Annotated in this window: 58 protein-coding genes and 1 pseudogene (2 of these 59 only partly in view); 27 read left to right on the top strand and 32 right to left on the bottom strand. The window is 71.7% G+C overall.

Annotated features, from left to right (window positions below):
• The 3 genes from ACH4U7_RS35045 to ACH4U7_RS35035 form a co-directional block, all read left to right on the top strand.
• Positions 1–1,115 carry the 3' portion of a dipeptidase gene (locus ACH4U7_RS35045; protein ID WP_398531812.1) on the top strand. 142 nt of this gene lie to the left of the window's left edge, so only the last 1,115 of its 1,257 coding nucleotides appear in the window; its start codon lies beyond the left edge, outside the window; the stop codon is at positions 1,113–1,115.
• Between the two features lie 117 nt (positions 1,116–1,232).
• The gene (locus ACH4U7_RS35040; protein ID WP_398531811.1) at positions 1,233–2,180 is read left to right on the top strand and encodes a transporter substrate-binding domain-containing protein; all 948 of its coding nucleotides are present in this window, start codon (positions 1,233–1,235) and stop codon (positions 2,178–2,180) included.
• Between the two features lie 8 nt (positions 2,181–2,188).
• Positions 2,189–4,096 carry a CocE/NonD family hydrolase gene (locus tag ACH4U7_RS35035; RefSeq protein ID WP_398531810.1) on the top strand — a complete coding sequence of 636 codons (1,908 nt, stop codon included), beginning with the start codon at positions 2,189–2,191 and terminating at the stop codon, positions 4,094–4,096.
• Positions 4,097–4,126: 30 nt separating this feature from the next.
• Here ACH4U7_RS35035 and ACH4U7_RS35030 read toward each other — a convergent pair whose 3' ends face one another.
• From ACH4U7_RS35030 to ACH4U7_RS34955, 16 genes are all read right to left on the bottom strand, one after another.
• Positions 4,127–5,218, bottom strand: coding sequence for a DUF5937 family protein (locus tag ACH4U7_RS35030; RefSeq protein ID WP_398531809.1), 1,092 nt, complete (start codon positions 5,216–5,218; stop codon positions 4,127–4,129).
• A gap of 88 nt (positions 5,219–5,306) precedes the next feature.
• The gene (locus ACH4U7_RS35025; protein ID WP_398531808.1) at positions 5,307–6,896 is read right to left on the bottom strand and encodes an alkaline phosphatase D family protein; all 1,590 of its coding nucleotides are present in this window, start codon (positions 6,894–6,896) and stop codon (positions 5,307–5,309) included.
• Between the two features lie 136 nt (positions 6,897–7,032).
• Entirely contained in the window at positions 7,033–7,551 is a 519-nt protein-coding gene (locus ACH4U7_RS35020) for a GNAT family N-acetyltransferase (RefSeq protein ID WP_398531807.1), read from the bottom strand.
• Between the two features lie 106 nt (positions 7,552–7,657).
• A complete protein-coding gene (locus tag ACH4U7_RS35015) occupies positions 7,658–8,257 on the bottom strand; it encodes a helix-turn-helix domain-containing protein (protein WP_398531806.1) in 600 nt (199 codons plus the stop codon).
• 47 nt (positions 8,258–8,304) lie between these two features.
• Positions 8,305–8,670 carry a gas vesicle protein K gene (locus ACH4U7_RS35010; RefSeq protein WP_398531805.1) on the bottom strand — a complete coding sequence of 122 codons (366 nt, stop codon included), beginning with the start codon at positions 8,668–8,670 and terminating at the stop codon, positions 8,305–8,307.
• On the bottom strand, positions 8,648–8,863 hold the full coding sequence (locus ACH4U7_RS35005; protein WP_398531804.1) for a gas vesicle protein: 216 nt from the start codon (positions 8,861–8,863) through the stop codon (positions 8,648–8,650). The genes ACH4U7_RS35010 and ACH4U7_RS35005 overlap by 23 nt, the downstream gene beginning before the upstream one ends.
• On the bottom strand, positions 8,860–9,657 hold the full coding sequence (locus ACH4U7_RS35000; protein ID WP_398531803.1) for a GvpL/GvpF family gas vesicle protein: 798 nt from the start codon (positions 9,655–9,657) through the stop codon (positions 8,860–8,862). The genes ACH4U7_RS35005 and ACH4U7_RS35000 overlap by 4 nt, the downstream gene beginning before the upstream one ends.
• A complete protein-coding gene (locus ACH4U7_RS34995) occupies positions 9,654–10,052 on the bottom strand; it encodes a gas vesicle protein (RefSeq protein ID WP_398531802.1) in 399 nt (132 codons plus the stop codon). The genes ACH4U7_RS35000 and ACH4U7_RS34995 overlap by 4 nt, the downstream gene beginning before the upstream one ends.
• Positions 10,052–10,423, bottom strand: a complete 372-nt coding sequence (locus ACH4U7_RS34990; protein ID WP_398531801.1) for a gas vesicle protein — start codon at positions 10,421–10,423, stop codon at positions 10,052–10,054. Before ACH4U7_RS34990 ends, ACH4U7_RS34995 begins: the two co-directional genes overlap by 1 nt.
• Before the next feature lie 3 nt (positions 10,424–10,426).
• Positions 10,427–10,678 (bottom strand): gas vesicle protein GvpG, encoded by a 252-nt coding sequence (locus ACH4U7_RS34985; RefSeq protein ID WP_398531800.1) that lies wholly within the window; start codon positions 10,676–10,678, stop codon positions 10,427–10,429.
• Positions 10,679–10,680: 2 nt separating this feature from the next.
• Positions 10,681–11,493, bottom strand: coding sequence for a GvpL/GvpF family gas vesicle protein (locus tag ACH4U7_RS34980; protein ID WP_398531799.1), 813 nt, complete (start codon positions 11,491–11,493; stop codon positions 10,681–10,683).
• Positions 11,490–11,951, bottom strand: coding sequence for a gas vesicle protein GvpJ (gvpJ, locus tag ACH4U7_RS34975; protein ID WP_398531798.1), 462 nt, complete (start codon positions 11,949–11,951; stop codon positions 11,490–11,492). The genes ACH4U7_RS34980 and gvpJ overlap by 4 nt, the downstream gene beginning before the upstream one ends.
• Positions 11,952–11,981: 30 nt before the next feature.
• Positions 11,982–12,956, bottom strand: a complete 975-nt coding sequence (locus tag ACH4U7_RS34970; RefSeq protein ID WP_398531797.1) for an SRPBCC family protein — start codon at positions 12,954–12,956, stop codon at positions 11,982–11,984.
• Between the two features lie 6 nt (positions 12,957–12,962).
• Positions 12,963–13,475 carry a hypothetical protein gene (locus ACH4U7_RS34965; RefSeq protein WP_398531796.1) on the bottom strand — a complete coding sequence of 171 codons (513 nt, stop codon included), beginning with the start codon at positions 13,473–13,475 and terminating at the stop codon, positions 12,963–12,965.
• Between the two features lie 107 nt (positions 13,476–13,582).
• Positions 13,583–15,100, bottom strand: coding sequence for a glycerol kinase GlpK (gene glpK / locus ACH4U7_RS34960; RefSeq protein WP_398531795.1), 1,518 nt, complete (start codon positions 15,098–15,100; stop codon positions 13,583–13,585).
• Between the two features lie 30 nt (positions 15,101–15,130).
• Entirely contained in the window at positions 15,131–15,961 is an 831-nt protein-coding gene (locus tag ACH4U7_RS34955) for an MIP/aquaporin family protein (RefSeq protein WP_398531915.1), read from the bottom strand.
• A gap of 206 nt (positions 15,962–16,167) precedes the next feature.
• On the opposite strand from ACH4U7_RS34955, the gene ACH4U7_RS34950 reads away from it, so the two are divergent.
• The 7 genes from ACH4U7_RS34950 to ACH4U7_RS34920 all read left to right on the top strand — a co-directional run bounded on the left by ACH4U7_RS34950 (position 16,168) and on the right by ACH4U7_RS34920 (position 22,096).
• The gene (locus ACH4U7_RS34950) at positions 16,168–17,439 is read left to right on the top strand and encodes an FAD-binding protein (protein WP_398531794.1); all 1,272 of its coding nucleotides are present in this window, start codon (positions 16,168–16,170) and stop codon (positions 17,437–17,439) included.
• A gap of 120 nt (positions 17,440–17,559) precedes the next feature.
• Complete coding sequence (locus ACH4U7_RS34945) at positions 17,560–18,231, top strand: CBS domain-containing protein (RefSeq protein ID WP_398531793.1); 672 nt, start codon at positions 17,560–17,562, stop codon at positions 18,229–18,231.
• Between the two features lie 12 nt (positions 18,232–18,243).
• On the top strand, positions 18,244–18,516 hold the full coding sequence (locus ACH4U7_RS34940; protein WP_398531792.1) for an SHOCT domain-containing protein: 273 nt from the start codon (positions 18,244–18,246) through the stop codon (positions 18,514–18,516).
• A 19-nt stretch (positions 18,517–18,535) separates the two neighbouring features.
• A complete protein-coding gene (locus ACH4U7_RS34935) occupies positions 18,536–19,444 on the top strand; it encodes a universal stress protein (protein ID WP_398531791.1) in 909 nt (302 codons plus the stop codon).
• Positions 19,445–19,556: 112 nt separating this feature from the next.
• A complete protein-coding gene (locus tag ACH4U7_RS34930; protein WP_398531790.1) occupies positions 19,557–20,639 on the top strand; it encodes a zinc-dependent alcohol dehydrogenase family protein in 1,083 nt (360 codons plus the stop codon).
• A gap of 6 nt (positions 20,640–20,645) precedes the next feature.
• Positions 20,646–21,344, top strand: coding sequence for a pyridoxamine 5'-phosphate oxidase family protein (locus ACH4U7_RS34925; RefSeq protein ID WP_398531789.1), 699 nt, complete (start codon positions 20,646–20,648; stop codon positions 21,342–21,344).
• An 83-nt stretch (positions 21,345–21,427) separates the two neighbouring features.
• Positions 21,428–22,096, top strand: coding sequence for a CBS domain-containing protein (locus ACH4U7_RS34920; RefSeq protein ID WP_398531788.1), 669 nt, complete (start codon positions 21,428–21,430; stop codon positions 22,094–22,096).
• Positions 22,097–22,238: 142 nt separating this feature from the next.
• On the opposite strand, the gene ACH4U7_RS34915 is transcribed toward ACH4U7_RS34920, so the two are convergent.
• Entirely contained in the window at positions 22,239–22,820 is a 582-nt protein-coding gene (locus ACH4U7_RS34915; RefSeq protein WP_398531787.1) for a hypothetical protein, read from the bottom strand.
• Between the two features lie 248 nt (positions 22,821–23,068).
• Between ACH4U7_RS34915 and ACH4U7_RS34910 the strand changes: the two genes are divergently transcribed.
• Positions 23,069–23,806, top strand: a complete 738-nt coding sequence (locus ACH4U7_RS34910; protein ID WP_398531786.1) for a response regulator — start codon at positions 23,069–23,071, stop codon at positions 23,804–23,806.
• A gap of 28 nt (positions 23,807–23,834) precedes the next feature.
• Here the strand turns inward: ACH4U7_RS34910 and ACH4U7_RS34905 are convergent, their stop codons facing one another.
• A complete protein-coding gene (locus ACH4U7_RS34905; protein ID WP_398531785.1) occupies positions 23,835–25,550 on the bottom strand; it encodes a GAF domain-containing protein in 1,716 nt (571 codons plus the stop codon).
• A gap of 454 nt (positions 25,551–26,004) precedes the next feature.
• Here ACH4U7_RS34905 and ACH4U7_RS34900 point away from each other — a divergent pair, with 454 nt between their 5' ends.
• Positions 26,005–26,613: a sugar-binding domain-containing protein gene (locus tag ACH4U7_RS34900; protein WP_398531784.1), complete on the top strand. Its 609-nt coding sequence runs from the start codon at positions 26,005–26,007 to the stop codon at positions 26,611–26,613.
• A gap of 200 nt (positions 26,614–26,813) precedes the next feature.
• Here the strand turns inward: ACH4U7_RS34900 and ACH4U7_RS34895 are convergent, their stop codons facing one another.
• Together ACH4U7_RS34895 and ACH4U7_RS34890 are read right to left on the bottom strand one after the other, a co-directional pair.
• Positions 26,814–27,341, bottom strand: coding sequence for an NUDIX domain-containing protein (locus tag ACH4U7_RS34895; RefSeq protein WP_398531783.1), 528 nt, complete (start codon positions 27,339–27,341; stop codon positions 26,814–26,816).
• A gap of 46 nt (positions 27,342–27,387) precedes the next feature.
• Complete coding sequence (locus ACH4U7_RS34890) at positions 27,388–28,173, bottom strand: class I SAM-dependent methyltransferase (RefSeq protein ID WP_398531782.1); 786 nt, start codon at positions 28,171–28,173, stop codon at positions 27,388–27,390.
• A gap of 157 nt (positions 28,174–28,330) precedes the next feature.
• Here ACH4U7_RS34890 and ACH4U7_RS34885 point away from each other — a divergent pair, with 157 nt between their 5' ends.
• Together ACH4U7_RS34885 and ACH4U7_RS34880 are read left to right on the top strand one after the other, a co-directional pair.
• Positions 28,331–28,786, top strand: a complete 456-nt coding sequence (locus ACH4U7_RS34885; RefSeq protein WP_398531781.1) for a DUF2267 domain-containing protein — start codon at positions 28,331–28,333, stop codon at positions 28,784–28,786.
• A 13-nt stretch (positions 28,787–28,799) separates the two neighbouring features.
• Complete coding sequence (locus tag ACH4U7_RS34880) at positions 28,800–29,768, top strand: glycosyltransferase (RefSeq protein WP_398531780.1); 969 nt, start codon at positions 28,800–28,802, stop codon at positions 29,766–29,768.
• A gap of 80 nt (positions 29,769–29,848) precedes the next feature.
• Here the strand turns inward: ACH4U7_RS34880 and ACH4U7_RS34875 are convergent, their stop codons facing one another.
• Both ACH4U7_RS34875 and ACH4U7_RS34870 read right to left on the bottom strand, forming a co-directional pair.
• Positions 29,849–31,141 carry a zinc-dependent alcohol dehydrogenase gene (locus tag ACH4U7_RS34875; protein ID WP_398531779.1) on the bottom strand — a complete coding sequence of 431 codons (1,293 nt, stop codon included), beginning with the start codon at positions 31,139–31,141 and terminating at the stop codon, positions 29,849–29,851.
• An 85-nt stretch (positions 31,142–31,226) separates the two neighbouring features.
• Entirely contained in the window at positions 31,227–31,757 is a 531-nt protein-coding gene (locus ACH4U7_RS34870) for a GNAT family N-acetyltransferase (RefSeq protein ID WP_398531778.1), read from the bottom strand.
• 87 nt (positions 31,758–31,844) lie between these two features.
• Here ACH4U7_RS34870 and ACH4U7_RS34865 point away from each other — a divergent pair, with 87 nt between their 5' ends.
• Positions 31,845–32,444: a helix-turn-helix domain-containing protein gene (locus tag ACH4U7_RS34865; RefSeq protein WP_398531777.1), complete on the top strand. Its 600-nt coding sequence runs from the start codon at positions 31,845–31,847 to the stop codon at positions 32,442–32,444.
• A gap of 25 nt (positions 32,445–32,469) precedes the next feature.
• Here the strand turns inward: ACH4U7_RS34865 and ACH4U7_RS34860 are convergent, their stop codons facing one another.
• Entirely contained in the window at positions 32,470–33,834 is a 1,365-nt protein-coding gene (locus ACH4U7_RS34860; protein ID WP_398531776.1) for a hypothetical protein, read from the bottom strand.
• Between the two features lie 95 nt (positions 33,835–33,929).
• On the opposite strand from ACH4U7_RS34860, the gene ACH4U7_RS34855 reads away from it, so the two are divergent.
• Entirely contained in the window at positions 33,930–34,421 is a 492-nt protein-coding gene (locus tag ACH4U7_RS34855; protein ID WP_398531775.1) for a MaoC family dehydratase, read from the top strand.
• A gap of 17 nt (positions 34,422–34,438) precedes the next feature.
• On the opposite strand, the gene ACH4U7_RS34850 is transcribed toward ACH4U7_RS34855, so the two are convergent.
• From ACH4U7_RS34850 to ACH4U7_RS34820, 7 genes and pseudogenes are all read right to left on the bottom strand, one after another.
• Complete coding sequence (locus tag ACH4U7_RS34850; protein ID WP_398531914.1) at positions 34,439–35,407, bottom strand: ornithine cyclodeaminase family protein; 969 nt, start codon at positions 35,405–35,407, stop codon at positions 34,439–34,441.
• Positions 35,408–35,465: 58 nt separating this feature from the next.
• A pseudogene (gene dmpG, locus ACH4U7_RS34845) lies at positions 35,466–36,476 on the bottom strand (4-hydroxy-2-oxovalerate aldolase); the annotation flags it as partial.
• A 5-nt stretch (positions 36,477–36,481) separates the two neighbouring features.
• Entirely contained in the window at positions 36,482–37,423 is a 942-nt protein-coding gene (locus tag ACH4U7_RS34840) for an acetaldehyde dehydrogenase (acetylating) (protein WP_398531774.1), read from the bottom strand.
• The gene (locus tag ACH4U7_RS34835; RefSeq protein WP_398531773.1) at positions 37,410–38,327 is read right to left on the bottom strand and encodes an HpcH/HpaI aldolase/citrate lyase family protein; all 918 of its coding nucleotides are present in this window, start codon (positions 38,325–38,327) and stop codon (positions 37,410–37,412) included. The genes ACH4U7_RS34840 and ACH4U7_RS34835 overlap by 14 nt, the downstream gene beginning before the upstream one ends.
• Positions 38,324–39,604 (bottom strand): aminotransferase class I/II-fold pyridoxal phosphate-dependent enzyme, encoded by a 1,281-nt coding sequence (locus tag ACH4U7_RS34830; protein ID WP_398531772.1) that lies wholly within the window; start codon positions 39,602–39,604, stop codon positions 38,324–38,326. The genes ACH4U7_RS34835 and ACH4U7_RS34830 overlap by 4 nt, the downstream gene beginning before the upstream one ends.
• On the bottom strand, positions 39,601–40,467 hold the full coding sequence (locus ACH4U7_RS34825) for a cupin-like domain-containing protein (RefSeq protein ID WP_398531771.1): 867 nt from the start codon (positions 40,465–40,467) through the stop codon (positions 39,601–39,603). The genes ACH4U7_RS34830 and ACH4U7_RS34825 overlap by 4 nt, the downstream gene beginning before the upstream one ends.
• Positions 40,468–40,502: 35 nt before the next feature.
• Positions 40,503–41,726 carry an MFS transporter gene (locus ACH4U7_RS34820; protein ID WP_398531770.1) on the bottom strand — a complete coding sequence of 408 codons (1,224 nt, stop codon included), beginning with the start codon at positions 41,724–41,726 and terminating at the stop codon, positions 40,503–40,505.
• 247 nt (positions 41,727–41,973) lie between these two features.
• Here ACH4U7_RS34820 and ACH4U7_RS34815 point away from each other — a divergent pair, with 247 nt between their 5' ends.
• The 5 genes from ACH4U7_RS34815 to ACH4U7_RS34795 all read left to right on the top strand — a co-directional run bounded on the left by ACH4U7_RS34815 (position 41,974) and on the right by ACH4U7_RS34795 (position 47,181).
• Positions 41,974–43,482 (top strand): aminopeptidase P family protein, encoded by a 1,509-nt coding sequence (locus tag ACH4U7_RS34815; protein ID WP_398531913.1) that lies wholly within the window; start codon positions 41,974–41,976, stop codon positions 43,480–43,482.
• 247 nt (positions 43,483–43,729) lie between these two features.
• On the top strand, positions 43,730–44,371 hold the full coding sequence (locus ACH4U7_RS34810; protein WP_398531769.1) for a peptide deformylase: 642 nt from the start codon (positions 43,730–43,732) through the stop codon (positions 44,369–44,371).
• Between the two features lie 371 nt (positions 44,372–44,742).
• Positions 44,743–45,498, top strand: a complete 756-nt coding sequence (locus tag ACH4U7_RS34805; protein ID WP_385614737.1) for a GNAT family N-acetyltransferase — start codon at positions 44,743–44,745, stop codon at positions 45,496–45,498.
• 110 nt (positions 45,499–45,608) lie between these two features.
• A complete protein-coding gene (locus ACH4U7_RS34800; protein ID WP_398531768.1) occupies positions 45,609–46,364 on the top strand; it encodes a lysophospholipid acyltransferase family protein in 756 nt (251 codons plus the stop codon).
• Positions 46,365–46,524: 160 nt separating this feature from the next.
• Positions 46,525–47,181, top strand: a complete 657-nt coding sequence (locus tag ACH4U7_RS34795; protein ID WP_398531767.1) for a LuxR C-terminal-related transcriptional regulator — start codon at positions 46,525–46,527, stop codon at positions 47,179–47,181.
• 105 nt (positions 47,182–47,286) lie between these two features.
• On the opposite strand, the gene ACH4U7_RS34790 is transcribed toward ACH4U7_RS34795, so the two are convergent.
• Both ACH4U7_RS34790 and ctaD read right to left on the bottom strand, forming a co-directional pair.
• A complete protein-coding gene (locus tag ACH4U7_RS34790; RefSeq protein WP_398531766.1) occupies positions 47,287–47,628 on the bottom strand; it encodes a hypothetical protein in 342 nt (113 codons plus the stop codon).
• Positions 47,625–49,286 carry a cytochrome c oxidase subunit I gene (gene ctaD, locus ACH4U7_RS34785; RefSeq protein ID WP_398531765.1) on the bottom strand — a complete coding sequence of 554 codons (1,662 nt, stop codon included), beginning with the start codon at positions 49,284–49,286 and terminating at the stop codon, positions 47,625–47,627. The genes ACH4U7_RS34790 and ctaD overlap by 4 nt, the downstream gene beginning before the upstream one ends.
• 105 nt (positions 49,287–49,391) lie before the next feature.
• Here ctaD and ACH4U7_RS34780 point away from each other — a divergent pair, with 105 nt between their 5' ends.
• From ACH4U7_RS34780 to ACH4U7_RS34755, 6 genes are all read left to right on the top strand, one after another.
• A complete protein-coding gene (locus tag ACH4U7_RS34780; protein WP_398531764.1) occupies positions 49,392–49,940 on the top strand; it encodes an RNA polymerase sigma factor in 549 nt (182 codons plus the stop codon).
• Positions 49,937–50,908, top strand: a complete 972-nt coding sequence (locus ACH4U7_RS34775; protein ID WP_398531763.1) for a CU044_5270 family protein — start codon at positions 49,937–49,939, stop codon at positions 50,906–50,908. Before ACH4U7_RS34780 ends, ACH4U7_RS34775 begins: the two co-directional genes overlap by 4 nt.
• Positions 50,909–50,972: 64 nt before the next feature.
• Positions 50,973–51,686 carry a hypothetical protein gene (locus ACH4U7_RS34770; protein WP_398531762.1) on the top strand — a complete coding sequence of 238 codons (714 nt, stop codon included), beginning with the start codon at positions 50,973–50,975 and terminating at the stop codon, positions 51,684–51,686.
• The gene (cseB, locus tag ACH4U7_RS34765) at positions 51,683–52,459 is read left to right on the top strand and encodes a two-component system response regulator CseB (protein ID WP_398531761.1); all 777 of its coding nucleotides are present in this window, start codon (positions 51,683–51,685) and stop codon (positions 52,457–52,459) included. Before ACH4U7_RS34770 ends, cseB begins: the two co-directional genes overlap by 4 nt.
• Positions 52,460–52,461: 2 nt before the next feature.
• A complete protein-coding gene (locus ACH4U7_RS34760; RefSeq protein ID WP_398531760.1) occupies positions 52,462–53,745 on the top strand; it encodes a sensor histidine kinase in 1,284 nt (427 codons plus the stop codon).
• Between the two features lie 148 nt (positions 53,746–53,893).
• Positions 53,894–55,056 carry the 5' portion of a transglycosylase domain-containing protein gene (locus ACH4U7_RS34755; protein WP_398531759.1) on the top strand. 676 nt of this gene lie beyond the right edge of the window, so only the first 1,163 of its 1,839 coding nucleotides appear in the window; the start codon lies at positions 53,894–53,896; its stop codon lies off the right edge, out of view.

The following is a 55,056-nucleotide window of genomic DNA, read 5'->3' as shown; positions in this document are numbered from 1 at the left end:
ACAGTGGGCCCGTCTGGAGCGAGAGCGTGGAGACGCGTGCCCGGGCCTTCGAGGAAGAACACCTGGTGATCTCCGCCCACGACCATCTGTCGCTGCGCCCCGCGGACCCCTCCGACTTCGCCGCGTACCGCCGCCAGGGCCGGGAGTCGATCCCGTACGAAGGGATCGCGCACTCGGGCGTGGACCTGTTCTTCGACGGCGGGCCCGCCGCCGTCAGCATGATCCGCTCCCACACCTCCTGGGACTGGGACGACGCGGTGAGCGACCTGGCCATGCGCCGGGCCGACATCACCCACCAGCAGCTCGTCGCCGTCGTGACGACCCTGGAGGAGGCACGGCGGGCACGGGCCGAGGACCGGGTCGGCGTGGTGCTGACCCTGGAGTCCGCCAGCCCCATCGGCAACGACCTCGACCGGCTCGACCTCCTCTACGGCCTCGGCGTCAGGCTGCTCGGCCTGGTGTACAGCGAGAGCAACCAGCTCGGCTCCGGCCTCGCCGACACCGGCGACGCGGGGCTGACCGCGCTCGGCCGGCACGCCCTGCGCAGGATGAACGACCTCGGCATCATCGTCGACGTGTCGCACACCGGGGACGCGACGGCTCTGGACGCGGCGCGCCGCTCGTCCGCGCCCGTGGTCATCACCCACGCCGGGTCCCGGGCGCTGTGGCCGACGGCGCGGATGAAGCCGGACGAGGTGATCCGGGCCTGCGCCGACACCGGAGGGTTCATCGGCGTCGAGGCGGCGCCGCACACCACCATCACGGCCCGGCATCCCCGGCACTGCCTGGACTCGGTGATGGAGCACGTGGAGCGCTGCGTGGAGCTGGTGGGCATCGATCACGTGGCCTTCGGGCCCGACACCAACTTCGGCGATCACACGGCCTGGCACCGGACCTTCGCCCCGCTCTTCGGCAAGGACGACAAGGACGCCTCCGCATCCTCCGGACTGCCGACGCACGAGCGGGTCGAATACGTGCACGGCTGCGAGAACCCGGCGGAGGCGGTCGGCAACATGATCCGCTGGCTGTTCGACCACGGCTACTCCGAGGAAGACGTCGCCAAGCTCGCCGGCGGCAATGTGCGGCGCGTGGCCGCCACGGTATGGGGCTCGTGAGCGTCCCCCACACCCGCGCCTCCCCGTCCTCCCCTGTTCCTCCGCTGTTCTCCTCTTCCTGTCGCCCTCAGCCTCCTCGGTCCCCCCCTGCACACTCCTCCCGAACGGACCTCCACCATGCGCAACCGTCCCCGCGCCGCCCTGGGTGCCCTGTCCCTGCCCCTCGCCTTGTCCCTGACCCTGGCCGGCTGCTCGGTCGACGACTCCGCCGGCGCCGACAAGCCCAAGGCCAAGTCGTCGGCCGCCATCCGCCTCGAACCGCTGGACCGCGAGCTGGCCGCCGAGGTGCCCGCGCAGTACAAGAAGAAGACCCTGATCATGGGCGTCAGCGAGTACGCGCCGTACAACACCTTCGGCTCGGACGGGCGCGTGACGGGTCTGGTGCCCGACCTGGCCGCGCAGCTCTCCGCCATGCTGGGGGTGAAGATCAAGGTGGAGAAGACCACCTTCGACGCGATCATTCCCGCTCTGAAGTCCGGCCGCATCCATCTCAGCGCGCCCGCCGGCGACTTCGTCGAGCGTCAGGAGCAGGTGGACTTCGCCGACTTCGCGAAGAGCAGCGTGACGCTGATGGTGAACAAGTCGGCCTCCTTCCAGCCCAAATCCGGGCTGGAGGTCTGCGGGCGCAAGGTCGGCGTCGAGAAGGGCGCGGGCACCCAGAACGTCGTCGCCGCGCTCACCGAGCGGTGCGCCGCGAAGGGCAAGCCGGCCGTCGACGAGCAGGTCTTCCCCGACCTGTCCGGCGCCGCCCTCGCGCTGCAGAGCAAGCGCATCGAGGCGGTGGCCGCGCCGAGTGCGGCCAACACCTCCGCCAGCAGCGGCTCGAACGGCCGCTTCCAGACGCTGGAGCTCAAGGACATCCTCGATCTGCCCGCCTCGACGGCGATCTACGGCATCGAGACCAAGAAGGGCTCCGGACTCGCCCCCGTGATCACCAAGGCGCTGCGGGAGATGTACGAATCGGGCACCTACCCCAAGCTGTTCGGCCTGTGGGGTCTCCCGCTGTCCACGGTGCCGAAGTCCCAGCTCGCCGTGAACGGCTCGAAGCAGTCCCAGACCAAGTGACCGGTTCCATGACACAGACCACCGACACCACCGGCACCACCGACGCCGCCCCCCTGGAGCACCTGGCCGACCGCGGGGTGTGGCGGCGCACCCTCGGCGTCCCCATGCGCGACGGCGTGGTGCTGGCCGCGGACCTGTACTCCCATGCCGTACGACCGGAGCCCCGCCCGGTGATCCTGGAGCGCACCCCGTACGGCCGCCGCCAGATCCGCGGCTCGGACCAGAACCGCCACGACGAGCCGCTGCCGACGCCGGATGAGACCTCCGCGTACTTCGTGCGCGCCGGGTATCACGTCGTGCGGCAGGACTGCCGCGGCCGGGGCGACTCGCAGGGCACTTTTGTGAAGTACCTGGGCGAGGGGCCCGACGGAGCGGACACCATCGAGTGGATCGCGGCCCAGCCCTGGTGCGACGGCCGGGTGGCGATGATGGGGGTCTCCTACTCGGCACACGCCCAGTCGGCGGCCGCGGCCGAGTCCCCCAGTCACCTGGCCGCGATGTTCATGGACTCCGGCGGCTTCGCGAGCGCGTACGAGGCGGGCATGCGGATGGGCGGGGCGTTCGAGCTCAAGCAGGTCACCTGGGCGTTCCGGCACGGCGAGGAGAGCCCCGAGGCCGCCCGCGACCCGCTGGTGCGCAAGGCGTTCGAGGGCACCGACCTGCGGGACTGGTTCACCGTCCTGCCGTGGCGGCCGGGCGTCTCACCGCTGCGCCAGGTCGGCCCGTACGAGGACTATCTGCTCGATCAGTGGCGCAACGACTCCTTCGGGGCGTACTGGCGGCAGCCGGCGATCTACGGGCGCGGCCACTACGACCGCTTCCCTGATGTCCCCACGCTGCACATGTCCAGCTGGTACGACCCGTACGTGCGCTCGACCATCGAGAACTTCACGGCGATGGGCCGTCTGAAGGGCTCCCCCGCGTATCTGGTGATGGGGCCCTGGACACACGGCCACCGTTGCGTCACATACGCCGGCGATGTGGACTTCGGGCCCGCGGCCACGCTCAGCGACAACCTCGACGCCTCGTATCTGTCCTTCCGGCAGCACTGGTTCGACGCGGTGCTCCGGCATGACGGCGATCCGGAGCCCATTCCGCGGGTCCGGTACTTCCTCATGGGCGGCGGGGACGGCCGCCGGGACGAGGCCGGCCGGATGCGGCACGGCGGCCAGTGGCGGACCGACACGCGGTGGCCGCCCTCGGGGGCGCGCGAGACGGCGTTCTACTGCCACACGTCGGGCGAGTTGAGCGAGCGGCCGCCGGCCGAGCCGCAGGCGTGGGTGGAGTACGACTTCGACCCGGCGGATCCGGTGCCGACCCTGGGCGGGCAGGTGACCTCGGGCGAGCCGGTCATGGTCGGGGGCGCCTTCGACCAGGTGCCGGACGCCCGGTTCTACGGGGCGCGGGAGCCGTATCTGCCGCTGAACGCCCGGCCCGATGTGGTCTCGCTGGTCACCCCGCCGCTGGCGGAGCCGCTGGTGGTGGCGGGGCCGGTCACGGCCCGGCTGTTCATCTCCTCGACCGCTGTGGACACCGACTTCACCATGAAGCTGGTCGATGTGTACCCGCCCAACGACGACTATCCGCACGGTTTCGCCATGAACCTGACCGAGGGCATCTTCCGGTGCCGCTTCCACAAGTCGTTCGAGCACCCGGAGCCGCTGGCGCCGGGCGAGATCTACGAGATCGAGATCGCGGCACCGGACACGGCGAATCGCTTCGAGGCAGGGCACCGGCTGCGGGTCGACATCTCCTCCAGCGACTTCCCCCGCTTCGACGTCAACTCGGGCACCGGCGATCCCGAGGCGGTGACCCGCCGCAAGGTGATCGCCACCAACCGGGTCCACATGGACGCCCAGCACCCCTCCACCGTGCTGCTGTGGACCCGGAACAGCCAGGCCGACGACAGCGCCTGAGGGCCCCGGCGAGCGGTCACCGCACGGCGGTCACCGCATGATGGTCGCCAGCACATCCTGCCCCAGCCTGAGCAGGGTGCTGGTGGCCAGTCGGTGGTAGACGTACCTGCCCTCCCGTTCCGATTCGATCAGCCCGGCCTCCCTGAGCTGCCTCAAAGTGCGGGAGACCTGTGTGTCGTCGAGGCCAAGCCGCTTGGCCAGCTCGGAGGTGGTGATCGGCTCCCCCAGCAGATGGCGGCACAGCTCCATCCGGCCCGGAGAGGCCAGCACGGAGAGCCGGGCGTGCAGCTGCCGCAGCGTGAGCTGCTCGGGCGCCCGGACCTCCGGTGCCGCGAACTGCAGCACCACCGGGTAGGACGGCTCGTCCTTGATGGTCAGATGCGGCCACACATGCACCGAGGGCAGCAGGAACAACTGTCTGGGCCCGATCCCGATCTCCGCGATCGCCAGCTTGTCGTAGCGGACGTGTGAGCCGTCCCCCGCGACCACCGCGGTCGGGCTGAGCCCTGCCAGCACCTCGGCCAGACCCTTGCGGGTCACCTCGGTACGGAATCTCACGACGGCCGCCTCCAGCCGGTCGTGCACCGCGCGCCACTCGGCCGCGAAGAACGCTCCCCCGCAGCGGTCCAGGAAGTCGATCAGTCGGGCCCGCACGTCCTCCGGCGAGGCCATCAGGTCGTGCGCCAGTGCCCCGCGCCGGAAGGACCGGCGCTCGCACTGCGTGACATAGCAGCGGGCGGCCTCTTTGTCGTCCAGCAGGAGACGCGCCGGGGGAACGGCCTCGCGGAAGCCGAGAACCCCCTGGGCACACAGATCGACGAACTCATCCAGGGGCAGCTTCTCCAGGTGCCGCAGCTCCCCTTCCAAGGTCTGGTCCAGCGGCAACGCCAGAGGGAACAGCAGCCGGCACCGAAGACGCGCCCACAGCGGCGACAGCGCGCTCATCTCGTTGGCCAGAGAGTCGCCGAAGGTCGTTCCGAGCTGACGGGTCCAGCGATGGGCCTCCGGATGGTGGTCCGGTTCGGCCAGGATGTGCAGCACGGACATCAGCTCGGCCAGCGCGGATCGGCCGACGTGCACGTCGGCCGATCGCGCGTTTCTCAGGTCGAGCGTGATCCCCACGGGGGCAGCCTACATACCCGCTGGCAGCGGCATCGCGGGCGGCCACGGCGGGGCGCGCCGCGGCGACGGACCGGGGCTTGGGCCGGGGTCAGGCGAGCTCGACCCCGGGCCGTCCGTTCTCCACCCGCAGCCGCGCCAGGGTCCGCGCCGCCGACTGAGTCTTGACCACGGTGTCCACGATCCGCACCTGGGCGTCGATACCGCCGCGGTCGATGTCGAAGAGGTGGTATCCCCGGTGGGCGTCGAGGAGCTTCCAGTGCGGGTTGTCGGGCACCAACGGGTCGAACTCGGCATGGAAGGCCGCCTGGTCCTGGTCCCCGTTCGAGGAGATGGACGTGCCCACGAACTCGGCGCCCACCACCGGCGAGGCGGGGTCGGCGAAGTCCCGCTTGAGGTCGCTGACCATCGTCAGGTGGCGGTCCCCGGAGAGCACCACCGGGTTGCGGACGTGGGCGAACTCGGCCATCAGCTCATTGCGTTCCGCCTGGTAGCCGTCCCAGGCGTCGTAGAACCAGAGCTTGCCGGGGCCCGCGAGCCGGTCGGTCTCGGCCATCATGATCTGTGAACCGATCAGGTTCCAGCGGGCGGGCGAGCGGCGCAGCCCGTCCAGCAACCACTGCTTCTGCTCGGCGCCGAGCATCGTCAGCAGCGGGTTCTGCGCGGCCTCCTGCGTGGTGACCTGGTCGCTGCGGTACTGCCGGGTGTCCAGCACCTGCAGCCTGGCCAGGCTGCCGAAGTCCAGGCTGCGGTACATCTTGATGTGCGGGCCATTGGGCACCGCGGTGGCGCGCACCGGCATGTGCTCGTAGTACGCCTGGTAGGCGGCGGTCAGCCGGGCGACGAACGCGTCGTGCGACTGCTTGTCCGGGTCCTGGGGGATCTCGCCCGCCCAGTCGTTGTCCACCTCGTGGTCGTCGAAGGTGACGATCCAGGGCGCCTGGGCGTGCATCCGGGCGAGGTCGGGGTCGGTGTGGTACTGGGCGTAGCGGTTGCGGTACTGGACGAGCGAGAACGGCTCGCCGCTGCCCTCGTGGCGGCGTACGGCGGTGGCGGCGGGCGTGCTCTCGTAGATGTAGTCGCCGATGAACAGCACGGCGTCCGGGTCCTGTTCAGCCATGTCGGCGTACGGCGTGAAGTAGCCGTGCTGCCAGTTCTGGCAGGAGGCCAGGGCCAGCCGCAGCGGGGTGGTGGCGTGCGGCGAGGGGGCGGTGCGGGTGCGGCCGGCCGGGGATATCTGGTCCGCGGCGCGGAAGCGGTACCAGTACTCGCGGTGCGGCCGCAGACCGCGTACGTCCACGTGGACGCTGTGCCCGAGGGCGGGCTGGGCCTGCGCGGTCCCCTGCCTGACGATGCGCCGGAAGCGCGGGTCCTCGGCCACCTGCCAGGCGACGTCGACGGCCCGGTCGGGCATGCCGCCGCCGTTCAGCGGGTCGGGGGCGAGGCGGGTCCACAGCACCACCCCGTCGGGCAGCGGGTCACCCGAGGCCACGCCCAGGGTGAAAACGCCGCTGGGGAGCGCGGGATCCGCGGCGCGCGCGGTGCCCGCGAGGGCCAACTGGCCCACGGTTGCCGCACCGACGGCCGCGGCGCCGGCGGCGGCGAGGAATCGACGTCTGTCGGATGGGCGTCTGTCGGATGGGCCTCTGTCGGATGGCTGTGCTTCGGCCTGTCCAGGCATGGCGGTCCCTCTCGTCCGTCAAGCGATGGGTCATGGCGACCGGACGTGACGTTTTCAGGGCCACCTGGGACGGACCCTTAACGGCAACCGTCCAGAAGATGACGCGTGCATGTTCAGTAGGCGTGCAACGGGCCCGTTATGCAAGCTCTTTGTAATAGAAACTGCAGTCCTGGAGGGTGCCGGCCGGATCCGCGGCGTACCCGGGGACGATGCCATAGCGGGTCCAGCCGGCCGCGCCGTAGAGGTGGTCCGCGACGCTCCCGGTCTCGGTGTCCAGCATCAGGAGGGTGGCCCCGGCCTCGGCGGCGGCCCGTTCCGCGGTGGCGAGGAGCGCGCGGCCCAGGCCCTGGCCACGGGCCTCGCGGTGCACGATGAGCTTCAGGACCTCGGCGCGGTGGCGGCCGTTGGGCTTGCCCTCCAGGGCCAGGCTGACGGTACCCGAGATGCCGTCGGGACCCTGGGCGACCCAGACGGCGAGGCTGCCGTCGGCCACCGCGGGCTGCCGGGCGCGCCACCAGTCAACCGCCGCGCTCTGGTCGAAGGAGACGAGGAAGCCGAGGGAGAAGCCGCCGCGAACGGCGTCGACCAGCAGGTCGGCCAGGCTTTTGACGCTGTCGTGGAACGTGTCGGCGGACAGGCGGGTGATGGTGTGCAAGACGTGCTTCCTTCGCTCGGCGCTGGGCGGACGGGGGCGCGGCGGCCGGGGGCGGACGCTCACGGCTGCCGGGGACGCATGTTCACGGCGTACCTGGGGCGTACGCTCACGGCGGGACGACCACCACGGCGTAGCGCACCGGATCGGGCCCGGGACAGCGGAACCGCGACCGGTCCCACAGCCGGAAGCGCAGACAGTCCCCCGCCCGCAACTCATGCGCCGCGCCGCCCACGGTGACCTCGAGGACCCCGTCCAGTACCCAGATGTGCTGCTCCAGGCCAGGTACGGGCGGGGTGTCGTACGAGATGTCGGCGCCCGGCCGCAGAATCCCCTCGACGAGCTCGCCGCGCAGCCCGGGGTGGGGCGGGGACACCGACCGCCGGGTGAAGCCCGACTTCTCGTCCCGCCACACCGCCTGCCGGTCGGCCCGGACCACCCGGGGCGGCTCCTCCTCCACCTCGGCGAGCAGCCGGGACATGGTCCGCTCGTACGCCGCGCACAACTTGCCCAGCAGCGCCGCGGTCGGGCTGATCTCCGCCCGCTCCAGCCGGGACAGCGTGGAGCGGCTGACGCCCGTACGCCGCGCCAGCTCGTCCAAGGACCAGCCGCGCTCCACCCGCAGTTCGGCGAGGCGAACCGCGAGCCGGGCCTCCAGGGGCTCGGGGCCGGGCGACGCCTCCTCGTCCACCAGTACCTCATCTCTCATAAACGGGAATGTATCCCAGATATGAGAGATCGGGAAGAGGCCCCCGGCTAGTCGCGGGGAAGCAGCGGGCCCAGCGGGCCGAGGTCGATGTTGAGGTCGTCCTGGGTCAGGCCGAAGTGCTCGCGCAGCTCGGCCATGTTCTTCTCCAGGGCCATCAGGGTCAGCCCCAGTTCCTCGATCTGCTCGTCGCTGAGGTCGCCCTGGTCGACCCGGCGCAGCGCCTGACGCTCCATCAGCTGGCGCAGCAGCTCCACGATGGTCAGCACCAGGCCGGCCAGGCTGTGCCGCACCGACTCGGGGTCCACGGTGATGCGCCGCGGGTCGCCGGGACGGCGCTCGTCGTGGAAGCGGTGATCGGGGCGCCGGTCGTGGTGCTCGGGGCGCCGGTCGTCAGGAGTGCGGTCGGTGGTCATCTTCGGCTTCCACTCCGGCTTCCACTCCGGCTTCCACTCGTACGGAAGCGATCAGTGCCCGAAGGGAGATGCGCACGAGATCGATGTCGGCGATGCACAAGGTGATCTCCCCGCTGATCACGACCCCTCCCGCCAGCACCCGGTCGAGCAGGTCCACCAGGGCCACCTCACGCCGTTCGACCGCGCCCGTCACGGCTCCTCCACCTCCGGCCGCGGCAGGGCCGTGAACGAGTACGGCGGCCATGGGCCGCTGAGCTCCAGGCCGACCTCGGGGAAGCGCTCCCCGAGCGCGGTCACGGCGGCCGCGAACGCGTCGGTGCGCTCATCCGGCACCAGATAGGAGTTGTTGAGGACCATCCACCCCTCGTACGCGGCGAGCGCCGCGTCCTGCGGCGGGTGTTCGGCGGTGGCGACCGCCAGCTCGGCCAGGGTCGCGTGAACCTCCTCCGCCCGCTCGGTGGCGCGCAGATGGGCCGTCTCCTGCTCCTGCCGCTGGGTGCGGCGGCGTGCGAGATAGGCGGCGCCGGGCCGCCCGCCGCCCTCGGCCGCGTCCTCGGCGGGGTCCGGGAGGAAGGCCCGGGGATCGACATAGGCCTTTACGCCCCACTCGGTCCGCCCGGCCACCCGCCGCAGCGCTGCCGCGAAGTCCGCTTGCCGCTCCACCAGCATGGCGCGGACCCGTTCGTCGTCGTGGTAGAGCGTCGCGAAGCGCAGCGGGACGACATGGCGCCGGCCTGCGGCGGCGTCGATGACCCGGTGGTGGGCGCGCGCCGCCCGCTCCAGCCAGCGCAGATCCTCCAAGTGCTCGCGCAGCGCCCGCTCGTCGAAGTCGCTCCGCGGTACGGAACCGACCACGGCCGCCAGTCCCCCGCCCTCGACCACGCGCACCGGCTCGTCCGCCACGCCGGTGAGGCCCGCGGGCACACCGGCGTCGGCCACGTCGGCGGATGTCACCGCGTACAGCCACGTGGCCTCGGGCCCGGTCACCCTTGCCCCTCTCCTTCACTGCCTTCTTGCTGTTCTCGCCGCTGGTCCCGGCGCTCGCCGCGGCTGCTCTCCAACTCGCCGATCCGCCGCCGCAGCTGTTCGTTCTCCTCCAGGACGTCCCGGGCGCCGGAGGAGAGCGTGGGGTCGTGCTCCCACCAGTCGATGCCCATCTCACGGGCCCGGTCGACGGAGGCCACCAGCAGCCGGATCTTGATCGTGAGCAGTTCGATGTCCAGCAGATTGATCCGGATGTCCCCCGCGATCACGATCCCTTTGTCGAGTACGCGCTCAAGGATGTCGGCCAGGTTCGCGGGTTCGTGGCGGGCGGGCTCGCGGGTGGCGCCCACGCGCCGACTCGGTACGAACCCGCGGTCCTGGCCGAAGTTCTCGCTCATCAGCCCTCCTCCGGCAGGCCCCGGGAGTAGCGCTTGCCGCGCCGGTAGGAGACGAGTTCGCCGTGGTCGTCCACCGTGACCCGGTAGAGGGCGAGGAGGTCCGCGGTGTCCGGCACCCGGTGGATCTCCACCACCTCGACGCCGACGGTCCAGCCCTCCTCGCCACGCTCCAGCGAGACCACGCCCTCGGGCTCCTCCCCGGTCAGCTCCCACACCTGACGTACGGCGCTCACCGCGGCCCCGCGGGCGTCCATGGGCCGCCGCCGGGGGCGGTCTTGCCCACGGTCCTCGCGGCGGGCCCGGTCCCGGTCCCGCTCGTCGTACCCGCGGCCCCGCTCGTCGCCGCGGTCGTCCCGTTCCGCACGGGACACGGCTCACACCTCCAGGCCCCCGGCCGACTGCGGGCCCTGCATCAGCCGGTCGACCAGTTCGCTCTCCAGCTCCGTCGCCTCCTCGTCGGACAGTTCGCCGGACTCGCGGGCCTCCGCGACCTCCTCCAGGCGCTGGTGGATCACCGTGGGGTCGTACAGCTCCCGCAGCGCCTCCTGGCGCAGTTGCTCGGCGATCCACGCCACACCGCGCACCGGTGCGAGCGGAAGGGTCAGCAATCCGGTGATCAGGCCCATGGCTAGCCGCCTTCGTCCCCTTGGCGCAGCACGTCGGCCACGAAGTCGTACGGGGCCAGCGGCCCCAGCAGCCGCAGCCGGACCCGGCCGTGCCACTGCCGGGCCAACTCCTCCGCGGCCTGCTCGAACGCCTCGCGCCTCTTGTCCTCGATCAGGAAGGCGGCGTTCACGACCCCTTCGGCGGACGCCGGCTCCGAGGTCGCCACCGCGAGCGCGAACGGCGCCAGCCGGTGCTCGATCTCCCGGGCGTCCGCCTCCCGCTTGGCGCCGACGGCCTCCACGACCAGTTGTCCCAGCTGAATGCGCAGGTCGTATCCGGCGGCCTCCGGCAGCCCTTCCAGCTCCTCGCGCAGCCGCCTGGCCTCGACGTGTTCCTCCAGCACCTCGCGCAACACCTCGTCCTGGACATAGCGCGCCCTGAGGGTGAACTGCACGCTGCCCCGGAGCCGGTCGAGGGCCCAGCCGAAATCGTCCTGGCCCTCGGTCAGCAGTTCATCGGCCACCGCCCGCGAATCCCGCACCACCGTGCCGAACCGCAACGGCAGTACGGGCATGCCCGAGGCGGCCAGCGTGTCCAGCACCGCGGCGTGGGCGCGCAGATCGTCGGGGGTGCCGAGCGGCTTGCTCGTGGGCACCTCGCTCACCACCGCGGCCAGCCCGCCGTGCCTGATGAAAGTGATCGGGGCCTCTTGGTCTTTGACGGTGCCGACGGCGGGCAGGTCCTTGACCGCCTGGTCGGCCCGTTCACCCTGTGCGCCCTTCTCGTCGGGGACCACCCCGTACACGTAGCAGGCGTGTCCGTCCTCGGCCGTCACCGCTCGCGCTCCCTGTCACTCGGCCGGCTCGTCCTGCGCCGGGGCCTGTCCTCGGCGTCGCGTCGGCGCGGCGCCTCTTCTCTCTCCTCTTCGCCTTCCTCGTCGTCGGCGGGATGCAGGAGATCGCTGACCTTCTCCGTGACGCCCTCGAGCGCGCCCTTGGTCTTCTGGCGTGCGCCGCCCTCGCGCAACTCGTCCATCAGGCCCGGAAGGCCGCGGGTCTCGGTCCCGCTGCGGGCGATGTCGAGCCGGCTCGTCGCCTCGGCGAACTTGAGATACGTATCGACGCTGGCGACGACGATGCGGGCGTCCACCGTCAGCAGCTCGATGCCGACCAGCGACACCCGGACGTAGACGTCGATGACCAGTCCCTTGTCCAGGATCACGCCGACCACGTCGGCCAGACCGCTGGCGGAGGGCCGGTCCAGATAGCCGCCCTGCTGCTTTGCTACGGTCACCACGCTCACCCGTTCCGGGGCAGGGGTTCGTCAGCGGCGCGAGCGCCGCTGGGGCTCCTCGTCCTCATCCTCCTCCCCGTACTCGCCTTCCTCGTCCGCCTCTTCGACGTACTCGTCCTCGCCGCCGCGGGCGCCGCGTTCCTCGTCGTACTCGTCGCCTTCGTCGTACTGGTCCTCTTCCTCGTACTCGTCCCTGGGCTCCTCTTCCTCGCGCTTCTCGTCCTTCGCGGGGACGACCTCGCCGTCGTGGATCTCACCGCGCCAGCCCTGGACCTCGTCGGGGTGGAGGAGAACCTCGGACATGACATGGCGGCGGTAGTGCTTGAGCTCCAGCCGCGCGCGGCGGCCCTGGGCCCGCCAGAGGTTGCCGGTGTGCTCGAAGAAGCCCTGCGGGTGGTACTGGAGGACCAGCAGGATCCGGGTGAGGGCGGGGGCGACCTCATGGAAGGTGACCGCGCCGTCCACATGGCCCTTCTGGCCCCGGGACCGCCATACGATGTGCTGGTCGGGCACCTGGTCGATGATCTCGGCGTGCCACTCGCGGTGCGAGAGGAAGATCTGGGCCTTCCAGTCGACCTCCTCGTCGCTCGTCTGCTCGACGTCCTCCACCTTCTTCATGAAGCCGGGGAAGTCCTCGAACCGCGTCCACTGGTCGTAGGCGACCGAGACGGGGACGCCGACGTCGATCTGCTCGACGATATTGGTGACCTTGAGCTTCTTGCCCTTGCCGCCGTCGCCTCCACCGCCGAGGAGCGGCACGGCGTCCTTGACCTTGTCCTCGGCCTTCTCCAAGACCTGCTGCGCACCCATCTTGAGCAGCGGCTTCACCGGCGACTTGAGCCCGACGCCGCCGCCCTCCCCGAGGTGGGTGACCGTGCTCAGCGCCCGCTCGCCGAGCGCGGTGAGCAGGTTCTGTGTCTCCTTCATCAGCCGCTCGGTGGGCAGTTCCTCGGTCAGCGTGGAGAGGGCGCCCAAATGCCGCTGCCCGTCGGCTCGTTCAGCCATGGACTCTCACCCTCGGCTTCGCCGCTCGGACCCTCCAGCACCGACCTTCTTCCTGGGCCGCTCCGGACGATCGGCCGTCCTTTTGCGCCTGGCCTCACCGGTTTCCCTGGTCCCCGTGTCCTCGTCCGTTTCCTTGGCTTCCCCGGCCCCCTTAGCCTCTTCGGCCCCCTTAGCCTCTTCGGCCTTGGATTCCTTGGCCTCCTTGGTTCCCTTGTGGCCGTCGCCGGAGCGCAGCGCCTCAGCGCGGTGCTCCAGCCGGTCACTCAGCGCGTCGATGCGGTGGCTGGCCGCCGACATGGCCGCCGAGCGCCCCGCGGCCACCAGTTGGTCGCGGACCTCGTGGCCGAGTTTGCCGAGCTCGGAGGGGGTCCCTTGCACCGGACCCGGCACGCCCCGGCCCGACACGAGCCGCTTGCCGGCGGTCAGGCCGGCGAGGGCGAGCGCCGATCGCATCCGGTGGCCGCGCCCGAGCAGATAGCCGCTGGTGAAGGCGAGCGCCACCTGGCCGTTGTTCGTCATCCGCTCATACCTCCCCTGTCGGGTGAGCGCATTATGTGGATATATGACCCAGTATGAGGCATTCGGCCTATCGGTTCGCGGCGCGGGGGCGCTCCGGAGCGAGGGAGTTATTGAACCTTCACCCAATCAAGCGTGCGTTCGACGGCCCGTTTCCACCCCGCGTAGCCCTCTTCCCGCCGCTCCCGGCTCCACTGGGGCTCCCACCGCCTGGACTCCTGCCAATGCGAGCGCAGCTCATCGGTGTCGCGCCAGAACCCGGTGGCCAGGCCCGCGGCGTAGGCGGCGCCCAGCGCGGTGGTCTCGGCGATTCGGGGGCGGCTGACCGGGACGCCGAGGACATCGGCCTGGATCTGCATGCACAGGTCGTTCGCGGTGACCCCGCCGTCCACCTTGAGCACGTCGAGGTGGACACCGGAATCCTGGTCCATGGCCTCCACCACGTCCCGGCTCTGATAGCAGATGGCCTCCAGCGTGGCCCGCGCCAGATGGCCGCCGCTGTGGTAGCGGGACAGGCCGACGATCGCGCCGCGCGCGTCGGAGCGCCAGTACGGGGCGAACAACCCGGAGAAGGCCGGGACGAAGTAGATCCCGCCGCTGTCCTCGACCGTGCGGGCCAGCCGCTCGCTCGCGGCCGCGTCGTCGATGACCTTCAGCTGGTCGCGCAGCCACTGCACGGCCGAGCCGGTCACCGCGATGGAGCCCTCCAGGGCGTAGACGGTGGGGCCGTCGCCGAACCGGTACGCCACGGTGGTGAGCAGCCCGTTGTGGGAACGGACGAGTTCGGTGCCCGTGTTGAGCAGCAGGAAGTTACCGGTGCCGTAGGTGTTCTTCGCCTCGCCGGGCGCGAAGCAGACCTGGCCCACGGTGGCCGCCTGCTGGTCACCGAGCACACCGGTGACGGGGATGGCGGTGCTCAGCGGGCGGGTGGTGCGGGTGTGGCCGAACGCCTCGGGGTGGGCCGAGGGGTTGATCGTCGGCAGCATCGCCCGCGGCACGCCGAAGATCTCCAGCAGCTCGTCGTCCCAGTCCAGGGTCTCCAGGTTCATCAGCATGGTGCGGCTGGCGTTGGTCACATCGGTGGCGTGGACGCCGCCGCCGGGGCCGCCGGTGAGGTTCCACAGCACCCAGCTGTCGGTGTTCCCGAAGAGGGCGTGGCCGCGCTCGGCGGCCTCGCGGACACCGTCGACGTTCTCCAGGATCCATTGGATCTTCGCGCCGGAGAAATAAGTGGCCGGCGGCAGACCGGCCTTGCGGCGGATGACCTCGCCGCGGCCGTCGCGCTCCAGGGCGGCGGCGATGGTGTCGGTGCGGGTGTCCTGCCAGACGATGGCGTTGTAGTACGGCATCCCGTTGCGCGGATCCCAGACGACGGTGGTCTCCCGCTGATTGGTGATGCCGATCGCGGCCAGGTCGGTGGGGGACAATTCGCCGGCCCGGATCGCGTTCTGCATGACCGAGTTGGTGCGCTCCCAGATCTCCACCGGGTCGTGTTCGACCCAGCCGGAGCGCGGCAGGATCTGGCGGTGTTCCAGCTGGTACTTCGCCACTTCTGCGCCGTCGTGGTCGAAGATCATAAAACGGGTGCTGGTGGTTCCCTGGTCCACCGCACCGACGAATTCCGGCATCCTGCCGCCTCTCGTGAATCGTGGTTCGGCTCAGGTCTCGGGGGACGGGGTCTGCCCCGCCTCCTGCGGCCCGGGCCCCGGCACCGGGAGGAAGAGGCTGACCAGGATCCGGTAGAGGGCCGCGCCGACCAGGCCGCCGACAAGAGGGCCGACGATGGGCACCCAGAAGTAGAAGTTTCCGTACTGATCCCGCCAGGCGGTGTCATAGCCGGTGATGAAGCTGGCGAGGCGGGGGCCGAAGTCACGGGCCGGGTTGATGGCGTAACCCGCGTCGGTGCCCCAGGCCATGCCGATGGCGACCACGATGAGCCCGATGACGACTGCGGCGAGGTTGGCGCCCGGGGGCGTGTTCAGCAGGTCGGTGACCGCGAAGACCAGCAGCATCAGGATCGCGGTGCCGATGACCTGGTCGCGCAGCGCACCCCACTCGCTGACCGGAAGCACACCGTTGCCGGGCAGGGTGGAGAAAACGAACTGGGTCTTGAGGGTGTGCCCCGGATCGGCCTTGGCCAGCACCTCGGTGTAGTTCCAGCGCACCAGCAGGGCCGCCACGAACGCCCCGGCGGTCTGCGCGATCGCGTACGGCACGACCTTGTTCCACGGGAAGCCCTTGAACGCCGCCAGGGAGAGGGTGACGGCGGGATTGAGGTGGCCGCCGCTGAGCCGGGCCGCGACATACACCCCGAACGTCACGCCGAGCCCCCAGGCCCAGGCGATGCTGTCGTGTTCGCCGAGCCCGCCCGCGACGACCTGTGCGACAACGCCGCAGCCGAAGAGGATGAGGACCATGGTGCCGACGAACTCCGCGGACAGCTCGCCGATCAGCCCCGTCCTGTGCGCATCTCGCTTCTGCTCGCTCATGGGGCCACCCGTCTCCGGCGCTATGACGACCATCGTGGACAGGCCGGGCCCCGTCGGCTCGCGCAGCTGGGCCGATCGGGGCAACATCACGGCGCTCAGGGCTGTACGGGGAGGTGGGCGGCCCTGTACTACGGTCGTGGCCGCCTCTGCGGCCGATCGCTTTCACCGGAGCCGAACACTTTCGTGAGACAGGATCAGGAACGCGGATGCCGACAAGCGCAGCCCCCACGAACTGGGCCGGCAACATCACCTTCGGCGCGGCGCGGGTGCACCACCCGGCCTCGGTCGCCGAGCTGCGACGGATCGTCGGCTCCGCCGAACGCGTCCGCGCGCTCGGCACCGGCCACTCCTTCAATCGCATAGCCGACACCAGCGGCGATCTGATCCGACTCGACCGGCTGCCGCACCGGGTCGAGATCGACCCCGACGGCTCGCGGGTGACCGTCGCCGCGGGCATGCGGTACGCGCAGGTCGCCGAGGCCCTGCAGTCGGCCGGGTACGCGCTGGCCAACCTCGCCTCGCTGCCGCACATCACGGTCGCGGGGGCCTGCGCGACCGGCACCCACGGCTCGGGCAACACACAGCGGAGCCTCGCGGCGGCGGTGGCGGGTCTGGAGATCGTCGGCCCGGAGGGGGACCTGACGCGGCTGAGCCGGGAGGCGGACGGGGACCGGCTAGCCGGGGCGGTGGTCTCGCTGGGCGGCCTTGGCATCGTCACCGGCGTCACCCTGGACATCGAGCCGACGTACGAGGTGGCGCAGTGGGTCTACGACGGGCTGCCCCTGGACCGGCTGGCCGACCGGTTCGACGAGGTGTCCGGCGCCGCGTACAGCGTGAGCGTGTTCACCGACTGGCACTCCGGGGACGGGGTGATGTGGCTCAAGTGCCGCGCCGACCGGCCCGGTCCGCCCCGGCCGGACCAGCCCTGGCTGGGCGCCCGCCCGGCCGACGGCCCGCGCCACCCCGTGCCCGGTATGCCGCCCGCACACTGCACCCGACAGGCGGGCGTGCCCGGGCCGTGGCATGAGCGGCTGCCGCACTTCCGGCCGGACTTCACGCCCAGCAGTGGCGAGGAGCTGCAGTCGGAGCTCATCCTCCCGCGCGGCGCGGCGCCCGAGGCCTTCGCGGCGCTGCGCCGGCTGGGCTCCCGGATCGCACCGGTGGTGCTGGTGTCCGAGGTCCGTACGATCGCCGCCGACGACCTGTGGCTGAGCCCGGCGTACGGCCGTGACAGCGTCGCCCTCCACTTCACCTGGGCGCCGGACCGCGCCGCGGTGCTGGAGGTCGTCGCCGCGATGGAGGAAGAGCTGCTGCCGCTGGGGGCGCGCCCGCACTGGGGCAAGCTGACCGCGGCCGCGCCCGGGGATGTGGTGGCGGGCTATGAACGGGCCGCGGACTTCGGGCGGTTGCTGCGCGAGTACGACCCGGCGGGGAAGTTCCGCAATCCGTACCTGGACCGGCTGTTCCCGGTGAGCTGACAGCCGGAAGAGGCCGAAAAAAGGGGGGCCGAAGGTCCCTCATCCGGCCCCCGGGCAGCCCATATGGCCCGGGGTCCCGCCGCGCGAGGCTGGTCGTACAGGGCGGAGAAGGAGCCCGCGATGAAGCACCGCAAGATCGGCAATGTGATGACCGACGAGGTCGTACGGGTCGGCTCCGGTGCCTCGCCCCACGAGGTCACGGAACTGCTCGCGCGGCATCGCATCGGCGGGCTGCCCGTGGTGGACGAGGACGAGAAGGTCGTCGGTGTGGTCTCGGGGGCCGATCTACGAGCAGGGTCCGGCGCCCGCACCGCCGGGCAGCTGATGTCGCGGCCCGCGATCACCGTGCGCCCGCAGGACAGCGTGGTCGACGCCGCGCGGACCATGGCGCGGCACGGTGTGGAGCGGCTGCCGGTGATCGACGAGGAGGACCGGCTGGTCGGCATCGTCACCCGGCGCGATCTGCTGGGGGTCTTCCTCCGCCCGGACCACGAGATCCGCGCCGAGGTGATCGACGAGGTGCTGGTCCGCTCCCTGTGGCTGCTGCCGCACACGGTCGACGTCACGGTGACCGACGGGGTGGTTCGGCTGGAGGGGCAGTTGGAGCGGCACAGCGAGGTGCCCATCGCGGTGCGGATGACCGGCCAGGTGGACGGGGTGGTGGCCGTCGTCGACCGCCTCACCTACCGCGTCGACGACGCGGCACCGCTCAGCGGCGCACCCGCGGCGGACCAGGGCCAGGCGGCGGACCGGGGGCGGGGGCGGAACGGCGGGCCGGGCTCGAGCAGGTGAAGGAGGTCCGGCATGTACTGGTGGTACGACCACGCGGCGAGCGGCTGGGGCTACACCCTGCTGGCCCTGATCATGCTCGCGCTGTGGGCCCTGGTGGCCCTGGTGGCGGTGGCCCTGTTCCGGCAAGCGGAGCACGGCCTGCACGGTCTGCGCGTCCCCTGGTCCCCGGCGGAACGGGTGCTCTCCGAGCGGTTCGCCCGCGGCGAGATCGGCGAGGACGAGTACCGGACCCGGCTGGCCGTTCTGCGCGGGCGGACCCCGCCGCCCCAGGCAGGGCCCGGATGAGGGCGGGAGGTCGCGACCCATGATGCGTTCCGACACCTCGCCGCTCAACGGCCGGGTCGTGGTGGGCCTGGACGGCTCCGACAGCGCGTGGGTCGCGCTGGACCGAGCGATCGGCGAGGCCCAGCGCCGCCAGTCGACGCTGGAGATCGTGCACGCCTGGCCGTGGGCGCAGACCGACCCGGTCGCCTTCGGCGTGGTCACCGAGGCGCAGACCCCGGTGGAGATCGCCAGAACGGTGCTGCGGCTGGCGGTGGCGCGGGTCGCCGAGCAGGCCCCGGAGCTGCGGGTGGTGCCCACCCTCACGGCACAGGACGCGGTGCCGGAGCTGCTGCGCATTGGCAAGGACGCGGCGCTGACCGTCATCGGCACCCGCGGTCTGGGGGGCTTCACCGGGCTGCTGCTCGGCTCGGTCGGGCTGCGGCTGGCCGCGCACACCTCGCGCCCGCTGCTGGTGGTGCGGGGCGACATCCCGGCCGCGTACGGGCCCGCGGGCCACGGCAAGGTCCTGGTCGGGGTCGAGACGGACGCGGACGAGGCCGCGGCGCGGTACGCGTTCGAGGAGGCGGTGCGCCGCGGCGCACGGCTGCGTGTGCTGTACGCGGGGGCGCGCTCGCAGCAGTTCGGCGGCGATCATCCGCTGCCCTCGCGGGAGGATCCGGCGGCGGGGGCCGAGCGGGAGCAGACGGGCGCGCACCAGGTGGTCGCGGCGCTGGGCGAGGAGTTCGAGCAGGTGCGGGTGCGAGAGCACACAACCCACGGCGCCCCGGCGCCCGCCCTGGTGGAGGCCTCGCGCGCGGCGGACGTCGTGGTCCTGCCCGTCCACCGCCGTGCGGCCCGTCTTGGCACGCAGCTCGGCCCGGTCACCCACGCGGTGCTGCACCACTCCCACTGCCCGGTGGTCCTCGTCCCGATCGACCGGCCCGACTGAGATCCGCCCCGAGTAAGGCCGACCGGGGCGGGAGAGGCCATGCACGGTACGTGCCCAGCAGGGACAATTGGGTATATCAAGACTTAGGGGGCATATCCGAGGGGAAGCGGTTATGAAAGCACTCGTCTTCCACGGACCCGGGCGCCCCTCCTGGGAGGACGTTCCCGACCCCGGCCTCCAGGAGCCCGCCGACGCGATCGTCCGTGTCGACACCACCACCATCTGCGGCACCGATCTGCACATTCTCAGCGGCAATGTGCCGGACGTCAGGCCCGGTACGGTCCTCGGCCACGAGGCCGTCGGCGAGGTCGTCGAGACCGGCGACGATGTACGCACCGTACGCCCCGGGGACCGGGTGCTCGTCTCCTGCGTCTCGCCGTGCGGCCGCTGCCGGTTCTGCCGGGAGCAGGCATACGGTCAGTGCCACGGCGGCGGGGGCTGGGTCCTGGGGCGGCTGATCGACGGCACCCAGGCCGAGTACGTCCGGGTGCCCTTCGCCGACCTGTCCCTGCACCCGCTGACCGGCGCGGCCGACACCCTCGAAGCCGTGCTGCTGGCCGATGTCTTCCCCACCGCCTACGAGGTGGGGGTGTTGAACGCGGGGGTGCGGCCCGGGGACACGGTCGCGGTCGTCGGCACCGGGCCGGTCGGGCTCGCCGCGATCGCCACCGCGGAGCTCTTCTCCCCCGCCCGGATCATCGCCGTCGATCTGCTGTCCACCCGGCTTGAGGCGGCCAAGCGGCTGGGCGCCGATGCGGTGGTGCAGACCACGGAGGGACCCGAGCCGCTGGTCGACGACCTCACCGGGGGCCTCGGCGCCGATGCGGTGATCGAGGCGGTGGGCACCCCCGAGAGCTTCGAGGCGTGCACGCGCATGGCGCGGCCCGGCGGGCGGATCGCCAACATCGGCGTGCACGGACGGCCCGTGACACTGCATCTGGAGGACCTGTGGATGCGGAATCTGACGATCACCACCGGTCTCGTCGACACCCGCACCACGCCCACGCTGCTGTCCATGCTGACCACCGGACGGCTGCCCGCCGCGGCGTCGCTCATCACCCACACCTTCGAGCTCGACCAGATGGAGGAGGCGTACGACGTCTTCTCGCGGGCGGCCGACACCGGTGCGCTCAAGGTCGCGCTCGGGGTGCCCACCAGGCCGCTGGTGAGCACCGGGACGAACGGAGAGAAGTGATCGGCCATGTCCGAACCAGCAGGGCGGGACCCGGCCACCTCACGGCCGGCCGTCGGCGGCAGCGGCGGCGGTGACGTCGGACGGCGCGTGGCCCGGCGGCGCGAGCGGCTGGGGTTGAGCCGGGAGGAGGTGGCCGCGCGGGCGGGCACGGCGCCGGACTATGTGAAGCATCTGGAGGAGTCTCCCACCACCCCCGACCCGGGCTTCCTGCTGCGGCTGGCCGCGGCCCTGGACACCACCGCTGTCGAGCTCCAGGGCCGAGGTGCGGCCGGGCCGCCCGGCCCGGGCCCCGGCCGGGAACCCGAGCACCCGGACCTGGTGGAGCTGAGCCCCCGGGAGTGCTATGACCGGCTCTCGACCCATGGCGTGGGCAGGATCTCGGTGTCCACTTCCCGGGGGCCGACCATCCTCCCGGTCAACTACAGCGTCGTGGACGACGCGGTGATCTTCCGCACCGCTCCGGACGCCTCCCCGGCCGCCGCCGCGGGGTCCGAGGTCGCCTTCGAGGTGGACCACATCGACGAGGCGCTCAGGGAGGGCTGGAGCGTGCTCGTGGTGGGGCGGGCACGGCGGGTCACCGACCTGAAAGCGGTACAGCACCTGGCCGGCCGCGCGTATGGCAAACCCTGGCCGGGTGGCAGCCGCGACCTGTGGCTGCGCATCGACCCCACCCGCGTCACGGGGCGCCGGATCCGCGTGCGCTGAGCGCGCGGCGGGACACCGCGGCGGAGCTGTCGTCGTCTGCCGCCCAGGCGGAGCCCGCCGCCGAGGCAAGGAAGGAGGTCCCGGTGCATCGGACCTCGCACATCGTGAGTGATGTGATGACTCATACCGTCGTCGCCGTCGGCCGCGAGGCCCCGTTCAAGGAGATCGTGAAGACGCTGGAGCAGTGGAAGGTGAGCGCCCTGCCGGTCCTGGAGGGCGAGGGGCGGGTGATCGGCGTGGTCTCGGAGGCCGATCTGCTGCCCAAGGAGGAGTTCCGGGACAGCGATCCGACCCGGCTCGGCCAACTGCGCGACCTGCCGGACATCGTGAAGGCGGGCGCGGTGACCGCCGAAGAGCTGATGACCTCACCCGCCATTACGGTGCACGCGAACGCGACGCTGGCCGAGACCGCCCGGATCATGACCCACCGGCGCGTCAAGCGGCTGCCCGTGGTCGACGACGAGGGGCGGCTGGAGGGCATCATCAGCCGTGCCGATCTGCTGAAGGTGTTTCTGCGCGCGGACGAGGACATCGAGGAGGAAGTGCGGCGCGAGGTCGTGTCGTATCTCTTCCCGGCCTCGGCGGGGCAGCCGGTGCTGGTGAGCGTGCGGGAGGGCGTGGTCACCCTCACCGGCCAGGTCAGAGACGCCGCCCTGATCCCGGCGGCGGCGCGGCTGATCCGCTCGGTCGAGGGCGTGGTCGACTTCGACAACCAGCTGACCGCCGTCCACCACGTCACCCGGCCGTCGTGACCGCCACCACGGCCCCGGCCGCCGACCTACCGCCGTGACCTGCGTGCCTGCGGCCGACGTGGCTTGCGCGCCTGCGGCCGACGTGGCCTGCGCGCCTGCGGCTGTCGTGGCCTGCGTGCCGGTAGCCGGTGGCCGCGGCGGTTCAGCCGCCGCGGCTGCTCCAGCGCGGCTCGACCTCGGCCCATGCCCGCTCCCACTGCGCGGCCCGGCCGCGGTCCAACCGCCACCGTACGACGCGCCGGCCGGCCAGGGTCACCAGGCATACGCCGGTGGCCGCCGTGGCGCCGGTCAGGGCCGCCCGGCTCTCGGCCTCCTGCTGGGTCAGCGGCTCGTGGACCAGCCGGCCGCGCGCGTCGATCCACACCACGGTCGACATGCCCGCCGCGCGCCCCTCGCGTACCTGGGCGACACCGGTGTGGACCGTGCCGTCGGACGCCTTCCAGCGCACCTTGGCGGGGACGCGGTCGGCCCTGCTGCCGTCGGCGCGGGGCGTCGCGGCGGGGGCGTCCTCCAGCAGCCGCGCCGGGACGCTGTGCCGCTCGGCGCGCTGCGCCAGCAGGGGCTGCTCCACGGCGGCGGCGGTGACCACACCGGCGGTCGCGCCGCCGACCGCCATCACCAGGCCGGCCACCAGCGCGACCCACGCCTCCACGACGTCCGAACGCCGCTTGAGCGGGTTGCGCCGCCATCTCCAGCACAGCCGCCCCCGCGCCTTCGCGCTCATCGCCGCACCCCCTGTCGGTGCTGTCGCGTGCTGCTCGGCGGAAACCCGCCCGGCAGCGCAAGGGCTCCCTCTGTCGACCTTGCCACGCGCGGGCCGCAAGGGCGAGGGCCGGGCAGACCCGGCGGTGGGGACCATCGGCCCCGCCGCCCGACCGCGGGGTCCGTTCGGCCCTGGCGCGGCCTCCCAGGGCGCGCCATGATCGGTCTCAGAGGGCCGGGCCACGACAGCCGTGCGGACGGAAGGCCGCCATGACCGACTCACCACACCACACCCCGTCGACTCCGATCAGTCCGAGCAGCCCGAGCAGCCCGATCAGGGTGTTCTTGCTGGACGACCACGAGGTCGTACGGCGCGGGCTGCACGACCTCCTCGACGCCGAGCCGGACATCGAGGTGGTCGGCGACGCCGGAACCGTCGCCCAGGCGCTCGCCCGAGGCCCCGCGCTGCGGCCCGATGTCGCGATCCTGGACGTGCGGCTGCCGGACGGGAGCGGAGTCGCCGTCTGCCGCGAACTGCGGTCCACCATGCCCGAGCTGGCCTGTCTGATGCTGACGTCGTTCGACGACGACGATGCGCTGCTGGACGCGATCATGGCAGGGGCCGCGGGGTACGTCCTCAAGCAGATCAAGGGCTCCGACCTGGTCTCCGCCGTACGCACGGTCGCGTCCGGCCAGTCGATGCTCGACCCGGCGACCACCACCCGGCTGATGAGCACCCTGCGCGGGGAGAGCGCCGAGCCGCAGCCGCGGGACGAGTCGCTGGCCGGTCTTTCCACCCGGGAGCGGGAGATCCTCACCCTGATCGGCGAGGGGATGACGAACCGGGAGATCGGCAAGCGGCTCTATCTGTCCGAGAAGACGGTGAAGAACCACATCTCCCGTCTGTTGTCCAAGCTCGGCGTCGAACGCCGCGTCCAGGCGGCCGTGATCGCCACCCATGCGGAACCACGGCACCCCGGCGGCCACTCCCCCCGGCCGGACTCCTGACGCCGTCCGCAGCCGCCCTCTGACGCCGTCACGCGTCCTGCCGCAGCGGAACGCTCCACACCAGGCGCGTGCCGCCGCCCGGCGGCACCTCAAGCGCCAGTTCCCCGCCGCGCTTCGCGGCGCGCTCGCTGAGGTTCCGCAGCCCGCTGCGCCGCCCGCCCTCCGGAATGCCCACCCCGTCGTCGGTGACCGTGAGGGTCAGCCGGCCGGACCCGACGACCAGGGAGATCTCCGCGCCACCGGCCCGCGCATGGCGGGCGACGTTGGACAGCGCCTCGGCCAGGACCGCGACCACGTCGTCCGCGACCTCGTGCGGCACATCGGTGTCGACCAGCCCCTCCGTACGCAGCGAGGGCGTGAACCCCAGCGCGGGCACGACCTCCTCGATCGTCCTGGCCCCGCGCACCCGCAGCCCCTGCGCGGCCGGGCCCGCCTCGTGCGACCGGAGACCGAAGATCGTCGACCGAATGATCTTGATGGTGTCGTCCAGGTCGTCCACCACCCGCAACAGCCGCTCGGAGCCCTCCGGGTGGTGGACGAAGCGCATGGTGGACTGCAGCGACATCCCCGCGGCGAACAGCCGCTGGATGGCCAGGTCGTGCAGATCGCGGGCGATCCGGTCGCGGTCCTCCAGCAGCGCCAACTGCTCGGCGTCGCGCCGCCGCTCGGCCAGCTTCATGGCGATCGCCGCCTGACCGGCGAAGCCGAGCAGCATATCCGTCTCCACCGGGGTGAAGGGCGCACTGCCCGCCGCCCGGGCCAGCGACAGCACCCCCTGGACCCCCTCGCCGGTCCGCATCGGGACCGCCACCGCGGGGCCGAGGCCCGTCCAGCGCGTGGGGCCCAGCGTGATCCGTGGGTCGTTCTCGACATCGACGCTGGTGACGGCCTCGGACGCGAGGAAGGCGGCGCCGGCGAACGAGCCCCGGCAGGGCAGCACCAGACCGCGGTGCGCCTCGGCGTCGGTGCCGTCCGCGAGCGCCACCTGGAGGTCGGCGGTCCCCTCGACCGGCAGCGCGAGCACCCCCAGGTCGGCCGCGAGGAGGCGCCGGGCGTGTCCGACGATCAGCCCGAGCACCCGGTTCTCGTCCACCCCGGACAGCAGGCCCTGGGTGACCTCCGCGTTCGCCTCCAGCCAGCGCTGGCGGTGCCGGGCCTCCTCGTACAGCCGGGCGTTCTCGATGGCCACGCCGGCCGCCACGGCGAGGGTGGACAGCACCGTCTCGTCCTCGCCGTCGAACTCCTCACCGCTGCGCTTCTCCGTCAGATACAGATTGCCGAAGACCTCGTCCCGCACCCGGATGGGCACCCCCAGGAACGAATGCATGGGTGGATGCCCCGCCGGAAAACCGTACGAGGCCGGGTGCTCGGACAACTCGGCCAGCCGCAGCGGCTCGGGGCGGCGGATGAGCTCGCCCAGGATGCCGTGGCCGCACGGCAGTGCCCCGATCGCCGCGGTCTGCTCCTCGTCGACGCCCACGGTCAGAAACTCCGCGAGCCGCCGGTCCTCGCCGATCACGCCCAGGGCGCCGTACTCGGCGTCCACCAGCACCACGGCCGCCTCGACGATCCGCCGCAGCACCTGCGGCAGATCCAGCTCCCGGCCGACCGAGAGCACGGCCTCCAGCAGGCTGTGCACCCGGACCTGTGTCCCCCGCACCGCGTCGATGCGCAGCTGCAGCTCGTCCAGCAGTTCGTCGAGCTGCAGCCGAGGCAGATTCCTGGCGCTCTTCGTGCTGCCCATGCCCACCGGTGCCTCCCTCTCCTTACGGTAGCCGCGCACCGCGGGCGGTGAATGCTGTCCGGGTCGTGGCGCGAAAGGGCGCGTTGGCTAATGTTCGGCCCTGTTGATTTCGGATTGGTTCGGCAAGCCCCGTATACCGGCTGAACACCGGCATCAAAGAAGGGTGGGCCGCCGATGCCCCTGCCCGGATTCCTTCGCTCCTTACGCCTTCTCCCCCGACTGATCCCGCTGACCCTGGCCGGAACGCTGATGGCCCCCGCCCCCGCCGCGGCGGGGAGCCTCTCGGCGCCGCCCGCGGACGTGTACAAGCTCCTTTGAGGACCCCGAGGTCACCGCGGTCGGGCAGGAGCCGGCCCACGCGCCGCTGACGCCGTACGACAACACCGCGGGCGCGCTCAAGGGCGACCAGGACACCCCCTGGACCAAGTCGCTCGGCGGCTCCTGGAAGATCCATATGTCCGATCGCCCTGAAGAGGTCCCCAAGGACTTCTTCGCCGAGGGCCACGGCACCTCGGGGCCGGGCTGGCGCAGCGTGAGCGTGCCGCACACCTGGCAGACGGACGGCCTGGACCACCCCGTGTTCCGCAACATCCGCACCGAGATGTATCCGGACGACCCTCCGAAGGTGCCGCACGACGTCAACCCCACCGGCGCCCACGTCAAGACCTTCGAGCTGCCCAAGAGCTGGGAGAAACGGCGGACGTTCCTCCGGTTCGAGGGCGTCACCAGCGGCTGTCTGGTCTGGGTCAACGGCTCGTACGCCGGGTACGACCAGGGCGGCTACACACCTGCCGAGTTCGACATCAGCGAGCGGCTTCACCCGGGCCGGAACACGGTCGCGGTGCAGGTGCACCGCTGGGGCTCGGGAGCCCACATGGAGGACTACGACCAGTGGCGCTTCGCCGGCATCTTCCGCTCGGTCGGCCTGTACTCCACCCCGGCGACCCATCTGCGTGACGTCACCATCAAGACCGACCTGGACGCCGCCTACCGAGACGCCCGGCTGACCGCCCGGGTCGACGGCTGCCCCGGCCCTCCCCCATCCCCGGAAAAATCTGCTTGATGGAGTACTTGCTCTGTATCAAGCACTTTTTTCCAAGGGGGTGGGGGGAGCCCCCGAACCGGAGTTCCCCCCACCGACCCGCAGCCGGCGAGCGACCGGAGCCACCGCCCCTCCTTCCCGCGGCTCTTTGCGCCGAAGGCGCGGGACGAAGCCCGCGCCCGGCGGCCGGGAATGCCGCCCAGCGGCGCACATTCGCGGGCTCAGCCGCGCAGCCGCTCCTCAAGGCGGTCCAGGAAGACCTCCTGCCTCGCCACGATCTTCGTGCGCGCCTGCGCGAGATCCAGCCAGGCCACTCGGTCGATCTCGGGGAAGGCCTGAAGCCGCCCCGACCTCCTGGGCCACTCCATCTCGAATGTGCCCGGGACGATCTGCCGCGGATCGAGATCTCCCGCCAGCGCCCAGACCGTCACGACCTTGCCCCCGGTCTGCTGGACGGAGCCGAGCGCAAGGAGGTCGCCCGGGGGCGGCGGCATGCCCAGTTCCTCCTGGAACTCCCGGCGCGCCGCGGCCTCCGGGGCCTCGTCCGGTTCGTACTCGCCCTTGGGGATGGACCATGCGCGCTCGTCCTTGCGCGCCCAGAAAGGGCCGCCCATGTGGGCGAGAAGGACCTGCGGGGCGGAGACCGGGTCGGTCCCCGCCCGGACCACCGCCGCCGGGTCCGCCGCCTCCGCCCCCTTCGCCTCCGCCCCGCGGAACAGCAGGATTCCGGCGCTTCGTTTTGCCGTCACGGTGCCCAGTGTGCGCTGCGCCCGCCCGGTCCGCCGCCGTGGCCCATCAGACCTTGCGGGCGTAGCCGAGGTAGGTGACCTGGGGCCGGGTGTCGGGGGCCAGGACGAAGTCGACGATGGGCGGGATCTCCTCGTCGGTGATCCGCCCGCGGCGACGGTCCATGGTGGCCTTGACCAAGCTGCGCGGATCACGGGGCTTGAAGTCGCAGATGTCCTCGTTGCGCAGCCCGTGGCGGCGCAGCGCCTCCGTCATTTCGGCGGGGGTGCGCAGCCGCTCCGCGGCGTAGCGGCCGGGCGGCATGATCCGGGTCATGGGCAGGCGCTGGAAGGCGATGAGGTAGATCAGCCGGGACACCGGGGTGCGGTTCACGGTGTCGTAGATCAGCACACCGTCCGGTGCGAGCGCCCGGGCCCCCTCCGCCAGGACCGGGTCGAGGGCCGGGGTGACCTCGAAGGTGTCCGCGTAGTAGACGAGATCGAACGCGGCATCGGCGACACCCAGTTCCTCCGGCGGCGCGGTTTCGTACCGGACCGCGGCTCGCTCCCCCTCGCCCGTCTCCCGCTCGCCCGTCTCGCGCGCGATCGCCGTCGCGGAGGCGGACGGGTCGACGGCGACGACGTCGAATCCCAGCCCGGCCAGACCGCGGGCCAGCAGTCCGCGGCCGCTCCCCACCACCAGGGCCCGGCTCCCGGCCGCGGTCAGGCCGACGCTCCGGAGGGTTTTGTCCACGTACTCCAGGCGGCTGGCCTGGAAGGCGACGGCTCTGATCTGACGGCCGTCCACCGTTTCGGGTAACGGTGAGTCCAGTTCTATGCGCGGCGCTCGGGCCATGCTCCGCCCCCTCAATCTCCCTCTTCGGTCCTGCCCTCGTGTTCGGCTCGTCCGACGTTAACAAGGGGCGTACGGCGGCCCGCCACCGGCGGTTCGCGGGGGCGGCCGTGGGCACTCGACCGACGATGCCGACAGCGCGACGCTGGGGGTGCTGATCATGCGCTACGAAGAGCTGACGAGCCAGGTCCAGGCGCTGGCGCAGCTGCCCGACCGGCGGTCGGCGGAGCGGGCGGTACGCGCCACGCTCGAAACGCTTGCCGAGCGGATCCCGGACGGTCTGGCCGACCACATGGCGGCGCAGCTGCCGCCCGAGGCCGCCGGCTCCATGCGGCGGGTGGCCGCGTCCCACGAGGCCTCGCCCGCGCAGCGGGCCTACCGGCGCGACCACGGCGAGCGGTTCGACCTCACGGGCTTCGCGGGGCGGATCGCCTGGCGCGCCCGGACGTCGGAGGACGAGGCGATCCGGGAGGCGAGCGTGTTCTTCGAGGTGCTGGACTCCGCGGTGAGTCCGGAGCTGATGGAGCGGCTGTACAAGGCGCTGCCGGGCGATATCCGGGAGCTGCTGCCCGAGGCGCGGGCCTTCGAAGGCCGAGGGGGCGAAGAAGACCAGTAGGGAAAGTGAGCGCATGAACATCCTGATCTGGCCTGTGCACGGCTCATGGACCAAGGCGTTCGTCCAAGGCCCGCACCGCTATCTGCTGCCGGCCCTGCCCGACCGCGGGCCCGACGGCCTCGGGCGCACGTTCACCTGGCCCGACTCGGTCACCGAGCTGAGCCCCGTGCTGCTGCGGGACGCCCCGGTCGACCTCGTGGTCCTCCAGCGGCCGCACGAGACGGCGCTCGCCGAGTGCTGGCTGGGCGGACGCCGCCCCGGGCGCGATCTGCCCGCCGTCTACGTGGAGCACAACACGCCGGACGGACACGTCCCCCTCACCCGCCACCCGTGCGCCGACCGGGACGACTTGCGCGGTGTGACCCTGGTGCACGTCACCCACTTCAACCAGCTCTTCTGGGACAGCGGCACCGCCCCCACCACCGTCGTCGAACACGGCGTCGTCGACCCGGGCCATCTGTACACCGGGGAGCTGGACCGCGCCGCGGTCGTCGTCAACGACCCGGTCCCGCGCGGCCGCGCCACCGGCACCGATCTGCTGCCCGCGCTGAGCCGGGCGGCGCCGCTGGACGTCTTCGGCCCGCGTACGGAAGGGCTCGCCGCGTATCTGGGCCTGTCCGGGGACCGGCTGCGCCGCGCGGAGCTGCCGCAGGGCAGGCTGCACGCCGAGATGGCGCGCCGCCGTCTGTATCTGCACCCCGTGCGGTGGACCTCGCTGGGGCTGTCCCTCCTGGAGGCCATGCATCTGGGCATGCCCGTCGTCGGCCTGGCCACCACCGAGGCAGTCGAGGCGGTGCCCGAGGGGGCCGGTGTGCTCTCCACCCGCCCCGATGTCCTCGCCCGCGCCGCGCGGACCTATCTGCGGGAGCCGGGGGCGGCGGCCGAGGACGGGGCACGGGCCCGCCGCGCGGCGCTCGAGCGGTACGGGCTGGGGCGCTTCCTGGACGACTGGGAGCGGCTGCTGGCGGAGGTGACCCGCTGATAGCCGACTGATAGCCGGCGGAAACAGCCGGCGGAGGTGACCGCTGAACAGGCCCGCTGACAACCAACGGGCCAACGGGGCTAATGGGCGTGGGCGCCCGCCGTGGTGGCCGCGCCCGTGCCCGCCGCGTGTCCTCGGCCCGGGGCCACGCTGCCGGGTCCGCCGATGCCCAGGGCCACCTTGGTCCAGCCCTGTTCGCGGCGGTCGAAGGCGCGGTACGCCTCGATGACGTCCTGGGTGCCCGACCAGTGGGTGATCAGCGGGGAGGGGTCGAGCTCGCCGGAGGCGACCATCGAGACCAGACGGGGCAGATAGCGGCGGTGGTGGCAGTTGCCCATCTTGATGGTGAGGTTCTTCTGGAACGCCTCGCCGATCGGGAAGTGCTGCGCCTGCGGCGGGTAGACGCCGACGATCCCCAGTGTCCCGGCCTTGGCTGCCATCCGGATGCCCCAGCGGGTGGCCAGCGACGGGGCGTCGCCGGGCCGCCAGGTGCCCTGGTCGTCGGGGTTCTGCTCGGGGGCGGTCTCCCGCACCTCGTGGGTGAACTCCTCGCGCTGCCCGGCCAGGGTGTCGGCCGCGGGGCCGTGGTCGGGGCATGCGGCGTCGATGCCGACGGCGTCGATGACCCGGTCCGCGCCGATGCCACCGGTCAGCTCGCGGACGGCGGACACCGGCTCCTCGGCGTTGAAGTCGACGGTCTCGGCGTGCTGCCGCTGGGCCAGTTCGAGCCGGTCGACGACCCCGTCGACGACGATGACCCGGCCCGCACCGCACAGCCGGGCGCAGGCGATCGCGGCCTGCCCGACGGGGCCCGCGCCGAGCACGACGACCGTGTCGCCGGTGCCGATCTCGGCGAGCTTGGCGCCGAACCACGCGGTGGGGTAGATGTCCGAGAGCAGGATCGCCTGGGCGTCGTCCACGGTGTCGGGCAGCGGTACGAGCCCGGTGTGCGCGTACGGGACCCGGGCGTACTCCGCCTGCAGCCCGTCCAGTCCCCCGGCGGACTCGGGGCCGCCGAAGAAGGTGCTGCCTGCCAGGGGGCCGTGGGGGTTGGCCCGGTCGCACTGGGCGTGGTAGCCGGCCCGGCAGTAGCTGCACACCCCGCACGCGACGGTCGAGGGGATCACCACCCGGTCGCCTGGGCGGAAGTCGCGCACCCCGCCCGCCACCTCCTCGACGATGCCCACGGCCTCGTGCCCGAGGATCCGCCCCTCCCGCATGCCCGTCATCGTGCCGCGTACGAAGTGCAGATCAGTGCCGCAGATCGCCGAGGTGGTGATCCGTACGATCGCGTCGTACGCGTCCTGGATCTTGGGTTGGTGCACGTCTTCGAGGCGGATGTCGCCTACGGAGTGCCATACGACAGCTTTCATGGTTGCTCTCTTCCTGGGCGACAGGATGGTTCCCGGCTTACCGGGGTGCCCAGGCGGGAGCGGAGGAAACAGCCGGGCCCGCGTACTACCAGACGTCGCCGTCGCGCCAGTCGCAGATCAGCTCGGCGGACACATCCAGCGGGACCGCGGCCGGGAAGACGAAGATTCCGCCGTCCTCCTCCGCGGTGCGCCGGACGCCCTCGGGGGTGAGCGCCGAGGTGGGCCCCTGCCACCGCTGCCAGCCGCGCGCCGCGTAGAAGTCCCTCGCCTCATCGCTGGAGCCCAGCGCGCCGAGGTCATAGGCGCCGCGCACCACCCGCTCCAGCGCCGCCATCATGGCGGCGCCGTGTCCGCGGCCACGCCGGTCCGCCCGTACCGCCACGCCCTCCACATAGCCCGCGCGCAGCGCCCGCCCGGTGTGCAGCAGCCGCCGCTGCACCACCGACGCATGGCCGATCAGCTCGCCGTCCTCCCAGGCCAGGGCGTGGATGCCGCCCAGGGCGTGGTCCCAGTCGTCGTCGGTCATGTCCTCGAAGACGTCGTTGAGGAGGGCGCGCGCCGCTTTGAGGGTGGCGGGATCCAGGTCAAAGGTGTGTGCGGTGCGTATATCGGCCATGACGCCATCGTCACATCCGGTGGGCGGGCGGCGCAGCGAGATTTCGACGACTTGACAAAGCCAGTTGCCGGACCGGCAAATAGAAGGGTGACGGATGAGGATTTCTCGCATGTGCTGACGGGTGTCGGGCCGCGGCTGAGGTCGCTGCGCCAGGCGCGTGGCGCCACGCTGTCCCAGCTGAGCGAGACGACCGGGATCTCCGTGAGCACTCTGTCGCGCCTGGAGTCGGGGCAGCGCAAGCCGACCCTGGAGTTGCTGCTGCCCCTGGCCAAGGCCCATCAGGTGCCGCTGGACGAGTTGGTCGGCGCGCCCGCCACCGGTGATCCGCGTGTCCATCCCCGGCCCTTCACCCGGCACGGAAGGGTCTTCGTACCGCTGACCCGCCACCTCGGCGGGCTGCACGCCTACAAGATGATCCTGCCCGCCGGGCAGACGCCCGAGTCCGAGGGCGCGCGGCTCGAGCAGAAGGCGCACGAGGGGTACGAGTGGCTGTATGTGCTCTCCGGCCGGCTGCGGCTCGCGCTGGGCGAGCACGACCTCGTTCTGACCGCGGGCGAGGCCGCCGAGTTCGACACCCGTGTCCCCCACGGCTTCGCCGGTGCGGGAGACCAGCCCGTCGAGGTGCTGAGCCTGTTCGGGGCGCAGGGCGAGCGGATGCACGTACGGGCCCGCCCCTCGGGCGGCTGAGGGCGGCATGGGCGCGGCCACGCGCTCAGACGGCCACCACGCAGTCGTCGGAGCTGTTGGTGCCCAGGACACTGACGATCCCGGCGGTGCCATCGCCGAAGAACCGGGAGAACATGCCCGCCGGGCGCCCGCCGAACAGCAGCGGCCCGAACACCGGGGCCACTTCGACGTCATGCGGCTCCCCGGCGCCGTCGGCGACCATCGCCAGCCGGCAGCCGCGCGGCGCCACGTACTCCTGCACCACGCTGGTACCCGTCCCGGCGGCCGCGGCCACCGCTGCCTCCCACTCCGCCTGGCCGGTCTCCCGGCCGATGACGACCTGCTTGCCGCTCATCCCGATGCTCGCCTTGAGCACCAGCAGCTCACGGTTGTCCACGGCGAAGGGGACGAGGTCGACCTTCCGCCCGCCCCGGTTCGTCCAGCGGTGGGACAGGACCCGGGTCCACGGCAGATATCGGTCGACCAGGGCCCGCTCCGCCGCGCTCATCCACGGCCGCCCCTCCGACAGCAGGCCCATGGTCAGCTTGCTGGACAGAAACGTGGAGGTCTGGGTCCCCACCAGCACACAGCCGTGGTCCAGCGCGGCCTGTACGGGCGCGGTGTCGATGCCCAGCTCGACCCAGTCCGGGATGGTGAAGTTCCGCAGCCCCAGCGGATAGCGCAGCCGCGGTGGACAGTCCCATGCCTCGTGCAGATCCTCGGGCTCGAAGAAACGCGCCGTCAGGCCATGGCTGTTGAAGTAGTCCGCCTCCACATCGAAGTACCGGGTGGACTCCACCCCCTGGTCGCGGGCGCTGCCCACCAGGGCCACCCGAGGCGCCGCGGCCAGCTCCGCACACAGTCCCCGGAACATCTCGGCGCGCACGGCGAACGGGTCCTGGTAGCCGAACGGCACCCGGCCCGCGTCGTCGGCGTAGAGCCTGCGCCACACCTCCAGGCGGCAGTGTGTCTCCACCGGGCCGCCGAGCGCGCCGCTGACATTGAACTCCAGAAAACGCGGCCCGTCCGGCCCGATCACGATGTCCGGCCGGGTCACACAGTCCGCGTAGCGCTCCTCGACGAACTGGTCGGCCACGAACAGCTGGTGTTCGCTCGCCGGCATGCGGTACGCCGCCAGCCTGCCGTCCGTGGTGGGCGCGGACTCCAGGGCGGTACGGCGCACCAGGTCGAGCAGCGCGGCGGTGGCGCGGAACAGTTCGGCGTACGATGCGCGCGGCAGCGCGATCGGGGCGGCGGGCAGCAGCGGCTGATACGGCCAGCCGGTGTCCCGGATCTCGGTGCGCAGCATCTCCCGGATGGTGTCCGCGGACGCGGCGGGCTTCAGCCGGTGGCGGCCGAACCACGGGTGTCCCGACGCCCCCGGTGTGCCGATGTCCTCGAGCGCGCCCACCCGGCTTCCCCCGAATCCCAGACGATCTCAATTCGCCTTTGCCCACCGCGAATTGGCCGAACGTCAGCATAGTCGGCGCCGCTACGCTTGGTGGCATGACGCTGCGCCGGGTCCGGGACAACGAGTACGTCGAAGAGCACGGTGGGGACTACGAGGACTTCGAGCCCGGCATGGTGATCAGGCACTGGCCGGGCCGGACCATCACCGAGACCGACAACACCTGGCTGACCCTGCTGACCATGAACCAGCACCCGCTGCACTTCGACCGGGCCTACGGGGAGGGCGCCGAGTACGGGCGGGTGCTGGTCAACAGCGGGATCACGCTGTGTCTGGTCGGCGGTATGACCGTGCAGGCGCTGTCCGCGCGCGCGGTGGCCAACCTCGGCTGGGACAAGGTCCGCTTGAAGGAGCCGGTGTTCGTCGGCGACACGCTCTACGCGACCAGCCGGATCCTCGGCAAGCGGCGGTCCAAGTCCCGGCCGGGGCAGGGGATCATCACGGTGGAGACCACCGGCGCCAAGTCCACCGGGGAGACCGTCATCGTCTTCGAGCGGTCCTTCATGGTGCGCTGCCGCGAGGCGGACTGACTCACCCCGGCTCCGACTCACCCCGCCTCCGTGCTCGCGGCCTCGTGGAGCGCGGCCGCGGCGGCGGTGTCCTCGATGGCCATGCCCACCCCACGGAACACCGAGGTCCGGCCGTCCGCCGCGCTCGCCCCGGTCACCAGGGCGCCCAGTTCATGCAGTTCGGCCACGTCGATCAGCCCGTCGGCCAGCGCGGCCCGCACCTCGCCCGCGTCCTCGAGCGCGGCGGCCCGCTCCTCCACGACGACGAACGCGGACGCGAGCAGCGCCGGGTCGACCTCGATCGCGTCCTCGTGGGTGCCGCCGATCACGTTGATATGCGCCCCGGGGGCCACCCAGTCGGCCGCCACCAGCGGTGTCCGGTCATCGGTCGAGGTGGCCGTGCAGATGACGGCAGCGTCGGCGACGGCGTCTCGTGCGGTGTCGCACACCGAGACCTCAACCGGACGGCCCGGGTGGCCCGCTGTGGCGCGGATCCACTCCGCGAATGTCTCCGTACGGGCCCGGGTGCGGGAGAACACCCGGACCGAGCGGATCGGGCGTACGGCGGACACGGCCCGCACCAGCGCCCGCGCCTGCACCCCGGCGCCGAGGACGGCCAGGTCCTCGGCGTCCTCGGGGGCACAGAGGCGGGTCGCCAGGCCGGCCACCGCGCCGGTCCGGACGGCGGTCAGCTCGGCGCCGTCCAGCAGCGCGGTGATCCGCCCGGTGTCCAGGTCGGTCAGCACGACCACGCCGTGGATCAGCGGCAGTCCGCGGTCCGGGTTGTCCGGGGTGAGCGTGGTGATCTTGACGCTGCCCACCCCGCGCCGCTCCCACACCGCCGTACCGGCCAGCAACTGCCGCCGCGGACCGGGATCACCATGTTCACCATGACTGCCGTGCTCGATGATCGTGCGGGCCGGGGACCGCGTCCGGCCCGCCGACAGATCGGCGAACACCTCGGCCAGCGCGTCGATCACCCGCACCAGCCGGTCCCGGCCCGCCATGTCCCGCGCGCCGATGGTCACCGGCCCGGCCCCTCCCTCCCGCTCGGTCTTGGCACGCTCATGGGGTGACCTTCCGGGCGCTCAGCTCGGCCACCACATCGACGATCAGATCCTCCTGCCCGGCGATGGCCTGCCGTCTGCCGAGCTCGAAGAACACATCGCGCGGATCGACTCCGGCCCGCCCGGAGTGGTCGAGCACCTGGTGTTTGAATCCGGAGAACACCCCGGCCAGACCGCTGACGATGGACAGCGAGCCGGTGACCGGCGGCGCGGGCATCAGCTCCCGCCCGGCGAACTCGGCGGCGTCGAGCAGCGCGTACAGATCGATGCCGGTGGCGAACCCGGTGCGCTCCAGCACCGGCACCACCACCTCGAGCTGGGTGTTCCCCGCCCCGGCGCCGAAGCCGCGCGCGCAGCCGTCGATGATCCCGGCCCCCGCCTCGGCGGCGGCCACGGAGTTGGCGACGGCCATGCCGAGGTTGTTGTGGCCATGGAAGATCACCGGTACGCCCAACGGCCCGACGGCCTCGACCATCGCGCCGATCCGGTCGGTGACGTCCTGCGGCAGAAAGTGGCCCGCGGAGTCCATGATGCCCACCGCCCGTGCCCCGTACCCGACCGCGCGCGCGGCGTGCTCGGCCAGTTCGGCGGGGGTGGCCATATGGCTCATCATCAGCACGCAGTGTGCCTCCGCGCCCTGCTCCGCCAGCAGCCCGAGGTGGCGCTCGGCCAGCGAGGTCTCGGTGCAGTGCACACCGATGCGGATCACATCGGCGCCGTGCGCCACGGCCTTGCGCAGATCGTCGGAGGTGCCCCAGCCGGGCAGCATGAACACCCCCATTTTGCTGTGCCGCAGGGCTTCCCGCACGGTCGACAGCATCTCGTCGTCACTGACGGCGGCCCGCCCGACCTGGAGGGAGGAGGCGCCCAGGCCGTTGCCGTGGCCCACCTCCACCACCGGGATCCCGGCCGCGTCGGCCGCCTCGGCGTACCCCCGCAACGCCGCCACGCCGAGTTGGTGCCGCACCGCGTGCTGGCCGTCGCGCAAGGTGGGGTCGTACATCACCACAGACCTCATCGGCCCACCGCCGTCCGGGCGGCCGGGGCGAGCCGGGCCGCGTGCTGCTCGGCGACCAGGATGGCGGCCGAGTTGATGATGTCCAGGTTTCCGGCGTACCGGGGCAGTACGTCGCTGTCCGCGGTGACCTCCAGGGAGACCACGACCCGGTCGCCGGTCACCGTGCAGGCGATGACCTCGTACCCGGGCTGATGCGCCCGCACCCGCTCGGCGGCGTCGTCGACCAGGGCGCGCACCGCCACGGCGTCGGCCCCGGGGACGATCGCGTGGACGGCGGTCCGGAAGGTGGCCGGGGGCGCGGCCGGGCTGATGTTGAGGATCGCCTTGGTGTCGCGCACGCCTGCGAGCGTGGTGAGGGCGTGCTGGGTGGTGGCGATGTACTCGTCGAGGTTGAGCCGGGTGGCCCGGCCCGCGATGGTGCCGGCCACGGTGGAGACGGCCTCGATGTACGCCACCTCGAACCGCTGGGCGAGGGCGTGGGCGATCGGGATCGACGCCTGTCCGCCACAGCTGATGAGGCTGACGTTGCGTCCGGCCGGCGGGCGGGTCCCGGTCACCGTGGGCACCACCATCCGGCCGACCCGGCTGGGGGTCAGGTCGATCAGCAGCGTGTCCAGCGGCTGGAGCAGCCGCCAGTGTTCGGCGTGCGACATCGCGTTGGTGGCGTCGAACACCACGTCGTACGGGCGCGGGGCCGCGAGGATCGCGTCGATGCCCTCCGCCGTGGTCGGACAGCCGAGCTCGGCGGCGTACCGTAACCCCTCGGACTCGGGGTTGCGCCCGGCCACCAGGCCGCAGTTCAGCACGGTGGAGCGGTGGACCTTGCCGACCAGGTCCCGCCCGATGATCCCGGTGCCGATGACGGCGACGGTGATGGGCGGGACGGTGGCGGGCCCGGCGGTGGCGGGCCCGGCGGTGGCGCGCTCAGCGACGGTCATGGCCCGCCTCCTCGCCGTCGTCGCCGACACCACCCGCATCGCCGGTGCCGCCCCTCCCGAACCGCTCGGCCCAGGCGTCCCCGCGCGCCACTGTCGCGCGCGCCATCCGGGCGAACGGCGGGCCGACCATGTTCCCGTCCAGGACCGCGATTCCGCCGTCCGCCGCCCGTACGGCCTCGGTCACCCGCCGGGCCAGCCGCAGCCCGGCCGGGTCGGGCCGCAGGGCCCGGTTGATCGCGGCCAGTTCGCTGGGGTGCACGGTCACCTTGCCGTGGAAGCCCAGCTCGCGCACCCGGTCGATCTCCTCGGCCAGCGTTTCCGGCTCGGCCAGCCGGAAGTTGGCGGTGTCGATCAGGGCGGTGCCGTGCCGGGCGCCGGCCAGGGCCATCGCCTGGCGGGCGGCGAGCAGCCCCGCCCAGCTGATCTCGATGCCCAGGGCGGCGGCCAGGTCCGCCGAACCGAGGATCAGCCCGTCGGCAGCCGCCGCGATGGCGTCGACGTCGGCCACGGCGGCCGGGGTCTCCACGGTCACATAGATCTGCGGGCGGGCCCCCGCCGAGGCGAGGGTGTCGCGCATCAGCGCCACCTCGACCGCGGACTTCACCATCGTCATCACGATGAAGCCGGGCTTGACCGGGCATTCGGCGAGCATCACGAGGTCGTGCACCGCGTCGATGGTGCCCAACTCGTTGACGCGTACGGCGGCGTTCGCGGGCTCCGGCGCCTTCTCCAGCGCCGCCCGGCACACCCTGCGCGCCGCGGCCTTCTCCGGTGGCGGAACGGCGTCCTCCAGGTCGACCAGATGCACATCCGCGTCATAGGACCACGCCCCCACGACCCGGTCGAGCGACAGCGCGGGCGTGTACAGGATGGAGCGCGGGATCGCCCGGGCGGTGCCCGTCATCTGGCCCCCTCCACCGGCACGGATGCCTGCTCCGGCACGGGGGCCGCCTGCGGGACGCCCACCTCGGCCAGGGCCGCGCACAGCCCGCGGATCTGCTCCTCGGTCTGGCCCGCGCGGAGCATCACCCGCAGGCCCGCGGTGCCGCGGGGGACGATCGGGAAGAACACCGGGGAAACGTAGAACCCGGCCCGGTACACCCGGCGGCCCGCCTCGATGACCGTCTCGTCGCTCATCGGCACGAGACGGATCGGGAACGTCGTCCCGGTCTGCTCGGTCTTGATGTGGCTGTCGAACAGCGCGATATTGGCCCGCAGCCGCCCCTGGAGCTCGGTCAGCTCCTCGGTGCGGTGGATCTCCGCCGAGGCCAGCGAGGCCCCGACCGCGGCGGTGTTCATCGGCTGCGAGTAGCTGAGGGCACCCGCGAACCGCTCGACCACGCGCAGCGTTTCCTTCGGGTAGCCGTCGAGCAGGATGGCCGCGCCGCTGGTCCCGAACGCCTTGTTCAGGGTCGCGACGGTGATCGTCCGCTCGTCCAGCACGGGGCAGTGCGTGCGTACGTAGCCGATGCCGCGCTCCCCGTACGCCGAGAGGGAGTGCGAGTCGTCGTAGTACACCAGCAGGCCGTACTTCTCCTGCAACTCCGCCAGTTCCCGCACCGGCGCGTATCCGCCCAGGCTGTCCGAGCCGTCCACGACGTAGGCGACCCGCTCGTACCGCTTGCACATGTCCTCGAGGAACCCGAGGTCGTGGTGGCCGCAGCTGACCACCTCCGTCTCGTCGGCGCAGGCGGGTTTGGCCCCGGCCATGGACACATGGCAGTTCTTGTCGAACACCATCAGCGGTCTGACCCCGTTGCCCAGATGTCCGGAGGCGATCAGCGGCAGCAGTCCGGCGCTGGCCACGCCGGCCGAGATCGCGGCCACCACGTCGGCGCCGAACAGTTCGCCGAGCGATGCCTCCAGCTCCAGCAGCGCCGGGATCTGCACCCGGCTGCGCGGAATGCAGTGGTCCAGCACGCCGAACCGGCGCAGCGCGGCGACCGCGCCCTCGATGACCTTGGGGTGTGAGTCCAGGTCCAGATAGGAGCAGCAGGTGAAGTTGGTGAACTCGTGGCCGTCCTCGGTGTGCAGCACACTGGGGTTGACGTCGTCGAGTTCGGCCACGATCCCGGCGAGGCCGTTGCGCTCGGACAGGTCCCAGAAGGCGTTTCCGACGCCCACGGCCTTGTCGTTGTTGCGGTAGCGGTGCGTGGGCTCGATGGTTTTGCGCCCGCTCATGACGCCGCCTCGGCGGGCTGGTAGTTGTAGACGCCCTTGAGCTTGCGGTAGGCGGCCGTGTAGAGCGCGACGCCGAGCACATACGGTCTGCGGAGGATCTTCGGGTCGCGCAGCCAGAAGTTCATGTTGATGTTCATCTCGTCCAGTGATTCGGCCTGGTGCCACCAGCCGAGCGGGAGGTAGAGCATCTGTCCGGGCTCCAGGATCAGCTCCCGGCGCTCGGCCAGTTTGGAGACGAGTTTGGGGAAGCGCCGCCGGTCGACCTCGTCGAAGTCGAAGGCCCTGGACTTGTCGCCGAACCCGCGCGCGATCGACCTCGGGTAGTACTCCAGGAATCCCGGGGGTGCCAGCACGAACCGCTTACGGCCTTCCAGCGCTATGTTGAAGTTCTCCAGCTCGTCGAAGTGGCTTTGGGTGAACACTCCGCGGTGGCTGATCCACAGGTTGGCGGCGTTCAACGAGCGTCGGTAGTCGAACAGTTCTCCGGCGTCAAAGCCGAGGATCGCGTCGACATCGGCCGGGCTGTTGCGGATGTTCGACACGATACGGTTCCAGGTGCCGGGGTCGGTCTGGTATCGGTCGTCGTCGAAGAACTCGCGGAGCCGGATCTCCTTGGTGGTCCACCGCCGTGAATTCCGCTTGTCGCTCGGCTCGGTGAACAGGGTCACCTTCATGTTTCCAAGGCGCTCGGCCACGCCTTCTCCGCCGAGGCCCCGGGCGCCTTTCGGTAATTCGATCACCACGGGGACATCCGCCCGGATGAGGGCCCGCCGCCCGAAGGCCATGAACTCGTCGAACGAGAGACGGGGAACCGGTAATCCCCCGAGTCCCTTCCGCTCGGACACGCCATGCGCTGTGCTCACAACTCAGTCCTCACGCTGTCGTAACGTCATTGTTCTCAAACGGTGGTTCCCGAAGCCGCTTCCGGGGCCGGCCTCGTCCTCAGAAGCGCCGACTGTCCTACGAGGCTCAGCCCCATGGCGAGGATCCCGCCGCCGACCGCCGCCCACGCCGCCTGCTCGAAGCCGCCCGGGTCGGCCAGCCGCCCGCCCACGGCCGTGCCCAGGGCGATGCCGAGGGCCCCGGCGCTGGTAAGCCACGAGAACCCCTCCGACAAGGAGCCCTGGGGGGCCAGCGACTCCAGCAGTGTGCTGCCCGCGATCAGCCCCGGGGAGATCGCCACGCCCGCGACGACGGCGAGGAGGCCCATCACCAGCAAGGAGTCCGCGAAGGCCAGGGGGATCACGCCGAGGGTCAGCACGGAGGTGGTGATCGAGAGCAGCCGCGCCTGTGAGAGCCGCCAGTTCACCGCCCCGTAGACCGCCCCGGCGATCAGGCTGCCCACCGCCGTCAGGGACAGGAACACCCCGGCAAGACCCGAGGCCGACCGCTCCTGGGCGAACGCGATCATCGTGACGTCGACCGCGCCGAGCAGAAATCCCATCCCCGCGTAGGAGACCATCAGCACCCGCACCCCGGGCACCGCGATCGCCCGCTGGGGGCCGCGGCCCGGGGTCGGTTCGGGCACCGGCTCGGACCGGCGGTGCAGCGCCAGGGCGATGGAGCCGGTCAAGGTCAGGACCGCGCAGGCGATCAGGCCCGCGGCCGGGTGCACTGCCGAGGCCAGGGCGGTGGCCAGCAGCGGCCCCAGCAGGAAAATCGTCTCGTCCAGCATGGATTCCAGGGCATAGGCCGTCCGCAGCGCTCCCCGGTCGGCCATCGCCGCCCACCGCGCCCGCATGAACGAGGTGAACGAGACCGAGGCGCATCCGGTGGCCACCGCCGGGACGATCAGCAGCCACAGCGGGGCCTCCAGCAGGATCGACACCAGCAGCAGCGCCATCCCCACCGCATGCGCCAGGCACGCGGTGAGCAGCACCCGCCGCTGGCTGAGCCGGTCGGCCAGCCGCCCCAGCACCGGGCTGGCCACGCCCTGCGAGACGAGCATGGCCGCGGCCACCGTGCCGGCGTCCGCCAGTGACCCGGTGACCGAGGAGATCAGCATCACGCAGCTCAGGGACCGCATGGCGATGGGGAATCGACCGACCATCCCCCAGAACGCCAGCGCGGCGGCGCCGGGCGCCCGCAGCAATCGGAAATAGGACCCGAGCCCGGAATTCAAGCTCGCTGTGCCTTCGGACACCCTGCCCCCGTCAGTGTGAAACGGCCATTCCGAAAATTACTGACGATCTCGATCCGGAAAACTCAAGGAACGCCACAGGTTCAGGAACGAATTGTTCCGCACCGACCGTGTCGACCCCTGTTCCCCCGTTCCGCCCGCTCAATACAGCGAATCGTCATAATAGGCGGGCCGTCACCCGGTTGGCCATGGGGAGGCGGCCGTGACCGATTCGACCGAGGAGGCAGTCGTGACCGAGCGGACGTCCGAGAGCCAGGGGCCCGAGCGGGAGCTCCAGGCCCCGGAGGGCCCGGAGGGCGAGCAGTCCGAGACCTTACGGCAGCGCAAGAACGGCCTGGGGCGAGGTGTGAGCGACGAGCTCGCCGAGAACATGAAGCAGGGCTGGGCCGACACCGAGCGGCACGACCTCGAGCCCATCCCGCAGGCCGCGCACACCGCCCGCCGCCGCGCCGCACTCTCCGCCCGTTTCCCCGGCGAGCGCCTGGTGATTCCCGCCGGCCGGCTGAAGGTCCGCGCCAATGACACGGACTACCCCTTCCGCCCCTCCTCCGACTACGTCTATCTGACCGGCGGCCGGCCCGCTGAGTGCGCTGACGGCGTTCTGGTGCTGGAGCCCCGGAGCGAGGGCGGCCATGCGGCCACCGCGTATCTGCTGCCCCGCTCCGACCGTGAGAACGGCGAGTTCTGGCTCTCGGCGCAGGGCGAGCTGTGGGACGGCCGGCGCAACAGCCTCACCGAGAACGAGAAGCTTCTCGGCCTGCCCTGCAAGGACGTCCGGAAGCTGGCCGACGGGCTGAAGGAGGCCACCGGCCCGGTCCGGGTGCTGCGCGGCTACGACGCCGGTGTCGAGGCCGCGTTGCACGACAAGGTGACCGCCGAGCGCGACGAGGAGTTCCGCGTCTTCCTCTCCGAGATGCGCCGGGTGAAGGACGAGTTCGAGATCGCCGATCTGCGCTTCGCCTGCGAGGCCACCGCGCGCGGCTTCGAGGATGTGGTCAAGGTCCTCGAAGCGGCCGAGGCCACCTCCGAGCGCTATATCGAGGGCACGTTCTTCCTGCGCGCCCGCGTCGAGGGCAACGCCGTCGGCTACGCCTCCATCTGCGCCGCCGGTCCGCACGCCACCACCATCCACTGGGTGCGCAACGACGGCCCGGTCCGCCCCGGTGAACTGCTGCTGCTCGACGCGGGCGTGGAGACCCGCAACCTCTACACCGCCGATGTGACCCGCACCCTGCCCATCGACGGCCGCTTCACCCCGATCCAGCGCAAGATCTACGACGCGGTGTACGACGCGCAGGAGGCCGGAATCGCCGCCGTCAAGCCCGGCGCCGGCTACCGCGACTTCCACGAGGCCGCCCAGCGGGTGCTCACCGAGCGCCTGGTGGACTGGGGCCTGCTCGGCGATCTGTCGGTGGACAAGGCGCTCGAGCTCGGTATGCAGCGCCGCTGGACCCTGCACGGCACCGGCCACATGCTCGGCCTCGACGTCCACGACTGCGCCGCGGCCCGTACCGAGATGTACGTCAACGGCACGCTGGAGCCCGGGATGGTGCTCACCGTCGAGCCCGGGCTGTACTTCCAGCCCGACGATCTGACCGTGCCCGAGGAGTACCGCGGTATCGGGGTGCGGATCGAGGACGACATCCTCGTCACCGACGACGGCACCGAGAACCTGTCGGCCGGCCTGCCCCGGCAGGCGGACGAGGTCGAGGCCTGGATGGCCGGCCTGAAGGGCTGACGCCACTCCCCACCGTCTGGGATGCACTCCCCACCGTCTGGGGTGCGAGGCTGCCGCCCCGCGGCGCACAACGGGGAGAGTCACCGCGGAGCGGCAGCCGACCCGAGTCGGCGCGACCCGGGAGAGCCTCCGGAGGCGTGGGTTCCCCGGAGGCTCTGCCGGGGAGTACGGACCCGGGCCCCGTATTGTTCAGCCTTCCACCACATTCGGTTTGCCGCGGCGGCCCGGCCCTTGCCAGGCTGTCCCCATGCCGACCGCCCCGCTGCCCGAGCTCATCGACGAACTCCTCGCCAGCCCCCGCCCGTTGCCGATCATCGCCGCGGGAGTCCCGGTCCTGCGCAGGCCCGCCCTTCCGTACGAGGGGCAGCTGTCCGCCGGGCAACTGGACCGGCTGGTGCGGGCCATGCGGGAGACCATGCAGGCCGCCCCGGGGGTCGGCCTGGCCGCCCCGCAGCTCGGCATTCCGCTGCGGATCGCGGTCATCGAGGACCCGGCCGAGGTGAACGCGGAGGTGCGGGATGCGCGCGGGCGGGTGCCGCTGCCCTTCCGGGTGCTCGTCAACCCCTCGTACGAGCCGGTGGGCGACCCCGGCCGCCGGGCGGCGTTCTTCGAGGGCTGTCTCAGCGTGCCCGGGTGGCAGGCCGTGGTCGCCCGCCCCGAGCTGATCCGGCTGCGGGGCCAGGACGAGCGGGGGCGTGAGCTCGACGAGGAGTTCGCGGGGTGGCCCGCGCGTATCGTCCAGCATGAGACCGACCACCTCGACGGCACGCTCTACCTCGACCGGGCCGAGACCCGCTCGCTCGCCTCGGCGCGCTCCGTCGCCGAGCTGTGGTCCCAGCCCACCCCCGCCGACGCGGCCCGCGCGCTCGGCTTCCCGCTGCCGGGCTAGGGCCTGTCGTCAAAGGGGGCGCCCTGCTCCCGACGCCTGGCACGGCGCCTCGCTGCGTTGTCGCACCGCCCGAGTACGCCCAGTACGAGGACGATGCTCCGCCTTGCGATCCACCGCGCCAGACGCCGCTCGCGGCCGGACGCCCCCTTTGATGACAGGCCCTAGGCCGAGCGGTAAACCCCGTCTGGGACGACGCGTGGGCGTCGCCCGGGTGGACACCACATGTGGCGCCCGTGGCGGCACACGTTCGTCATCGTCCGGCAGTCGTCGAATCACCGTCCGGACACTGCCGCGTTCTCGTGCCGGGGCAACACTTGCGAAGCCATTCCAGGCCTTCGCTGGTGCTCGACTCCCCTGAACGGAGAACAGGAATGCATGTGCTCTCGACGACTTCGGTTCCGGCGGACGCCCGCTCCTACGTCACCTCGATCGCGGACACCGAAGAGCAGATCCACGCCGCCCAGCGGCTGCGCTACCAGGTCTTCGGGCAGGAAAAGGGAGCCCGGCTGCACACCGTCGGCGACCGGGACGTGGACGAGTTCGACGAGGTCATGGACCATCTGATCGTCACGGACACGTCGACGGACACCGTGGTCGGCACCTACCGGCTGCTGCCGCCCGGGCGCAGCGAGCGGCTGTACTCGGAGACCGAGTTCGATCTGCGCGGGCTCCCGGACGAGATACGTCTCTCGATGGTCGAGGCGGGGCGGGCCTGTGTCCACCCCGACCACCGCTCGGGCGCGGTGATCAATCTGATGTGGGCCGGGCTGGCCCGGTATGTGCTGCTGTCCGGCCACCGCTATCTCGCGGGCTGCGCCTCGGTCCCGCTGGCCGACGGCGGGCAGGCCGCCGCGGACGCCTGGCTGCTGGGCACCACCCGGCACGCCGCGCCCGCCGATGTGCGGGTGCTCCCGCGCGACCCGTGGATGCCCACCCGGGCGCTGGTCGCCGAGCCGGGCTACGCCGCGCTGCCGCCGCTGCTGCGCGGCTATCTGCGGGTCGGGGCCTGGATGTGCGGGGCGCCGCAGCACGAGCGGGACTTTGACGACGCCGACTTCTTCGTGCTGCTGGACACGGAGAAGATGAACGACCGCTATCGGCGCTACTTCCTGGGCGAGTCCCGGTGACCCTGCCGGTGCCGGCGCCCTCGCATGCGGGGGCGCCGGGAGATATACGGGATACGGGGGCCGCCGGATCCCCGTGGACCGCCTGGTCACCGTGTAGTACCACCCGCTGTGTGGCGCACGCCGCCGCCCGGGTGCCGGCCTCGCGCGTGGCCGGGCGCGCCGCGTCCTTCGCCCGGGTGGCGGCGGGCGCGCTGCTGCGCGGCAAGCGGCTCGCCGAGCCCGACACGCTGCGGGCCCGCGCCGCGGCGATGCTGGACGCCCTGGACATCCGGCTGGAGGTGCACGGCGGGCCGCTGAGCGTACCGGGCCGTACGGGCACACTGGTCGTCGCCAACCACATCTCGTGGCTGGACATCATCTCCCTGCTCGCCGTGGAGCCGGTGACCATGCTGGCCAAGCGCGAGGTCGGGGAGTGGCCGGTGGCCGGCTCGCTGGTGCGGCGGGCGGGGACGCTGTTCATCGACCGATCCACCCTGCGCGGGCTGCCGGACACCGTCGCGATGGTGTCCGGGCAGCTGCGTTCCGGCCGTTCGGTCATGGTCTTCCCGCAGGGCGTCACCTGGTGTGCCGGAACGGGCGGCAGCTTCCGGCGGGCCACCTTCCAGGCGGCGATCGACGCGGGGGCGCCGATCCGGCCGGTGACCCTGGACTACCTTCAGCATGGAGCGCCGACCACGGTGGCCGCCTTCGTCGGCGAGGACGACTTCGGCAGCTCCGTACGGCGGGTCCTGCGCGCCACCGGGCTGACCGTGCGGATGCGGATACACCAGCCGCTGTCGGCCCTGCCGGGCGTGGACGACCGGCGGAGCCTCGCCGCACAGGCCCAGGCGGCCGTCTGCGGAACGGAGTTGTCCACGCACGGCTGAACCCCAGGCAAAACTCCACTCGGGCAGAAACGGGCGCAAGTCTTTCGGAAACGGTCAGTGGCAATGGGGCGTGGCGTTGGTATACACCTTGAAGCGGATCTAAACACCCGTCACCAGAATCCACAGCCGTTGCCGATACGACAGAAAGTGGTGACTACCCTTGGCTGCCCACCCCCACACCGCCCAGGTCACCCCCGATCGCCCCAAAGCCTCCCAAGGGGGCGGCCGGTACGCCACCGGTATGGCCACCCTCACCTCCGACCTGCGGATCCTCGCGGGTGACGACGACTTCTTCCGCCACTTCGGCGGTTCGTCGGCGGAGCTGTGCGGCCGCGATTTGTTCGATCTGCTGCACCCCAGCGCCCCTGCCGTGCTGCGCGAACACTTCTCGCGTCTGCACGACGGGCGGCGCACCCGGTTCACCGAGCGCGTCGTCGGATGCCGCACGGACGGCCAGGTGTTCTCCGGCGATCTGACCGGTACGGCCATCGAGGGCCCCTCGGATCAGCTGTCCGCCATCGTCGTACTGGTCAAACCGGACGACGAGGCGGTCCTCGACGAAGCCACCACGCTGCGGCGGCTGTTGCTCTCCCCTCTGGAGGCCCAGATACTCGAAGGGGTGGCCACCGGCGCCTCGACCGTACAGCTGGCCTCCAAGCTCTATCTGAGCAGGCAGGGCATCGAATACCACGTGAGCTCGATGCTGCGGAAGCTCAAGGCGCCCAACCGCGCGGCCCTGGTGTCCCGCGCATACTCGGCGGGCATGCTGACGGTCGGCACCTGGCCGGCCAGAGTGCTCCCGGACTTCGTCAAATAGCCCCCCTCACGGCGGCACGTCGGGGGCGTGCCGCCGAGGGAGGCTTCGAGAGCTCGGACTCCCCACCTGCCCGCTGGGAGGTGCCCCCTGCCGGGGACATATCCGCTACCCCGCTGCGAGCGTGGTGGCGACGATGGTCAGTGCGACCCCGCCGAGCAGGGCGGCCACCAGCAACCGCAGCCGCAGCCGGCGGTAGATCCCCTGATACTCCGCGCGCAGTTCCTCGGCGCGCCGCGCCACCTTGTGCAGGTTCTGTTCGGTGAGGTCCCACTGGTCCTGCGCATAGAGGCGTTCGACCTCCTCGCGCTGGGCGACCGTCAGCCAGTCCAGCCGGCCCACGAACCGGCGCGCACGGTCGCAGGCCCGCTCGCGTTCCGCCTGGAGCAGCAGATAGCCCTCCAGTTGGCTGATGCCCATGGCGATATCGCCGGGCCACGGGGCGCTCATATCACCGACTCCCGCTCGGCGACCTCCGGGTGGTGCAGATCGAACGCCGGGGATTCGGAGCGGATCCGGGGCAGCGAGGTGAAGTTGTGCCGCGGTGGCGGGCAGGAGGTGGCCCACTCCAGCGAGCGGCCGTAGCCCCACGGGTCGTCGACCTCGATCTTCTTGCCGTACTTGGCGGTCTTCCAGATGTTGTAGAAGAACGGCAGGATCGACAGGCCGAGCACGAAGGAGAAGATCGTCGAGACGGTGTTCAGCGTGGTGAAGCCGTCGGCGGCGAGATAGTCCGGGATCCTGCGGATCATTCCTTCCGTCCCCAGCCAGTGCTGGACGAGGAAGGTGCCGTGGAAGCCGATGAACAGCGTCCAGAAGGTGATCTTGCCCAGGCGCTCGTCCAGCATCTTGCCGGTGAACTTCGGCCACCAGAAGTGGAACCCGGCGAACATCGCGAACACGACCGTACCGAAGATCACGTAGTGGAAGTGGGCCACCACGAAGTAGGTGTCCGAGACGTGGAAGTCCATCGGCGGCGAGGCCAGGATGACGCCGGTCAGCCCGCCGAAGACAAACGTGATCAGAAAGCCGACCGTCCACAGCATCGGGGTCTCGAAGCTCAGCGACCCCTTCCACATCGTGCCGATCCAGTTGAAGAACTTGATACCGGTCGGCACCGCGATCAGGAACGTCATGAAGGAGAAGAACGGCAGCAGCACACCGCCCGTGACGTACATGTGGTGTGCCCACACGGTCACCGAGAGGCCCGCGATCGAAATCGTCGCGCCGATCAGGGAGATGTAACCGAACATCGGCTTGCGCGAGAAGACCGGAATGACCTCGGAGATGATCCCGAAGAACGGCAGAGCGATGATGTACACCTCTGGATGGCCGAAGAACCAGAACAGGTGCTGCCACAGCAGCGCCCCTCCGTTGGCCGCGTCGAAGACATGCGCCCCGAACTGGCGGTCCGCCTCCAGCGCGAACAGCGCGGCGGCCAGCACCGGGAAGGCCAGCAGCACCAGCACACCGGTGAGCAGCACGTTCCAGGTGAAGATCGGCATGCGGAACATCGTCATGCCCGGGGCGCGCATGCAGATGATGGTGGTGATGAAGTTGACCGAGCCGAGGATCGTGCCGAAGCCGGAGAAGGCCAGACCCATGATCCACATATCGGCGCCCACACCCGGCGAGCGGACCGCGTCCGACAGCGGCGAGTACGCGAACCAGCCGAAGTCGGCCGCGCCCTGCGGGGTGAGGAACCCGCCCACGGCGATCAGCGAGCCGAACAGGTACAGCCAGTAGGCGAACATGTTCAGCCGCGGGAACGCCACATCAGGCGCGCCGATCTGCAGCGGCATGATCCAGTTCGCGAAGCCGGCGAACAGCGGTGTGGCGAACATCAGCAGCATGATCGTGCCATGCATGGTGAACGCCTGGTTGAACTGCTCGTTCGACATGATCTGGTGGCCCGGGCGGGCCAGCTCGGCGCGCATGAACAGGGCCAGGATCCCGCCGATGCAGAAGAACGCGAACGACGTGACGAGGTAGAGCGTCCCGATCGTCTTGTGGTCGGTGGTCGTCAGCCACCGTACGGCCGCGGAACCGGGGCTCGGGCGGCGCGTGGGCAGGGGCGCCGGTGCCGCGACAACACTGTTGTTACTCATGCCCGCTAGGTGTCCGGCACCCCTCCCGACCGTCACAGGGGAGGCGGAAAAAAGAAAACTTCATAGGGGTGTGATGATCGAAGGCATGCCGGACACCTACCGGGCATGAGCCCCGACGAAGCCTTCGACACCGCCTACCGTGAGCATTACTGGGCGGTGAGCCGCTTCGTGGCCCGACGGCTGGACGGCCAGCCGAGCGAGGTCGAGGAAGTCGTCGCGGAGGTGTTCGCCGTCGCCTGGCGGCGCCGCCGCGAGCTGCCCGAATCGCCCTTGCCCTGGCTGTACGGGGTGGCGCGCAACTGCCTGGCCAACGCCGTACGCGGGCGCGGCCGGTACCGCAGGCTGCTCGCCAAGCTCGGCCATCACGAGGTGACGGGAGGTCGGCGCAGCGTGCCGAGCCCGGACGCCGAGCAGCCGGGCTCCTGGGTGCTGGAGGCGCTGGACCGGCTCACCGAGGCCGACCAGGAGGTGCTGAAGCTGACGGCGTGGGAGGAGCTGACCGTCGAGGAGCTGGCCACCGTCCTGGGGTGCGGCCGGTCGGCCGCGGCCATGCGGCTGCACCGGGCCCGGCAGCGGCTGCGGGCGCAGATCGACACGGTGCGCGGGGCCGTCCCGGTACCGGCGCGGACGAGCACGAAGGATGAACGGAAATGACCGACGAACTCGACCTGCTCCGCGGCGCCGACCCCGTCCCCGCCGACGCCGAGCGCTGGCGGGACCGGCCGCTGGACTTCGACGGCGAGCGGCGGCTGCGACAGCTGGTGTCCGGGGCCCGGCGCCGCCGTACGGTCCGACGGGTCGTCATGGGCGTGGCCACGGCGACGGCGGGGGCGGTGGTCGCCATCGCCCTGACCGTCTCGGGCCCGGCCTCCTCCCCGGCCGTGGCCGCGCCGGTGGCGCTGCGGCCGCACGCCTCCGCCGCCGATGTATCGCTCGCGGAGATCGCCGGCCGGGCCCGGGCCGCGGCGGCCGCCGAGCCCGGGAAGTCGGTGCGCGGCAGCCATGTCCAGGACTGGTCGATGGGCCTGGAGTCGGGCAAGGACGCGGTGACGGTCCCCCAGGAGACGCTGACCCGCTGGAACGCGGACGGCAGCGGCTCGCTGCTCGTGGTCGCCACCGACCCCCGCCACCCGGGGCGCCCGGTCATCGACGACGGCTATCCGCCCCGTACGGTCCACGACGGCAAGGTGGTGCGCCGGGAGAGCTACCCGCCGGGCATGGACGGCGCGAACCAGAGCTACTTCGAGCCGCCGCCGGCCGGCGCCGCCGCGCTGCGCGACTATCTCGCCGTCTGGCACCCGGGCGCGGACCGCGACCCGGACGAACTGCTGGGCGCGGTCCAGGACTTCCTCCGGGTGTGGACTCCCGGCCCGCGTGAGATCGCGAACCTGGCCACCCTGCTCTCCCGTGACGCGGGCCTGCGCCCGGCCGGCCGGGTCACCGACCGGATGGGCCGGGAGGGGCAGGCGTTCGTACGCACCACCGCCGGGCTGCAGCAGATGGTCATCCTCGACCCGGACGACGGAAGGGTGCTCGACATGGAGGAGACCTGCACCCGCGACGACCCCGAGTACCGGCTCAAGGCGGGCGATGTGTTCTCGTACACGGCCTGGTTGTCGTAAGCGTCACTTCGACGCAGCCGCACAACATCCGTGCGGCACAAGGGTGTCATAGGGTGATCGGCCTATGCACTCCTCTCCCTCACAGCGGCGGGCGCGGCTCCTGTTACCCGCTCTCGTCGCCGCCGGCGCGGCCGTGGGCATCGCGGGCTGCGCGTCGGCGACCGGTGCCCAGGACGACGGCGCCGCGCCCCGGCTGTCGCCGCCCACCAGTGCCGTACCGCTGTGGCCCGGCTTCACGCCGCCGCCCACGCCCGAACAGGTTCGGCCCGCCCCCAGCTTCGTCCGCTATCTGCCCGTCGAGGGTGTGTCCGCGCCCGCCGACGGGCTGGCGGGGCTGTCCCCCAAGCGGCTGCTGGACAAGGACCCCAATGTGCCGAAGGTCATCCAGGAGTCACTGACCGGGTGTCCGGACGCCCACTGCCCGCTGCGCAAGCCGGTGCTGCGCGATCTGACCGGTGACGGCCGGGACGAACTGGTGGCCGCGGTCGATCTGCCCAAGTTCCAGCGGACGCTGGTCCAGGTGTACCGGGCGACGGGCCGGACCGTCAGACCGGTGCTGATCTACTGGGGCCAACTGGGCGTCACCGGCGAGACGTACGGCCGCGACCTGATCATCACGTCGACCGGCGACGACGGCCGGTTCACCGTGCGCTTCCGCTGGAACGGCGAGGTCATGGCCGCCGTCACGCCGCGCGGCGGCCCCGATCCGCGGGATGCCGTGGAGACCGTCCCCGGCGGTGTGCCGGCCGAGTCCGCCAAGCCGAAGAGGACGCCATGACCTCCGCCTTCCCGCCGCCCGCGGCCGCCGAACCGGGCCCCGTCGCGCCCGGCCCCACCACCGAGGCCCACGTTCTCCTCGTCGAGGACGACGAGGTGATCCGCAATACGGTCCGGATGCTCCTGGAGCGGTACGGCTTCACCGTGTCCACCGCGGGGGACGGCCTCACCGGTCTGGAGCTCTTCCGCGAGCGCCGGCCCGACCTGTTGCTGCTGGACGTCATGCTCCCCGAGCTGGACGGCATCGGGCTGTGCCGCAGGGTCCGCGAGCTGAGCCTGGCCCCGATTCTGATGATGTCCGCCCGCGGCGACGCCCTGGACGTGGTCTCCGGCCTGGAGGCGGGAGCGGACGACTATGTGGTCAAGCCGTGTGAGAGCGCGGTGCTGGTGGCCCGTATCCGCTCCCTGCTGCGCCGCGCCTCCTTCGCCCCCGTCCAGCGGAGTGCGCCCGGCGGGGCGGAGTGGGAGACGGCCGAGGAGGACGAGCCGGCGACGCTCGCCTTCGGCGATCTGACCATCGACCCCCGCGGGATGGAGGTGCGCCGCGCGGGCCGGCTCCTGGCCCTGACGCCGACCGAGCTGCGGATGCTGCTGGAGTTCGCGGCCTCGCCGGGCGTCGTACTGGAGCGCCGTACGCTGCTCAGCCGGGTGTGGGACCACGCCTGGCACGGGGACACCCGCGTGGTCGACCTCCATGTCCAGCGGCTGCGGGCGAAGATAGGCGCGGAACGGATCGAGACGGTCCGCGGCTTCGGCTACAAGCTGCGGCGCTGACGATGGCGCTGAGATGGCGAATAGCCGCTCTGGTGGCGGCGGCCGCCTGTGCGGTGGCCGCGGCGGTCGGCGTGCTGGTGCACCGCGCCTCACAGGAGCGCGAGCTGTCGCAGGCGCGGGACACCGCCCGCACCACGCTGGAGCGGGCCGCCGTCAGCTACGCCCGCACCGGCGAGGTCGAGGGCTCCGGGGCCGCGCTGGACGCGCCCGGGCTCCCCGGCGGGCTGCGCGCCCTGGTACGCAAGGGGCACCGGGGCACCGAGTTCACCACCGGGCCCGGTGGGCCCGCGATGTGGGCCGCCAGACCCGCCGACGGCCAGGTCCTGTCGGTCCGCGTGGACCTGGACACCTCCATGCGGGACATCAGCGCGCTCGACACCAACATCGTGCTGGCCGGTCTGATCGCCACCGCCGTGGTGCTGCCGCTCGGCGTGGTGACCGCCGGGCGGATGAGCCGGCGGCTGCGCGCCGCGGCAGCGACCGCGCGCCGGATCGCCGCCGGTGACCTGGACGCCCGTATCTCGGCCGGTGCCCGCCCGCACGACGAGATCGCCGAGATCTCCGGGGCCGTCGACTCGATGGCGGCCGCACTCCAGGAACGGCTGCTCCGCGAGCAGCGGTTCACCGCCGATGTGGCGCATGAGCTGCGCACCCCGCTGATGGGTCTGGTGACCGCCGCCGAACTGCTGCCGCCGGGCGAGGCCGCCGGGTATGTACGGGACCGGGTACGGGTGCTGAGCACGCTGGTCGAGGACCTGCTGGAGATCTCCCGGCTGGACGCCGGCGCGGAGCGGGCCGATCTGTCGCCATGCCGCCTCGGGCTCCTGGTGACCGAGGCCGTCGCCCGCACCGCCCTGAACGTACGGCTGTGCACCGCTCACGGTACGGAAGAGGGTGCCGGGGACGGGCCGACGGTGTGGACGGACCCGCGGCGGATGGAGCGGATCGTGGCCAATCTGGTCGTCAACGCCCATCGGCACGGCCGCGCCCCGGTCGAGGTGACGGTGGACCCGGACCGCAGGACCGTGACCGTACGCGACCACGGCCCCGGCTACCCGGACGACCTGCTGCGGGACGGCCCGCAGCGGTTCCGTACCGGGGCGCGGGAGCGCGGCCGGGGCCACGGCCTGGGGCTGACCATCGCGCTGGGCCAGGCGGAGGTCATCGGCGCCGAGCTGGCGTTCCGCAACGCACCGGACGGCGGGGCGGTGGCCACGCTGCGCCTCCCCGCCGGCCCCGAAGCGGCGCCGATACAGGCACCGATACGCGCACCGATACACGACTGATACACCGCCGAGCGGTATTCGAGGCCCGGCCGAGCCGGAGCCGATACCGGGCTTTGCGGTTTTGAAGATCTTCGCTGTCGAGGATGGCGCCGCCCGCGAATATCTCGCGGGGCTCGACGGAGGTGCTCCCGGTATGACAGGTCCGCGTATGGCGTTACGCACTCGGCGCGAGCCGGACGGCGCGGCGGCCGGCGAGGAGACGGCCGGGGTCCGTACGAGAAGGAGAGCGAAACGGGGAAAGGGGCTGCGGGGGAAGGGCGGGGTCAAGCGGACCGGTCTGCGGCGCTTCTTCACCTGGCGCAGGCTCCTGGCCTACTTCGTCGCGCTGTGCGCGCTGCTGGTCGGGGCCTTCGCGCTCCTCTACTACCTCATCGACATCCCCAAGGCCAACGCCCTGGCGAAGGCCGAGGCCAACATCTACAAGTACAGCGACGGAACGGTGCTGGCCCGCACGGGCGACATCAACCGCGAGTCGGTCCCCTTGAGCAGGGTGCCCAAAGCAGTGCAGCACGCGTTTGTCGCGGCCGAGAACAAGACCTTCTACGACGACCCGGGCATCGATCCGGTCGGCGTCGTCCGGGGCCTGGTCAACACCGTGACCGGGAAGGGCACCCAGGGCGGCTCGACGATCACCCAGCAGTACGTCAAGAACTACTACCTCAGCCAGGAGCAGACCGTCACCCGCAAGGTGAAGGAGCTGATCATCTCCCTCAAGGTGGACCAGCGGAACTCCAAGGACGACATCCTCGCGGGCTATCTGAACACCAGCTACTTCGGGCGGGTCGCCTATGGCGTCCAGGCCGCGGCCCGGGCGTACTACGACAAGGACGTCGAGAAACTGACGGTCGCCGAGGGCGCCTATCTCGCGGCGCTGGTACAGGCCCCCAGCCAGTACGACTGGGCGGTCGCGACCCCCACGGCGCAGCGGCTGGTGACCCGGCGCTGGAACTACGTCCTGGACAACATGGTCGACATGGGCTGGCTGGACGCGGGCGAGCGGCGCGCCCTGCGCTTCCCGGTGCCGGTCGCCCCGCAGCCCGCCCAGGGCCTGGGCGGACAGGCCGGTTATCTGGTGGACGCGGCACGGAACGAACTCATCGCGGCCGGGGTCAGCGACCAGGAGCTGGCCGCGGGCGGCTGGACGATCACCCTCAACATCGACCCGGACAAGCAGCGGGCCCTGGAGCGCGCGATGAAGCCGGCGCTGCGCGACGCGGACACACAGGGCGCGGCGGCCTCGGTGGACCCCGGGAGCGGCCGGGTGCTGGCGCTGTACGGCGGCCGGGACTACACCAAGCACTACCTCAGCAA

The organism is Streptomyces sp. NPDC020845 (genome assembly GCF_044334165.1).
Taxonomy (GTDB): Bacteria; Actinomycetota; Actinomycetes; order Streptomycetales; family Streptomycetaceae; genus Streptomyces.
This window is presented reverse-complemented; position numbering and strand designations above follow the sequence as displayed.

What these genes read in the sequence shown, in the direction of transcription:
- ACH4U7_RS35040 (WP_398531811.1), top strand. Translation starts at nt 1,233, where the DNA reads ATGCGCAACCGTCCCCGCGCCGCCCTGGGTGCCCTGTCCCTGCCCCTC.
- ACH4U7_RS35035 (WP_398531810.1), top strand. Translation starts at nt 2,189, where the DNA reads ATGACACAGACCACCGACACCACCGGCACCACCGACGCCGCCCCCCTG.
- ACH4U7_RS35025 (WP_398531808.1), bottom strand. Translation starts at nt 6,896, where the DNA reads ATGCCTGGACAGGCCGAAGCACAGCCATCCGACAGAGGCCCATCCGAC.
- ACH4U7_RS35015 (WP_398531806.1), bottom strand. Translation starts at nt 8,257, where the DNA reads ATGAGAGATGAGGTACTGGTGGACGAGGAGGCGTCGCCCGGCCCCGAG.
- ACH4U7_RS35010 (WP_398531805.1), bottom strand. Translation starts at nt 8,670, where the DNA reads ATGACCACCGACCGCACTCCTGACGACCGGCGCCCCGAGCACCACGAC.
- ACH4U7_RS34995 (WP_398531802.1), bottom strand. Translation starts at nt 10,052, where the DNA reads ATGAGCGAGAACTTCGGCCAGGACCGCGGGTTCGTACCGAGTCGGCGC.
- ACH4U7_RS34985 (WP_398531800.1), bottom strand. Translation starts at nt 10,678, where the DNA reads ATGGGCCTGATCACCGGATTGCTGACCCTTCCGCTCGCACCGGTGCGC.
- ACH4U7_RS34970 (WP_398531797.1), bottom strand. Translation starts at nt 12,956, where the DNA reads ATGGCTGAACGAGCCGACGGGCAGCGGCATTTGGGCGCCCTCTCCACG.
- ACH4U7_RS34965 (WP_398531796.1), bottom strand. Translation starts at nt 13,475, where the DNA reads ATGACGAACAACGGCCAGGTGGCGCTCGCCTTCACCAGCGGCTATCTG.
- glpK (WP_398531795.1), bottom strand. Translation starts at nt 15,100, where the DNA reads ATGCCGGAATTCGTCGGTGCGGTGGACCAGGGAACCACCAGCACCCGT.
- ACH4U7_RS34955 (WP_398531915.1), bottom strand. Translation starts at nt 15,961, where the DNA reads ATGAGCGAGCAGAAGCGAGATGCGCACAGGACGGGGCTGATCGGCGAG.
- ACH4U7_RS34950 (WP_398531794.1), top strand. Translation starts at nt 16,168, where the DNA reads ATGCCGACAAGCGCAGCCCCCACGAACTGGGCCGGCAACATCACCTTC.
- ACH4U7_RS34945 (WP_398531793.1), top strand. Translation starts at nt 17,560, where the DNA reads ATGAAGCACCGCAAGATCGGCAATGTGATGACCGACGAGGTCGTACGG.
- ACH4U7_RS34940 (WP_398531792.1), top strand. Translation starts at nt 18,244, where the DNA reads ATGTACTGGTGGTACGACCACGCGGCGAGCGGCTGGGGCTACACCCTG.
- ACH4U7_RS34935 (WP_398531791.1), top strand. Translation starts at nt 18,536, where the DNA reads ATGATGCGTTCCGACACCTCGCCGCTCAACGGCCGGGTCGTGGTGGGC.
- ACH4U7_RS34930 (WP_398531790.1), top strand. Translation starts at nt 19,557, where the DNA reads ATGAAAGCACTCGTCTTCCACGGACCCGGGCGCCCCTCCTGGGAGGAC.
- ACH4U7_RS34925 (WP_398531789.1), top strand. Translation starts at nt 20,646, where the DNA reads ATGTCCGAACCAGCAGGGCGGGACCCGGCCACCTCACGGCCGGCCGTC.
- ACH4U7_RS34915 (WP_398531787.1), bottom strand. Translation starts at nt 22,820, where the DNA reads ATGAGCGCGAAGGCGCGGGGGCGGCTGTGCTGGAGATGGCGGCGCAAC.
- ACH4U7_RS34910 (WP_398531786.1), top strand. Translation starts at nt 23,069, where the DNA reads ATGACCGACTCACCACACCACACCCCGTCGACTCCGATCAGTCCGAGC.
- ACH4U7_RS34905 (WP_398531785.1), bottom strand. Translation starts at nt 25,550, where the DNA reads ATGGGCAGCACGAAGAGCGCCAGGAATCTGCCTCGGCTGCAGCTCGAC.
- ACH4U7_RS34900 (WP_398531784.1), top strand. Translation starts at nt 26,005, where the DNA reads ATGTCCGATCGCCCTGAAGAGGTCCCCAAGGACTTCTTCGCCGAGGGC.
- ACH4U7_RS34890 (WP_398531782.1), bottom strand. Translation starts at nt 28,173, where the DNA reads ATGGCCCGAGCGCCGCGCATAGAACTGGACTCACCGTTACCCGAAACG.
- ACH4U7_RS34885 (WP_398531781.1), top strand. Translation starts at nt 28,331, where the DNA reads ATGCGCTACGAAGAGCTGACGAGCCAGGTCCAGGCGCTGGCGCAGCTG.
- ACH4U7_RS34880 (WP_398531780.1), top strand. Translation starts at nt 28,800, where the DNA reads ATGAACATCCTGATCTGGCCTGTGCACGGCTCATGGACCAAGGCGTTC.
- ACH4U7_RS34875 (WP_398531779.1), bottom strand. Translation starts at nt 31,141, where the DNA reads ATGAAAGCTGTCGTATGGCACTCCGTAGGCGACATCCGCCTCGAAGAC.
- ACH4U7_RS34870 (WP_398531778.1), bottom strand. Translation starts at nt 31,757, where the DNA reads ATGGCCGATATACGCACCGCACACACCTTTGACCTGGATCCCGCCACC.
- ACH4U7_RS34855 (WP_398531775.1), top strand. Translation starts at nt 33,930, where the DNA reads ATGACGCTGCGCCGGGTCCGGGACAACGAGTACGTCGAAGAGCACGGT.
- ACH4U7_RS34850 (WP_398531914.1), bottom strand. Translation starts at nt 35,407, where the DNA reads ATGGCGGGCCGGGACCGGCTGGTGCGGGTGATCGACGCGCTGGCCGAG.
- ACH4U7_RS34840 (WP_398531774.1), bottom strand. Translation starts at nt 37,423, where the DNA reads ATGACCGTCGCTGAGCGCGCCACCGCCGGGCCCGCCACCGCCGGGCCC.
- ACH4U7_RS34835 (WP_398531773.1), bottom strand. Translation starts at nt 38,327, where the DNA reads ATGACGGGCACCGCCCGGGCGATCCCGCGCTCCATCCTGTACACGCCC.
- ACH4U7_RS34830 (WP_398531772.1), bottom strand. Translation starts at nt 39,604, where the DNA reads ATGAGCGGGCGCAAAACCATCGAGCCCACGCACCGCTACCGCAACAAC.
- ACH4U7_RS34810 (WP_398531769.1), top strand. Translation starts at nt 43,730, where the DNA reads ATGCCGACCGCCCCGCTGCCCGAGCTCATCGACGAACTCCTCGCCAGC.
- ACH4U7_RS34805 (WP_385614737.1), top strand. Translation starts at nt 44,743, where the DNA reads ATGCATGTGCTCTCGACGACTTCGGTTCCGGCGGACGCCCGCTCCTAC.
- ACH4U7_RS34790 (WP_398531766.1), bottom strand. Translation starts at nt 47,628, where the DNA reads ATGAGCGCCCCGTGGCCCGGCGATATCGCCATGGGCATCAGCCAACTG.
- ctaD (WP_398531765.1), bottom strand. Translation starts at nt 49,286, where the DNA reads ATGAGTAACAACAGTGTTGTCGCGGCACCGGCGCCCCTGCCCACGCGC.
- ACH4U7_RS34780 (WP_398531764.1), top strand. Translation starts at nt 49,392, where the DNA reads ATGAGCCCCGACGAAGCCTTCGACACCGCCTACCGTGAGCATTACTGG.
- ACH4U7_RS34775 (WP_398531763.1), top strand. Translation starts at nt 49,937, where the DNA reads ATGACCGACGAACTCGACCTGCTCCGCGGCGCCGACCCCGTCCCCGCC.
- ACH4U7_RS34770 (WP_398531762.1), top strand. Translation starts at nt 50,973, where the DNA reads ATGCACTCCTCTCCCTCACAGCGGCGGGCGCGGCTCCTGTTACCCGCT.
- cseB (WP_398531761.1), top strand. Translation starts at nt 51,683, where the DNA reads ATGACCTCCGCCTTCCCGCCGCCCGCGGCCGCCGAACCGGGCCCCGTC.
- ACH4U7_RS34760 (WP_398531760.1), top strand. Translation starts at nt 52,462, where the DNA reads ATGGCGCTGAGATGGCGAATAGCCGCTCTGGTGGCGGCGGCCGCCTGT.